Origin of the sequence: Brevibacillus sp. TJ4 (assembly GCF_044627595.2) — a bacterium.
Taxonomy (GTDB): domain Bacteria; phylum Bacillota; class Bacilli; order Brevibacillales; family Brevibacillaceae; genus Brevibacillus.
On sequence record NZ_CP185865.1, the window covers coordinates 1 to 57,671 of the forward strand.

At 52.5% G+C, this 57,671-nt stretch carries 50 protein-coding genes, 3 pseudogenes and 1 riboswitch (1 of these 54 running past the window's edge); of the genes and pseudogenes, 39 read left to right on the top strand and 14 right to left on the bottom strand.

Translation table 11 applies throughout. The annotated features are described in order from the left end of the window. Positions 1-482: 482 nt before the first annotated feature. Positions 483-1,391: pseudogene (locus tag ACAF76_RS00005) on the top strand (helix-turn-helix transcriptional regulator); the annotation flags it as partial. 538 nt (positions 1,392-1,929) lie between these two features. Further along, the gene (locus ACAF76_RS00010; RefSeq protein ID WP_400164503.1) at positions 1,930-3,120 is read left to right on the top strand and encodes a macrolide family glycosyltransferase; all 1,191 of its coding nucleotides are present in this window, start codon (positions 1,930-1,932) and stop codon (positions 3,118-3,120) included. 255 nt (positions 3,121-3,375) lie between these two features. Here the strand turns inward: ACAF76_RS00010 and ACAF76_RS00015 are convergent, their stop codons facing one another. Beyond that, positions 3,376-4,560, bottom strand: coding sequence for a DUF4272 domain-containing protein (locus ACAF76_RS00015; protein ID WP_400164502.1), 1,185 nt, complete (start codon positions 4,558-4,560; stop codon positions 3,376-3,378). Positions 4,561-4,597: 37 nt separating this feature from the next. After that, positions 4,598-5,206: a class I SAM-dependent methyltransferase gene (locus tag ACAF76_RS00020; RefSeq protein ID WP_421617356.1), complete on the bottom strand. Its 609-nt coding sequence runs from the start codon at positions 5,204-5,206 to the stop codon at positions 4,598-4,600. 456 nt (positions 5,207-5,662) lie between these two features. Here ACAF76_RS00020 and ACAF76_RS00025 point away from each other — a divergent pair. The 5 genes and pseudogenes from ACAF76_RS00025 to ACAF76_RS00045 form a co-directional block, all read left to right on the top strand. Further along, positions 5,663-5,825: pseudogene (locus tag ACAF76_RS00025) on the top strand (MerR family transcriptional regulator); the annotation flags it as partial. Between the two features lie 7 nt (positions 5,826-5,832). After that, a pseudogene (locus tag ACAF76_RS00030) lies at positions 5,833-6,090 on the top strand (zinc-binding dehydrogenase); the annotation flags it as partial. Between the two features lie 150 nt (positions 6,091-6,240). Further along, the gene (locus tag ACAF76_RS00035) at positions 6,241-6,621 is read left to right on the top strand and encodes a winged helix-turn-helix transcriptional regulator (RefSeq protein WP_400164500.1); all 381 of its coding nucleotides are present in this window, start codon (positions 6,241-6,243) and stop codon (positions 6,619-6,621) included. Between the two features lie 48 nt (positions 6,622-6,669). After that, a complete protein-coding gene (locus ACAF76_RS00040) occupies positions 6,670-7,617 on the top strand; it encodes a helix-turn-helix transcriptional regulator (protein ID WP_400164499.1) in 948 nt (315 codons plus the stop codon). Between the two features lie 63 nt (positions 7,618-7,680). Next, positions 7,681-8,229 (top strand): DinB family protein, encoded by a 549-nt coding sequence (locus tag ACAF76_RS00045; RefSeq protein WP_400164498.1) that lies wholly within the window; start codon positions 7,681-7,683, stop codon positions 8,227-8,229. An 80-nt stretch (positions 8,230-8,309) separates the two neighbouring features. Here the strand turns inward: ACAF76_RS00045 and phnE (ACAF76_RS00050) are convergent, their stop codons facing one another. The 4 genes from phnE (ACAF76_RS00050) to ACAF76_RS00065 all read right to left on the bottom strand — a co-directional run bounded on the left by phnE (ACAF76_RS00050) (position 8,310) and on the right by ACAF76_RS00065 (position 11,922). Further along, positions 8,310-9,116 (bottom strand): phosphonate ABC transporter, permease protein PhnE, encoded by an 807-nt coding sequence (phnE, locus tag ACAF76_RS00050; RefSeq protein ID WP_400164497.1) that lies wholly within the window; start codon positions 9,114-9,116, stop codon positions 8,310-8,312. Positions 9,117-9,132: 16 nt separating this feature from the next. Then, on the bottom strand, positions 9,133-9,948 hold the full coding sequence (phnE, locus tag ACAF76_RS00055; protein WP_400164496.1) for a phosphonate ABC transporter, permease protein PhnE: 816 nt from the start codon (positions 9,946-9,948) through the stop codon (positions 9,133-9,135). Then, positions 9,941-10,723, bottom strand: coding sequence for a phosphonate ABC transporter ATP-binding protein (gene phnC / locus ACAF76_RS00060; RefSeq protein ID WP_400164495.1), 783 nt, complete (start codon positions 10,721-10,723; stop codon positions 9,941-9,943). Before phnC ends, phnE (ACAF76_RS00055) begins: the two co-directional genes overlap by 8 nt. 110 nt (positions 10,724-10,833) lie before the next feature. Continuing rightward, positions 10,834-11,922, bottom strand: a complete 1,089-nt coding sequence (locus ACAF76_RS00065) for a phosphate/phosphite/phosphonate ABC transporter substrate-binding protein (protein ID WP_400164494.1) — start codon at positions 11,920-11,922, stop codon at positions 10,834-10,836. A gap of 190 nt (positions 11,923-12,112) precedes the next feature. On the opposite strand from ACAF76_RS00065, the gene ACAF76_RS00070 reads away from it, so the two are divergent. Then, complete coding sequence (locus ACAF76_RS00070; protein ID WP_400164493.1) at positions 12,113-13,699, top strand: bifunctional metallophosphatase/5'-nucleotidase; 1,587 nt, start codon at positions 12,113-12,115, stop codon at positions 13,697-13,699. Between the two features lie 182 nt (positions 13,700-13,881). Continuing rightward, positions 13,882-15,264, top strand: a complete 1,383-nt coding sequence (locus ACAF76_RS00075; RefSeq protein WP_400164492.1) for a cell division protein ZapB — start codon at positions 13,882-13,884, stop codon at positions 15,262-15,264. 109 nt (positions 15,265-15,373) lie between these two features. Here ACAF76_RS00075 and ACAF76_RS00080 read toward each other — a convergent pair whose 3' ends face one another. Both ACAF76_RS00080 and ACAF76_RS00085 read right to left on the bottom strand, forming a co-directional pair. Continuing rightward, complete coding sequence (locus tag ACAF76_RS00080) at positions 15,374-16,087, bottom strand: DUF421 domain-containing protein (protein WP_400164508.1); 714 nt, start codon at positions 16,085-16,087, stop codon at positions 15,374-15,376. A 218-nt stretch (positions 16,088-16,305) separates the two neighbouring features. Beyond that, a complete protein-coding gene (locus ACAF76_RS00085; RefSeq protein ID WP_400164491.1) occupies positions 16,306-17,187 on the bottom strand; it encodes a LysR substrate-binding domain-containing protein in 882 nt (293 codons plus the stop codon). 186 nt (positions 17,188-17,373) lie between these two features. On the opposite strand from ACAF76_RS00085, the gene ACAF76_RS00090 reads away from it, so the two are divergent. Genes ACAF76_RS00090 through ACAF76_RS00105 form a run of 4 tightly spaced genes read left to right on the top strand, consistent with a single transcriptional unit; the run spans position 17,374 to position 22,447 of the window. Next, a complete protein-coding gene (locus ACAF76_RS00090; protein WP_400164490.1) occupies positions 17,374-18,339 on the top strand; it encodes an ABC transporter ATP-binding protein in 966 nt (321 codons plus the stop codon). A gap of 31 nt (positions 18,340-18,370) precedes the next feature. Continuing rightward, a complete protein-coding gene (locus ACAF76_RS00095; RefSeq protein ID WP_400164507.1) occupies positions 18,371-19,453 on the top strand; it encodes an ABC transporter substrate-binding protein in 1,083 nt (360 codons plus the stop codon). A 14-nt stretch (positions 19,454-19,467) separates the two neighbouring features. After that, positions 19,468-21,129 (top strand): ABC transporter permease, encoded by a 1,662-nt coding sequence (locus tag ACAF76_RS00100; protein WP_400164489.1) that lies wholly within the window; start codon positions 19,468-19,470, stop codon positions 21,127-21,129. A gap of 4 nt (positions 21,130-21,133) precedes the next feature. Continuing rightward, complete coding sequence (locus ACAF76_RS00105; protein WP_400164488.1) at positions 21,134-22,447, top strand: MBL fold metallo-hydrolase; 1,314 nt, start codon at positions 21,134-21,136, stop codon at positions 22,445-22,447. Positions 22,448-22,528: 81 nt separating this feature from the next. Here ACAF76_RS00105 and ACAF76_RS00110 read toward each other — a convergent pair whose 3' ends face one another. From ACAF76_RS00110 to ACAF76_RS00125, 4 genes are read right to left on the bottom strand one after another with little or no spacing between them, the layout of a single operon-like run. Continuing rightward, a complete protein-coding gene (locus ACAF76_RS00110; RefSeq protein WP_400164487.1) occupies positions 22,529-23,344 on the bottom strand; it encodes an ABC transporter ATP-binding protein in 816 nt (271 codons plus the stop codon). Then, complete coding sequence (locus ACAF76_RS00115; protein ID WP_400164486.1) at positions 23,344-24,381, bottom strand: FecCD family ABC transporter permease; 1,038 nt, start codon at positions 24,379-24,381, stop codon at positions 23,344-23,346. Before ACAF76_RS00115 ends, ACAF76_RS00110 begins: the two co-directional genes overlap by 1 nt. Beyond that, positions 24,378-25,421: a FecCD family ABC transporter permease gene (locus ACAF76_RS00120; protein ID WP_400164485.1), complete on the bottom strand. Its 1,044-nt coding sequence runs from the start codon at positions 25,419-25,421 to the stop codon at positions 24,378-24,380. Before ACAF76_RS00120 ends, ACAF76_RS00115 begins: the two co-directional genes overlap by 4 nt. Next, complete coding sequence (locus ACAF76_RS00125) at positions 25,414-26,487, bottom strand: iron-siderophore ABC transporter substrate-binding protein (RefSeq protein ID WP_400164484.1); 1,074 nt, start codon at positions 26,485-26,487, stop codon at positions 25,414-25,416. Before ACAF76_RS00125 ends, ACAF76_RS00120 begins: the two co-directional genes overlap by 8 nt. Positions 26,488-26,726: 239 nt before the next feature. Between ACAF76_RS00125 and ACAF76_RS00130 the strand changes: the two genes are divergently transcribed. From ACAF76_RS00130 to ACAF76_RS00140, 3 genes are all read left to right on the top strand, one after another. Beyond that, complete coding sequence (locus ACAF76_RS00130) at positions 26,727-27,083, top strand: PadR family transcriptional regulator (RefSeq protein ID WP_400164483.1); 357 nt, start codon at positions 26,727-26,729, stop codon at positions 27,081-27,083. Then, positions 27,067-27,741, top strand: a complete 675-nt coding sequence (locus ACAF76_RS00135; protein WP_400164482.1) for a permease prefix domain 1-containing protein — start codon at positions 27,067-27,069, stop codon at positions 27,739-27,741. The genes ACAF76_RS00130 and ACAF76_RS00135 overlap by 17 nt, the downstream gene beginning before the upstream one ends. A gap of 280 nt (positions 27,742-28,021) precedes the next feature. Further along, positions 28,022-29,524 carry a malate:quinone oxidoreductase gene (locus ACAF76_RS00140; protein WP_400164481.1) on the top strand — a complete coding sequence of 501 codons (1,503 nt, stop codon included), beginning with the start codon at positions 28,022-28,024 and terminating at the stop codon, positions 29,522-29,524. A 112-nt stretch (positions 29,525-29,636) separates the two neighbouring features. On the opposite strand, the gene ACAF76_RS00145 is transcribed toward ACAF76_RS00140, so the two are convergent. Both ACAF76_RS00145 and ACAF76_RS00150 read right to left on the bottom strand, forming a co-directional pair. Continuing rightward, on the bottom strand, positions 29,637-30,206 hold the full coding sequence (locus tag ACAF76_RS00145; RefSeq protein ID WP_400164480.1) for an MEDS domain-containing protein: 570 nt from the start codon (positions 30,204-30,206) through the stop codon (positions 29,637-29,639). Between the two features lie 61 nt (positions 30,207-30,267). Further along, positions 30,268-31,056, bottom strand: a complete 789-nt coding sequence (locus ACAF76_RS00150; RefSeq protein ID WP_400164479.1) for a helix-turn-helix domain-containing protein — start codon at positions 31,054-31,056, stop codon at positions 30,268-30,270. A gap of 272 nt (positions 31,057-31,328) precedes the next feature. Here ACAF76_RS00150 and ACAF76_RS00155 point away from each other — a divergent pair, with 272 nt between their 5' ends. From ACAF76_RS00155 to ACAF76_RS00265, 23 genes are all read left to right on the top strand, one after another. Next, on the top strand, positions 31,329-31,511 hold the full coding sequence (locus tag ACAF76_RS00155) for a hypothetical protein (RefSeq protein ID WP_400164478.1): 183 nt from the start codon (positions 31,329-31,331) through the stop codon (positions 31,509-31,511). Positions 31,512-31,693: 182 nt separating this feature from the next. Continuing rightward, a complete protein-coding gene (locus tag ACAF76_RS00160) occupies positions 31,694-32,308 on the top strand; it encodes a glycerol-3-phosphate responsive antiterminator (RefSeq protein WP_400164477.1) in 615 nt (204 codons plus the stop codon). Between the two features lie 243 nt (positions 32,309-32,551). After that, positions 32,552-33,850, top strand: coding sequence for an ABC transporter substrate-binding protein (locus ACAF76_RS00165; protein WP_400164476.1), 1,299 nt, complete (start codon positions 32,552-32,554; stop codon positions 33,848-33,850). Between the two features lie 77 nt (positions 33,851-33,927). Then, on the top strand, positions 33,928-34,836 hold the full coding sequence (locus ACAF76_RS00170; RefSeq protein WP_400164475.1) for a carbohydrate ABC transporter permease: 909 nt from the start codon (positions 33,928-33,930) through the stop codon (positions 34,834-34,836). Further along, on the top strand, positions 34,826-35,650 hold the full coding sequence (locus tag ACAF76_RS00175) for a carbohydrate ABC transporter permease (protein WP_400164474.1): 825 nt from the start codon (positions 34,826-34,828) through the stop codon (positions 35,648-35,650). The genes ACAF76_RS00170 and ACAF76_RS00175 overlap by 11 nt, the downstream gene beginning before the upstream one ends. A 12-nt stretch (positions 35,651-35,662) precedes the next feature. Beyond that, the gene (locus tag ACAF76_RS00180) at positions 35,663-36,805 is read left to right on the top strand and encodes an ABC transporter ATP-binding protein (protein WP_400164473.1); all 1,143 of its coding nucleotides are present in this window, start codon (positions 35,663-35,665) and stop codon (positions 36,803-36,805) included. Next, positions 36,780-37,580 carry a sugar phosphate isomerase/epimerase family protein gene (locus tag ACAF76_RS00185; RefSeq protein WP_400164472.1) on the top strand — a complete coding sequence of 267 codons (801 nt, stop codon included), beginning with the start codon at positions 36,780-36,782 and terminating at the stop codon, positions 37,578-37,580. Before ACAF76_RS00180 ends, ACAF76_RS00185 begins: the two co-directional genes overlap by 26 nt. 210 nt (positions 37,581-37,790) lie before the next feature. Then, positions 37,791-39,395, top strand: a complete 1,605-nt coding sequence (locus ACAF76_RS00190; RefSeq protein ID WP_400164471.1) for a methyl-accepting chemotaxis protein — start codon at positions 37,791-37,793, stop codon at positions 39,393-39,395. 231 nt (positions 39,396-39,626) lie between these two features. Then, positions 39,627-40,379 carry a DeoR/GlpR family DNA-binding transcription regulator gene (locus ACAF76_RS00195; RefSeq protein ID WP_400164470.1) on the top strand — a complete coding sequence of 251 codons (753 nt, stop codon included), beginning with the start codon at positions 39,627-39,629 and terminating at the stop codon, positions 40,377-40,379. Beyond that, positions 40,376-41,290 carry a 1-phosphofructokinase gene (gene pfkB / locus ACAF76_RS00200; RefSeq protein WP_400164469.1) on the top strand — a complete coding sequence of 305 codons (915 nt, stop codon included), beginning with the start codon at positions 40,376-40,378 and terminating at the stop codon, positions 41,288-41,290. Before ACAF76_RS00195 ends, pfkB begins: the two co-directional genes overlap by 4 nt. Positions 41,291-41,303: 13 nt before the next feature. Next, positions 41,304-43,220, top strand: coding sequence for a fructose-specific PTS transporter subunit EIIC (locus ACAF76_RS00205; protein WP_400164468.1), 1,917 nt, complete (start codon positions 41,304-41,306; stop codon positions 43,218-43,220). 16 nt (positions 43,221-43,236) lie between these two features. Next, complete coding sequence (locus ACAF76_RS00210) at positions 43,237-43,497, top strand: HPr family phosphocarrier protein (protein WP_400164467.1); 261 nt, start codon at positions 43,237-43,239, stop codon at positions 43,495-43,497. Positions 43,498-43,554: 57 nt separating this feature from the next. Then, positions 43,555-45,282: a phosphoenolpyruvate--protein phosphotransferase gene (ptsP, locus tag ACAF76_RS00215; protein ID WP_400164466.1), complete on the top strand. Its 1,728-nt coding sequence runs from the start codon at positions 43,555-43,557 to the stop codon at positions 45,280-45,282. A 126-nt stretch (positions 45,283-45,408) separates the two neighbouring features. Next, the gene (locus tag ACAF76_RS00220) at positions 45,409-47,469 is read left to right on the top strand and encodes a sigma 54-interacting transcriptional regulator (protein ID WP_400164465.1); all 2,061 of its coding nucleotides are present in this window, start codon (positions 45,409-45,411) and stop codon (positions 47,467-47,469) included. A gap of 149 nt (positions 47,470-47,618) precedes the next feature. After that, positions 47,619-48,617 carry a dihydroxyacetone kinase subunit DhaK gene (gene dhaK / locus ACAF76_RS00225; protein WP_400164464.1) on the top strand — a complete coding sequence of 333 codons (999 nt, stop codon included), beginning with the start codon at positions 47,619-47,621 and terminating at the stop codon, positions 48,615-48,617. 42 nt (positions 48,618-48,659) lie between these two features. Next, positions 48,660-49,055, top strand: a complete 396-nt coding sequence (dhaM, locus tag ACAF76_RS00230; protein ID WP_400164463.1) for a dihydroxyacetone kinase phosphoryl donor subunit DhaM — start codon at positions 48,660-48,662, stop codon at positions 49,053-49,055. Positions 49,056-49,075: 20 nt separating this feature from the next. After that, positions 49,076-49,708, top strand: a complete 633-nt coding sequence (gene dhaL / locus ACAF76_RS00235) for a dihydroxyacetone kinase subunit DhaL (RefSeq protein WP_400164506.1) — start codon at positions 49,076-49,078, stop codon at positions 49,706-49,708. After that, positions 49,705-49,974 (top strand): HPr family phosphocarrier protein, encoded by a 270-nt coding sequence (locus ACAF76_RS00240; RefSeq protein WP_400164462.1) that lies wholly within the window; start codon positions 49,705-49,707, stop codon positions 49,972-49,974. Before dhaL ends, ACAF76_RS00240 begins: the two co-directional genes overlap by 4 nt. 147 nt (positions 49,975-50,121) lie before the next feature. Continuing rightward, positions 50,122-50,943, top strand: coding sequence for an MIP/aquaporin family protein (locus tag ACAF76_RS00245; protein WP_400164461.1), 822 nt, complete (start codon positions 50,122-50,124; stop codon positions 50,941-50,943). A 78-nt stretch (positions 50,944-51,021) separates the two neighbouring features. Further along, positions 51,022-52,518, top strand: a complete 1,497-nt coding sequence (gene glpK, locus ACAF76_RS00250) for a glycerol kinase GlpK (protein ID WP_400164460.1) — start codon at positions 51,022-51,024, stop codon at positions 52,516-52,518. Between the two features lie 263 nt (positions 52,519-52,781). Beyond that, positions 52,782-52,880, top strand: a riboswitch (purine riboswitch). 125 nt (positions 52,881-53,005) lie between these two features. Further along, positions 53,006-54,439: an NAD(P)/FAD-dependent oxidoreductase gene (locus tag ACAF76_RS00255; protein ID WP_400164459.1), complete on the top strand. Its 1,434-nt coding sequence runs from the start codon at positions 53,006-53,008 to the stop codon at positions 54,437-54,439. Positions 54,440-54,826: 387 nt separating this feature from the next. Continuing rightward, positions 54,827-56,572 carry a methyl-accepting chemotaxis protein gene (locus ACAF76_RS00260; RefSeq protein WP_400164458.1) on the top strand — a complete coding sequence of 582 codons (1,746 nt, stop codon included), beginning with the start codon at positions 54,827-54,829 and terminating at the stop codon, positions 56,570-56,572. 391 nt (positions 56,573-56,963) lie between these two features. Continuing rightward, on the top strand, positions 56,964-57,671 hold the 5' portion of the coding sequence (locus ACAF76_RS00265) for a M20 family metallopeptidase (protein WP_400164457.1). It continues 516 nt past the right edge of the window; 708 of the gene's 1,224 nt are visible here — the first part of the coding sequence; the start codon lies at positions 56,964-56,966; its stop codon lies beyond the right edge, outside the window.

The window sequence follows — 57,671 nt, forward strand, 5'->3', positions numbered from 1 at the left end:
GGGTGGATTGATTTTTGCCATGGTGGTCAATTTTTTGATGAGCACTGTGGTCAACATTTTGGTTGACATTCACATTGAAGCAGCAACCAAAAAGTAAAAGGAACCTTGTTCCTGATCAAAAAGACTGGACTGACTTACGTACGCAGGTCAGGAACCAGAACACTTATCTATTGAAGCAGCCAGTTGCCGAGAATATATCGGTGACTGGCTGTTTCATTTCGTTTGAATGAGAATCGGGCATGTAAGAGTTACATCAAAGGCTTTACATGGAGGGGGGCATAATAGGCTCGTTAGCCATGCGATTCCATAAATCAATATGTGCGATCAAAGGAATTCGTCATGCGAACACAAAAGGAGAGACTATTACTAACTAACCTGATGTATATTAGTATAAAGACGAATTAATGCGAAAAGTGTAAAGCAAAATGAGTTTATTGTTATTAAACACGTTCGTATAAAACAGAATAATGAGGTAAGTATTAATGTCTAAAATTGATAATATGATGGCGATTCTATGGATGTTGAAATCCGGCAGAAAAATTACCGCAAAACAAATATCTGAAAAGTTAGAAATCAATATTCGGACTGTTTACCGTTATATTGATGCACTTTCGGCCAGTGGTGTACCGATTATATCTGAAACAGGTCATAACGGGGGATATACTCTGGTGAATCATTTTATTGAAACTCCCCTTCTTTTTGAGGTTGATGAGAAAACAGCATTACTTCATGCTGCCTTGTTTGCAAAAGGAGCAGGGTATTTTGGGGGGAAGGCACTAGACAGTGCAACGTCAAAACTGAAAATGTATTCAAATCAAGAGCAGGACAGAATGATTAAGCAACATGTAGAAGGGCTCGAAGTGCTAAACCCAATTGGAAAATCACCTGTGGAGCCAATCTTGAAGGAATTGGAGCAAAGTATAGTAAACGAAGTTTCTGTGGAAATCGATTACCATACAGGCCATGAAGCGCAACTCAAGCGTAGAATGATTGATCCCTATGGCATCATTTATTGGAATCATAACTGGTATGTCATTGCATACTGTCATCTAAGGAATGAAATCCGCAGTTTCAGGGCGGGGAGAATTACCAGTTTGATTCAAACAGAAAATCCCTTCCATCGTCCGAAACATTTTTCGGCAGGAGAATTTTTTATGAAAAGCCTATTTCCGGAAGTAGGTGATCAAAATGGACTTGTCCCTTTAGTCCTTGCGGGCAAGACAAGTGCTTTGGATAACTTATGCCAGCATTGGTTTTTAGCACATCACTTGAAAGAACGGACTTTACAGAATGCAATATTTCTACTGGAAGAAAACTCGATTTATACGTATGTACCGTATTTACTTTTGCCGTATGGTAAATCTATTCAAGTAATGGAACCAAAAGGTTTGACACTTTTCATGTCGCCGTCGTTTTTCCATGATTCGGGCAGTGCGGACATGACGTTTTTCATGTCTTCCAGACTGCGTATCAGCACCTTGATTTGCAATCCGAACGTATCGAGAATCGCTTGCTCGAGAATAGGCGCGATTTCATGTTTGGAGTGGTTGGCAGTTGTAAAAACGATATTGCCCGAGTTGATATACGTGACGACGTTTTCCATACCGACTTGCTCGAAAGATGTTTTAAGCAGTTTCATATCCACTTTGTTGTTTCCGCCGACATTGATTCCACGAAGCAAAGCCGTATATACCATGATTACCTCCAGGATGGATAGAATTGCAGCAGAGAAATTGGTTATCCTTGGATACATAGTACCAGAAACGGACGAAAAAACATCCGGATTCCAAAAGAATGTCGGGAGTCAGCCCTGGTTTGTTGCCCGGAAATTGCCGGGAGAGCCTAACCTCTTATCCAATCTCACTTTGACGGGAGCGGTTTTGCCGTACATAATAACAACAAATTGACAAACCGATAGGAGGTGAAAACATGGCCAGAGTTTTGTTTGTCAACGCCGGCTCCGAAGGACATCTCAATCCCACTCTCGGTGTGGTGCAAGAACTGGTCCGTCGTGGCGAAGAGGTGGTTTATTTTGCGGCGGATCAGTACCGCGAGCGGGTGGAGTCGACGGGTGCCGAGGTGATCACGTTTGATGTCAACAAATTCGTGGAGGCGTTCCTTGCCGGGGGGCGCAGTTTTTGGGGGCGCGCCGGGGGACTGCTGCGAACTGCCGACATCGTCATACCCAGCGTCCTCGAGCAAACGAAGGGAGAGCGCTTTGACTACATGGTACATGACGCGATGTTTGGCTGCGGGCGTTTGCTGGCACAGATGCTCGACCTGCCGGCGATCAACTCGTGGACCAGCTTTGCCATGCACCCAGGCATCTTTGCCAGTATGCGCGAGTCCCTCTCGCGCGGTGTGAGTGCAGACGAGGATGCGCGCGCACGCGAGGAGTTCCAACAGATAGTCGATCACGTACAAGCGACCTATCAAGTGCAGGCAGGCTCTGCCTACGACGTATTTTGCAATCCCGCTCCATTGAGCATCGTCTACACGTCGAGACATTTCCAACCGGACGCAGACAGCTTCGACGATACGTACAAGTTTGTCGGGCCGTCTATCGCGCCACGCTCGCACGAAGCATTTGATTTTTCCAATGTGGACACCGACCAACTGATTTACATCTCGCTCGGCACGGTGTTCAACCAGGCGGCGGACTTTTACAAGCTCTGTATTGCCGCGTTCGCCGACACGACGTATACGGTGATTCTGTCGATCGGGGAACAAACGCAGATCGCGGAGCTGGGCGACATTCCCGCGAATGTCATCGTTCGTCCCTACGTGCCGCAGCTTGAGGTGCTGCAACGCGCCAATTTGTTTATCACGCATGGAGGCATGAACAGCGCCAGCGAAGGTCTATACTATGGCGTGCCGTTGATCGTACTTCCCCTGGGCTCCGACCAACCGATTGTGGCGAGACGTGTAGCTGAGATCGGGGCAGGCGTCCAGCTCAATCGGGAAGGCTTGACCGCCGAAAAACTCAGAGAAGCAGCAGATTATGTGCTGCATGACGCTTCCATGCGCAGGGCATGTCAGGAGGTTGGCGAATCGTTCAGGGAGGCAGGTGGATATCATCGTGCTGTCGAGGAGATTTTCGCGTATAAGCGTCTTCGCTGAGCACCCAACATTACTGCTAGCAGCCCCAGACTCGGTATTGGCGACGTGTGGTCTTCTTAGCAACCCCAGCCGATTTCTAGTTTGAGCCGAAAAAGGTGCAGTATCGGCAACGTGCAGCGCCGTTTTTCATATGGTCCGTTATGAACAAAGACCTGCCTCAAGGGCAGGTCAAGCAAATCCAACTAAGTTAAGTATCTTTTCATCACATAGCCTGTACTTTTTGGAACGCTGCCATCTACCATACATTCAACAGCATCAAGTATCCATGCTAATGTCGTCCCACGCCTCGTCACGGTGGCCGATCATCCAGAACAGGCCTCGGCGGCGCTCCATCACGACGCTTTCGATCAGACCGCCTGCAGGCTCCCTGCCTTGAATCCGGTCGTTGACGCAAGCCCAGTGCAGGCGGTAGATTTTGTCGGCTTCGTCCAAAATGTCTTCCGGTCGGCGCAGCGACGTCCGCTCCAAAAACTCGCCGAAGCTGTCGCAGCTGGAAACTGCCTGAATGGCGAAACCGCAGTAGCATGTATGATCCGGAAAATCGAGCGAATCCACCGTCCCAAGTGCCCAAAGGAGCGCCCAATAGGCCTCGTACTGCCAGGTCAGATTGATGGCTGCCTGACGGGTGGGTTTCGCTTGCTCCAACAAATCCCGCTCATCGTCGGTCAATGCATCGGCCACTCCGAATTTATCCAGCAGCCCGGTCACAAAAGCTTTTGACTCCGCCAAATCCTCCTCCTGGGCGACGTCGCACGCGTATTGGATCACGATCAGCAGGGCGACCGCCCGGCGTGCGATCTCCTCCCGGGACCTGACCTTCAGTTCGCTTAGCGGAGGAAGTTCGGGCAAGTGCTCCAAATACGGGATTTGCTTTTCACTCAAGTAAGCCAGATTTTTTTGTTTTCTTTCCGCCCCTTCTGGAGTTGAGCAGTCTTCGCCCCGGATCTTTCGCGTGCAGGCTCGCGGACTGAAATCCGCGGCATCGGAGCTGCCGTTTGGATACACGATCACCCGTCCGTCCCGGTCCAGCAGCGTGCCGTTGGGCATAAAACCGATGCCGTCCACCTTTCCGGTCAACTTCACGAAATGTTCCAGATACTCTTGGCCGTACTCTTTTTCGGTTTCGATCGCCAGCATCGTATTGATCACGGATATTTGGAGCAGCACGCGGCGTTTCAAATCCTCGTCTTCAAACGGTATGCTGTCGTAAAATCCCATCATTCCCGGAATGTTGTTATCGAAATAATCCGGATTGGTATCCTCGGAGGCCACACGAATCGTGATTGTGTTGGTTTTAAACCAGCCTTTCGGTTGAGCCGAGAACTCTGTTTCGTTTGGACCTCCGCCGCTTACTGTAAAGCCGTCCCCAAAAACCTCGTGAATCAGCCCACCGATATCGCGAATATCGTTTCGGGATGCAAAAATCGTAAAATAAGGCAAAATGCTTCCTCCCCTTGTAAAGCGGCGGTTTCGTTTATCACATAAACGGTTTGCGCGCTAAAATAAAAAAACGATGCTCACGGCTCGCGATGTATCCGTCCCGCGCTGCGGTTTGGTGCAGATCAAGCAGCCGTTCAAAGCAGCGGTCCACGGAAAAACCGGCGAATTCCCATTCGATAATTTTGGCGAAATAGACGAGCGCACCGACATCTGTAAAATGCAGCTCCGGAAAGCATTCCTGCCGCTCCAGCACCTCAAACCCTGCCGCTTCCAGCTCGCCTGTAGCTTGCGCCAAATTGATATCCGCCGGAGTCGTCATCGCTCCCTCGCCCAGCAAAAACCGCGACAGCTCCCGATTGTTCATTCCGCCGACCTGCTGGGTGACGAATACGCCACCCGGCTTGAGGATGCGGCATACCTCGCGGGCGGAAAATGATTCGTGCCGGTTGATTACCAGATCGAAACAGCCGTCTTCAAACGGCAATGCTTCATCGTCCTTTACCAATTTGACTTCGATGCCGTAAGCGGGCAGTTTCGCCCGACACAGTTCGTAGTTGGGCGGGTAGCTTTCCGTCGCGTATGTCTTGCCCGGGGGCGGCGAAAGAGACAGCAGAAACTCGCCGCCTCCCGTGCCCATATCCAGCATGACCGAGTCGCCGCCCATTCGGGACTTTACGCTTGCCTTATAATCCCACGGAAGCTCCTGTTCCTCCATTCGCCCGGCGAGATAGGAGAAATCCCAGCCCAGGAAGCTTTTCGCCTCCTCCGCTTGCCCCTCTCGATTTTGGAACTTTGCAAAATTCGAGCGGTGCAGTTGCCTGATAACCCCGCTACTTTGGCCCGGTGAAGCCGGTTACCAGTTTATGCAACTGCACCGGGCAATTACCGCAGAGCTTACATCTCATCGTTTTATTCACGATTTTATGCGCCTCTCCCTTTTGAATATCGCCGATCCATATAATGGCCTGCATTGGCAACGAATCCCAATTGTGGATCGTTTTAATCATACCATGCGCATAATGGAGCGCAATAGTCTTGACGTACGAGCCGTGGAAGAACAATCGTGCATCGTCAAAACCGAACCAAGGTAACAGGACTCACCATGCGAACCTTGCGATTTTTACGATCAAATCGGCTTGTTCACGTCATCCGGACACACGCAGTCCGGTCACAGGCTGTACGATGAATCCGACCTGTCGCGCTTGCAGCAGATTGTATCGCTCAAGGAAATGGGCTTGTCTCTGGAGGAGGTCAAGTCTGTCCTAAACACTGCTGAACCTGACACTGCTGAAGGACAAAAGTGTTACATTCGTATGGGAGCTGATGTTTACTCGCTCCATGTTCCAAACCCCGGATATGATCGAGCAGCATAAGCTGTTGAATGAAGTATCGCGCCTCGTTGATGAAGGGAAGATTCGGACTACAACGAATGTAGTGCTGTCGCCAATCAATGCTGGAAACGTGCGCAAGGCGCACGCCCTGCTAGAAACTGGCCGGACCGTCGGAAAAGTGGTCGTAGAAGGGTTTTAAAAAGTGTGTAACAGGCCGTTGCATCTGGTCAAAAACAAATTGGATTTTGCAAGGAGACATTCTCTTGAAGAAGGGTCTCCTTTTTGCCATGACAGAGCTGTGAAGTAGTATAGTAGTATTACCTGAATCGGAGGAAGGAGCTGAATGTACATGCGGGACCGAAAAAGCGGGTACGGCTTTTGTCCGAATGACGAAGGCTGTCCAGTGGAATTCACACTGGATGTCATCGGTGGAAAATGGAAAGGTGTGCTGCTCTATCATATAATGGATGGCCCGAAGCGTTTTAACGAGTTTCGCAGAATATGTCCTTCGATTACCCAGCGAATGCTTACATTGCAGCTTAGAGAGTTGGAGGAGGATGGCATCGTCCATCGTGAGGTTTACAAGCAGGTTCCGCCCAAAGTGGAGTATTCACTGACGGAATTTGGGCGAACATTAATCCCGATAATTACGGCGATGAGGGATTGGGGAGAGGCTTACAAGAAGATGGGGGTACCTTCATCCGTTTCAACAGCGGACGAAAAGGACTAGATCGTTCCTTTGGCAGTTGCAATCTGTCCGAGAAGGGGGGCTAGGCACATGAACAAAACGGATCGCTTGCTTGCCATCGTTCTCGAATTGCAGCGGTATAAAGTGGTTCGGGCAGAGGATTTGGCAGCTACTTTTGAAACAAGCGTACGAACCATTTACAGGGATATACAGGCTTTGAGCGAAGCCGGCGTATCCATAATCGGCGCGCCAGGGCAGGGATATTCCTTGATGGAGGGGTATTTCCTGCCGCCAGTCAGTTTCACCGTGGAAGAAGCGGTGACCTTGCTCATCGGGACCGAGTTTGTCGAGCAATGGTTCGATACCCGTTATGGCGGCAAATCTCGGACCTCAAGAGGGAAGATTGAAGCTATCCTGCCGGAAACCGTTCGCAGCGAGGCATCCCGTATTCGCAAAAGCTTTCGTTTCATTGCATCCGCCAAAGATGCAGCGCGAATACAAGAAAGGGCGTACGTAGAGGTGATTCGACGAGCGATACTGGAAGAGAGAAAAATACGATTCCGTTATTCCAAAAGTATCGCCGAAACGAATGGGAACCGTCAAAGCATCCGTACAGTCGCACCTTATGGACTGGTGATCGTTCAAGGTGCATGGGTACTCATCGGATGGTGCGAACTGCGCCAAAGCATCCGTCATTTCCGCTTGTCCCGGATGATGGAGCTAATCGATCTGGAAGACCGATTTGAGAAGCCAAAAACATTCCTTTTAGATGAGTATCAGCCCCCGGATGATCGTAACGTACGTGTAAAGGTCCTGGTTCAGTCTGATATTGCCGATAAGGTAAAAGAGTCCAGCAACTTCTATACCGAAACGATGGAGGAGCATGCGGATGGGTTGCATGTGACCTTCCGCGTTCGCCAGCCTGAAGAATTGCTCCATTGGGTGCTCGGATTGGGCGGGGGAGCAGTCGTGCTGGAACCGGAATCCTTCCGGCATCGGGTCAAAATGGAGTTGGAAAAAATGTTAAAACGCTACTGACATAACGGTGTCAGTAGCGTTTTCGTATACTTGGGGAAAAGATACAGATGGAGCTGATAAACGATGGGTACAACCAAAGAGGCATTGCAACGATTTGAGGAAACGGCAGGCTATTATCTTCGTGAACTGGATCAATTCAGCCTGGAGCAGTTGCAGCAGAAACCAAACGATCAGGATTGGTCCATTGGCCAGATGTTTCAACATCTCATAAACTCGGCGCTCTTTATGCAGATTCGCAATATTGATCAACTTCTGATGCCGCCCCAGGATGGCCCAGGACGCAGGGAGGAAAAAACGGAGATGGGTTCGGCTGTATTTTCCCAAGGGAGTTTTCCGCCCATTCGAATTCAAGTTCCGCCTTCCCCCCACTATACGCCGGAACAACCGGAAAGCAAAGAGCAGCTAATCGATGGCTTGCGTGCGGTGATGCAAAGAATGAAAGAAATTGAACCTGTACTCGGCCAAGCGTCAAAGCATTGTACAGTCAATCATCCAAGTTTCGGAGGACTGTGCGCGGAGGAGTGGTTCTTGCTAGTCGAAATGCATTACCGTCATCATCTGACACAGCTGGACCGTTTGAAACGAGCGCTGAACCAGCACTCTGTGCAATAATTGATCTGCAAAAGGAGCTTGCCGCGGCGGCTCCTTTTTTCGTTCACCGTAGATTGGCAGTACCGTTCCGTGCCTGGGTGCTACTCTCTGACCAGCTTTGCACGCAGCTTGTTGGAGAAAAATTCAATGATGAGAATGAGCACGACCAGCCCGATCAGGATCGATCCTACCTGATCCCATTTGTAGCTTCGCATGGCGAAGATGAGAGGGGCACCGATGCCGCCGGCGCCGACCAGCCCCAGAATCGAAGCCTCGCGCATGTTCATGTCAAAGCGATAAATAATGACGGATAAAAACATGGAGATGAGCTGCGGCACGATCCCGAATCGGATTTTCTCGAAGGTGCTGCAACCGATCGACGTCATCGACTCCAGCACGCCCTTGTCGAGTTCCTCGATGGCGTCCACGTAGAGCTTGGCGAGCATTCCGATTGAGGTCAATCCGACTGTCAGCACACCTGCGAACGCCCCTGGACCGGTTACCCGGATAAACATCAAGCCATATACAAGCGCGGGAATGGTGCGGATGATGATGAGGAGCAGCCGCGTCAGCCATGATACGGGCTTGGATACGATGTTCGATGCTGCCAGAAAAGCGAGCGGCACGGCCAGGACGGCCCCGACCAGCGTCCCCAAAAACGCGATCGCCAACGTCTCAACCAATAAATACAGGACGCTTTGCTTCGATACGCTGAACAGCAGCTCCGTATCCGGATGGGTAAGCCCATACAGAATGTTTTTCGCAATCGCCAGCCCGCTCTCGTTGATATTGTTGAGATTGACCGCCGTCAACGACCACAGGAACAAGACACTGACAATCACTGCGATGGTTGTGAAGTAAAGCTGTCTTCGCGGTGCCGCCATAAGTTGTTTTTCCAAGTGATTCATAAGCGCAACGTCTCCCTTAGATGAGCTTTTTGCGGAAATGTTCGCTGACCCTCTCGATCAAGTAGACAGCCAGGATGAGCACGATAATGATCATGCCGACAGCCGAGTAATCGCGCCAGCCGAGTCCTTCATTGATGAGCAGGCCGATGCCTCCTGCCCCGACGTATCCGAGAATGGCTGCATACCGGACATTTCCTTCAAAACAATAAAGGGACGTGGAGATGTACCCCGGCAGCACCTGCGGAATGATTGCAAAGCGAAATGCTTGAATTCTCGTCATGCCGAGCGATTCCATCGCCTCAAAGGCACCCATATCCACATTTTCGATCTGCTCATACAGCAGCTTGCCTACATAGGAGATCGTAAACAGCATGATCGCCACCGTCCCTGCCATCGGTCCGAGTCCGAAGACAAACGTCGCGATTAACGCGGTGACGAGCGTCGGCAATGTGCGAAGCAGACTAAGCACCGTTTTGCTGACGACCACCAGCAGCTTTGCTTGCAAAATATTGGAGGATGCTGCTACCGCGACTGGCAGCGCAAGCAGCGAACCGAGCAGCGAGCCGAGCAGCGACATCTTGATCGTATCAAGCAATGGCGGCCATATCTCAGGCATACTCGCCCAATCCGGTGGAATCATCGCGCGAATAATCGTAAAAAACTCATGGATTCTGGCAACGAGAAGCGAAAAGTTGAATCCCGTAAATCGTGCGGAAACGACTGTGCAGACCACCAGGAGAAGAACGATGAGCGGCACGCGCGAGCGCTTTTGAAAAACAATCTTCCCATTGGCAAGCGCAATTTTTTTCGGAGGGAACAGCTTGTCATACATAGGCGGCCTGCTCCTCGATTGCTTCTTTTTCCACGTCCCATTTCCCGCCGTAAATGTCTTGCAAAATTTCTTGCGTCACCTTGGAGGTCTCGCCGTCGAATACGACCTCGCCTTTGCGGATGCCGATGATGCGGTCCGCATATTCCAGGGCGATCTCGACGTGGTGAATATTCATAATGACGGAGATGTTCATCTCCTTGTTAATTTTCTTGAAATCGTCCATGACAATCCGCGCGGTGACAGGGTCCAGAGAGGCGATCGGCTCGTCGGCCAGGATGATGTCCGGATTTTGCGCGAGTGTGCGCGCCAACGCGACGCGCTGCTGTTGACCGCCAGACAACTGGTCGACACGAACGAACGCTTTGTCCAGGATGCCTACTTTGTCCAGCGCCTCGAGTGCCTTGATTTTTTGCTCTTTTGTAAAGATGCCGATTATCTTTCGCCACATCGGAAGGTCGGGAACGAAGGAGACCAGCACATTATTGATGACCGTCGTGCGGGTAACCAAATTGAATGATTGGAAAATCATCCCGATTTTGCGGCGGAATTTGCGAATATGCTGCCCCTTGAGTTTGGACACATCCACTCGATCCACGATGATTTTTCCACCCGAAATGTCGTGCATGCGGTTGATGCATCGAATCAGCGTCGATTTGCCAGCTCCCGATAGCCCGATCACGGCGACGAATTCGCCTCGCTCGATACGCAAGTTGATGTTGTTCAGGGCAGTGGTGCCATTCGGGTACTTTTTCACCACATTGATAAACTGGATCATGGGGGTATTCATCCTTTGGTCGTATTTGGGGAGTAGTAAAAAGAGAACACCATGAAATCCATGATGTTCTCACTCCGCTTTCATTTCATGCAAGCACTATTTCACTGTATTTATTTCATGCTGCGGATCAATTCCTGCGCTTGGCGCTCGCCGTCGTAATCGGCTGGCTGGGCGACCTTGTATCCTTCGTGGGAGTAGATCGCGATTACTTCCTTGCCTTCGTCGGTTTCTGCGATCGCGATGAATGCTTCCTGGAGAGCTTTCTTCAGGTCATCCGACATGACCGGCGAGTTTTTGCTTACGCTGACCGTATCGTTGTAGATGGGCTGGGTGACGCCAATTACGTTCGTTTGCTCCCAGATCGAGGCTTTACCGCCGAATTCACTCATCCATTTCTCTTCGTTATCGCGTCGTGCGTCCGCAAAAGCGACGAGGACGTCGACTTGTTCTGCGGCAAGGCGTGCAAACGAACTGCCGTAGGAATCCGATTGCGTGACTTGCGCGAGGTCAGTCAAGCCTTTGCCGTAGTTTTCCCGCAGCCAGAGCGTAGGGTAAATATAGCCGGCGGAGGAGGAAGTAGACATCACAGCCCATCTGGCGCTGTTCAGATCTTCCCATGTCAGTGCTTCGCCGTTGTTTACTTTTGCAGCCAGCTCCTGGCCTTTTTGTGAAGGACCAGCGATGAACAATGAGCGGTAGTAGCTCGCTTGCTCGTTGTCCAATCCGGTGGTCGGCTTGTTGTCATTCCAATCTTTCGGGTTATCCGAATCGTTGGACAGCGCTTTTCGAGTCGAGGTCAGGATGACTTCCGCGCCGTCGTCGTACAGTACATACGTACCGCCCGGGATCAGACCGACGTCAGTCGTGCCTGCGCTGAGCGCTTCGCCGACTGCTTCGTACGTCGTACCGACGTCAATCGTGACGCTGCCTACCGTATAGCCTTGCTTGGCCAGTTGGTTCTTCAGCAATTCCTTCAGAGGTTCCGTGGTCGTAATGATTTGGTCAGGGTCTTTGGAAGGGACGAAGCTGACTTTCAAAACGTCAATTTGTTTGTTCGAATCTGTCGTAGTCGTTTCTGTGGGCGTACCTGTCTGCGCCGGGGGTTGGGTCGTACCCGTGCCAGCATTGTTTGTGCCACAACCTGTGGCCAATCCGATGGAAAGCACCGCTGCCAAAAGCGGCATAAACTTTTTCTTCACAAGAAAACCTCCGTCATCTTTAATGAAATACTTTTTCTCTTTCAATAACCCCATCGTACACAAGACATGTTTAATTTCTCGTCAATAAATGTAAAACGTATGTAAATGATTGCTCGCGATTGTAAATATTTGCATTTTGTGTGATAGAATACTCAATCATTTGTACTCCACGATGAAAGGGTGCGATCGGATGCCAACCAAACAGTGTGAAGTGGTTCTCCTGGAAACGAGCGACCTTCACGGATTTTTACTGCCCCGCAGCTACTCAACCCGGGACGAAGTCGAACACGGACTCGCCCGTATTGCAAGTATCGTAAGAAAGATGCGCAACATTCATTCCCATATTGTGTTGATCGATAACGGCGATTGTTTGCAAGGTACCCCTCTGACGTATTACCATGCCAAGGTGAATCACGAGCCGGCCAATCCGGTTATCGCCTGCTTGAATGAGCTTCGTTACGATGCAGCCGTTCTCGGTAACCACGAATTCAACTACGGTCTTCCGTATTTGCGAAGCGCCATGAAAGAATCCCGTTTTCCCTGGTTGTCGGCAAACACGGTGGATGCTTCTACCGGACAGCCCATGTTCGGAAAACCGTATATCGTCCGGGAGCTGGAAAATGGAGTCCGAATCGGAGTGCTTGGGCTTACGACAGCCTACATCCCCAATTGGGAGCAGCCAGCGCATATCGCGGGAATCCGCTTTGACGATCCGGTGGAGGCGGCGCAAAAATGGGTTCGCATGATGAAGGACGAAGAACGTGTCGATGTTGTCGTCGTTTCCTACCACGGCGGTTTTGAACGCGATCTGGAGACGGGAGTGCCGACGGAGCCGTTGACTGGCGAGAACGTCGGGTATCTGCTCTGCGAACAAGTGGACGGAATCGACGTGCTGCTGACCGGTCATCAGCATCGTGCCATCGCCAGTAACGTAAACGGCGTCTGCGTGGTTCAGCCTGCAAATGAAGGAAGATTCTTGGGCAAAGTCACGCTGCAGCTCGAAAGTGGCGCGAATGGCTGGACGGTAGCGAATAGTCAAGCGGAGTTGATTGCTGCGGCTGACTACAAGGCAGATGAAGAGATAGTGCGGATCGTCCGCGATGTGGAGGAGCTGACACAAGCGTGGCTCGACCAGCCGATCGGCTTCGTGGAGGGAGACATGCTGATTTCCTCGCATGCGGACGTCCGGCTCCGTGAGCATCCGCTGATCGAGTTTATCAATCGCGTGCAAATGGACGAATCCGGGGCACACATCTCCAATACTGCTCTGTTCGACAATGCAGCACCCGGCTTTGGCAGGCAGATTACGATGCGTGACATCGTGTCCAATTACGTGTATCCCAATACGCTAAAGGTCATCCGCATCTCGGGCCGGGATATACGCGACGCACTGGAGAAGTCTGCCGAATACTTTGAGCGTGATGAACAGGGCGAGATTGTGGTGAGCGAGGCATACCTTTCGCCAAAGCCGCAGCATTACAACTACGACATGTGGGAAGGGATCGAATACGTGTTGGACATCTCGCAGCCGATCGGACATCGGGTAGTAAAGCTGGAGCGGCAGGGGCAGCCTCTGGTTGAGGATGACATGTTTGACGTGGTGATGAATAACTACCGTGCGGGTGGCGGAGGAAACTATACGATGTTCCAGGGAAAACAGGTCGTAAAGGACATCAATACGGACATGGTAGAGTTGCTGGCCGACTACATCCAGAAGCGAGTACATATTGAAGCGACTGTGAACGGCAATTGGCGGGTAGTGAATGGAAGGAAGTGACTGTCTGTAACTGCAAATCGGCTGTGTGCGGTGGCATAGGGGCATTCCGGGATGGGATGCCCTTGCTTGTGTCTATCCGCACAATAATCAAATAGTGAAAAAAATAATGCAGAGATGAACAGCAAGTGGCTCCATTTACGAAATAGGGCGTGTTATAGTGGAGGAAGTAGGGAGGAGACAACATGATTGGATTCAATACGGTACTTCCACTTCCACAGGACACCTCGGTTGAGCACTTTCTGAATATTTGCCGGATATGGCAGCAACGCAGTCCGCATACTACGTTGGCATTCGATGATCAGCCTATTCAGAACGGGTTGAAGTATGAGAGCGACCAGGAAGTTATGGAATTCGTCCATGTGACGAGAAGTGAGGGCGTATACTGCGGCGTGCGCCATATCCGAAAAGACGATGACGGAGAGTGGCGCACAGATGTCGTCGGACTGAAAACAGCAGATGATTTCAAGGTAGCCATTGTTTCGTCGCGCTCGCATTTCAATATTTCGACGTATTCGCAGATCCCGTTGACCCCGTACATCGTCAATCTGCTCATTCGGGAAACAGGCCCGATGTTTGACGACGGCATTCGCATCGATGCGGAGCCAAAAGAGGTAACGGAAGAAAACGCCGCAGAGCTTGCCGCGCTGATCAACTGCGAGAAGCGGAATTTCATGCCGGTTATTTATGTAAGCAAACCGTTTTTTGGGGGTACATACCTGACGGATCCCAGGAGGCTGGCTCAGAAACTGGCGGGATTGGCGCATGTGTATTTCGAGTTGGATACGAAGGTTTCTCCGATGCTGCGGGAGCTGACGGACGGGAAAAATGCGTACAACGGTTCGATCGGCATCTATTGGCAAAACCACAAGTTCAAAAGGTTTGCCTTGCAAGACACCGATGAAACGATCAGCGTAAAAATCCAAAACTACGTCAAAACGATTTTAAATACTCGGAAAACGCCTGACGAATGCCGCTGGTCTTATGTTCAACACCTGAAATATCAACGGGCGATCGACCAGTATCGCGAAGGCGAAGCCGAAAACACGGAATTGATCGAATACGCAATGCAGGAAAACCAGGCACTGCAGGAACAGGTCAGAAGTCTTGAGGCTGAAAACTATTATTTGCGGGAACGGCAGCAGATGTTGTTTTCGAGCGATTTGGACGAGCAGAAGCCGTTGATCTTCAAAGGTGCAGAAGCAGAGCTTTTCGCCAACGAGCAGGCGGAGCTGATCCTTGAAATCATTGAGGAGAAACTCCGAAGCGGAAGCTGTTCCATACGCATTCGAAATATGCTGGAATCCATTCTCGATGCCAATGAGAGAACCACGAACAAGGAAGCGTTTTTGAGCCAGATGAAAAACGTGCTGACAGAGTCGGGTGGCCTGTCCAGCCAAGGAAAGCGGGAACTCGTCAAGCTCGGCTTCGAACTGAGTGAGGAAGGGAAGCATTACAAGATCAAAATCAAGGGTGACGATCGTTATCCGCATCCCATCTCCAAGACACCGAGCGACGTCCGCTCTGCGGAAAATAACTTCGCCCAGTTCAAAAAGAGATTTTTTTAAAGCGCAGTTTGCAACACTCTGCCTCGGGTTGTGTTTGAACGAAGTCGTCCTCTCTTGTCGAGGACGGCTTTATTATGGATTGGTTGCTATCAGATGCTGTGTGGCGATGCTAATGCCGGATCGGCGGAGGATTTCCGGTCGTTTGCTCGGAAACGTAAATCTCGCCATTGTCATCCACAGTCGCGTAAAAGATGTCTTCTTGCTGAAGCCCTTTCGCTTGAAGCTGCGACTCCAGCCATATTTCATCTTTTTTGATGTAAGCCAGTGTTTTTTTGTAAACGGTCCCTTCTACAATCAACGGATAGGACAGATCGCTGTGCTGCTGGACAAGTCCCAAATCCTCGCGAGTCGGTACCGCTTTCGCTCCTTTTTTATAGACGGTCAGTTTGCCGTTGGCTTCGAGAATGGCGAATTCGACGTCGCTGATATGGAAAATATCCTTTTCGCGCAGCATCTGGGAAATGTTGTCGACGGAGTATCGCAGTTTCTTGAGATTGTTCACCAGCAGACTGCCTTTATACACGACGACCGTTGGTTCAAAGGTAATGAGCTGACCGAATTTCCGGTATTTGATCGTCAATACGGAAACCCCGCGCTGCAACAGGCCGATGAGCACGATCGCCACAGCCGTATGGATATGCTCGATGTTTGGATCGGCGATATCGGCGCCGACGACGGCACCCAGGGCGATAATGATGAGAAAGTCGAACACGGGAAGTTCGCCGATCGACCGCCTGCCCATGAACAGTCCGATTACCAGCATGAGGGGGAAGATGGTCACGATTCTTCCCGCCACCATCAGCGCATCTTTGAGTATGTCCACCATGCCCACCACACCTGCCTGTCTATCGATTCACGCCTGCGTTTACAATATAACCCAATTTCTGCGCGACTACTCAATAACCACCGAAGTTCGCCTGGCTGGGAACGATCCGTTCGATTCGTCGGAATACAGAGAATCCCGAATAGGAAGTACATCATGCAAAAGCGGCGGGCTGAGGGATTGCCGGAACGCTCGTAGATTACGCATCCGATCGCGTATCACATTTCCTCCGCCATCCGCAAAAACTCCTGAAGCCCCTTGGACAGCCACCGTTCCCGGTGATAGCAGGCATACATATAGCGCTCCTGTTCCGGAGGCGGGAGCGGGGCACAGGCGAGTATCCCATTGTTCATTTCTTCCGTCACCGCTTGTCTGGACATGAAGGAGATGCCGTTTCCGATCATCAGCGCCCGCTTGATCGACTCCAGCGAATCCAGCTCCATGCAGTAGTTCAGCTCCATGTTGTGCGCGGCAGCCCACTGTACGGTCATGTCGCTGGTGGTGGATTTCGTGCCGTGGAAAATGAAAGGCTCCTGGGCAATGTCAAAGGCTTCGATGCGGCTCATGGAGGCGAAGCGATGGTTCGCCGAGTAGACGACGACCAGCTCATCTTCACACATTTTGCGGATGTGGAGTTTGGGTTCATCAAACGGCTGGGAGGAGATAAAGCCGAGATCAAGCTGATGCTCCAGCAGCAATTGCCGAATTACAGGAGCGGGCTTGATCATCAGCTTGACCGCCACGCCCGGGTACTCCAGATTGAACTGGCTGATTACCCGAGGCAGCATATAGGTTCCGGGTACATAGCTCGCGCCGATGGAAATCGTTCCTCGCTCCACCTCGCAGTACTCCAACAAGACGCGCTCGGTCTCTTGCGACAAAGCCGTAATTTTCGAGGCGTAATGCAAAAGTGCCTGGCCCGCTTCCGTCAGGATAATCACGCCGCCACGCTGCTCAAACAAGCGTACCCCGTAATGTTCCTCAAGACTTTTCATGTGAAACGTCACCGTAGGTTGTTTGATCCCCATTACTTCCGCAACAGACGATACTTTCTTGTGCTTGGCCAAAAGCATGACAATTTCCAGCTTCGTTATATTCATCTGCTCTCTCCTCCGTAAACGCCTTTTCGTTCCTCACCGGCTCATCCATCCCCGATTATAGAAAAAATCTATAAGAACAAATAGATAGTAATAGAAAATTTAACAGAGTCCAGACGAAAGGTTAACAATCGTAAAAAACTTCTCCCGTACACTGATCGTAGTTCGAAAAACAGGAAGGAAGCGATCATGGATCTCATTGTAAAGCAGGTAACCAAGTCATTTGGAGCAACGCAAGCGCTACAGCCACTTGATCTGCATATTCGATCCGGAGAATTTACGACATTGCTCGGTCCGTCCGGCTGCGGCAAGACCACGCTCCTGCGGATGATTGCCGGCTTGGAGACGCCAGATAGCGGCGAAATTTGGCTCGATGAGGAATGCGTGTTTTCCGCTGAGAAAGGGGTGTTCAAGCCGGTCCACAAACGAATGCTCGGGATGGTCTTCCAGGACTTCGCACTGTGGCCGCATCTGACGGTGTACGAAAATGTCGCCTTTGGCTTAAAGGCGACGAAGCAAACCAACGGGATGAGGGAGCGGGTGATGGATGCGATCGAGGCAGTGCGCCTCCATGGCCTGGAGCAGCGTTACCCCAACCAGCTTTCCGGCGGCCAGCAACAGCGCGTCGCGTTTGCCAGAGCGATTGCGGTGGAGCCGAAGCTGATCTTGTTCGACGAACCGCTGAGCGCACTCGATGCCCTGCTGCGGGAAGAAATGCGCGCAGAGCTGTTGCAGCTTGTGCAGTCGCGCGGATTGACGGCGATCTACGTAACCCACGATCAGTTGGAAGCCATGTCGATGTCCGATCGCATCCTGGTCATGCAAGGCGGCAAAGTCTTGCAGCAGGGGCCGCCGGAGACGATCTACAATCGACCGACAGAGCCGTTCGTGGCGAAGTTCGTCGGGAAGTCCAACTGGCTCAAGCCGGACGAGCTGATGATTCGACCCGAGAAACTTCGCTGGAAAGAGCAGACTGGCGACATGACCTGGCCCGCTGTCGTAGAGCGGGTGAGCTACATGGGCGACCGCTACGAAATTACGCTCAGGCTCGATGACGAAACGATATGGCTGGCGTACCATGATCGACGTTTCCAGGCAGGCGATCATGTGGCGGTATACGCTTCGCCAGATGACATTCATTCTGTACGTCCATAAAAGGAGGAGTAAACATATGAAAGCATTAACGATGGTTGGTTTTGCAAAGAAAGCGGCACTGGTGACAATGACAGTCGGAATGGCGTTCGCAGTAGCAGCTTGCGGCAGCAACAACGCAGCAAGCACTGGCAACACGCAAAACGCTGCGCAACCGGCAAATTCGGCTGCTCCATCGCCTAGTACGGAACCCGCGAAACCAAAGTCGAATACATTGACCGTCTATGCGGCTGGTCCCGAGAAAATGGCTACCAAGATCAAGGAAGGCTTTGAAGCAAAAACAGGCATCAAGGTAGAGCAATTCGATGGAACAACCGGAAAAATTCTCTCCCGTCTGGAAGCAGAAAAAAGCAATCCGGTTGCGGATGTCGTGATCGTGGCGTCCTGGCCGTCTGGTCTTGCCCTGAAAGAACAAGGACTGACGCAAAGCTACGAGGGTGCGCAACATGCAGACAAGCTGTACGATACGTGGATCGATCAGGATAAGCACTTGTTTGGTTACAGCGCTTCTGCTCTTGGCATCACGTACAATACGGATCTGGTCAGCAATCCGCCTGGAGACTGGTCCGATCTGACCAAACCGGAATGGAAGGGCATGGTCAACATTCCGGACCCGTCGCTGTCCGGTTCGGCACTGGATTTCATCTCCGGATACCTGGATGACCAGGGCGAAAATGGCTGGGATCTGTTCAAGGCGCTGAAGGCAAACGATGTGGCAATGGCAGGTGCCAACAAGGAGGCACTGGACCCGGTCATCACCGGTGCGAAGAGCGTCGTGTTGGCGGGTGTGGATTACATGGCCTATGAAGCGATTGCAAAAGGCGAGCATGTCGGCATTACGTACCCGTCGAGCGGTACCGTTACAAACCCGCGTCCGGCGATGATTATGAAAGATGCGAAAAACCTGGAAAACGCCCAGTTGTTCATCGACTACCTGCTTTCCGACGAGGCACAAAAAATCGTCGCGGACAGCTACCTGTTGCCAGGCCGTTCCGATATTCCTGCACATGAAAGCCGCACACAAGTCAGCGACATCAAAGAGCTGAAGTACGACTGGGTATGGATGACGGAAAATGGCCCGGACATTACAACCGAGTTTTTGAAAATTTTTAAATAACCCGTGGAGTTATGATGAAGCCTGTTACAAAAGGAAAGCTGTCTTGGGGCGTGGTACTGGCACTTGTGCTGATGACCTTGCTTGTCGTCACGCCCCTTGTCTTCATTTTGCTGAGGAGCATCACGCCAAACGACCAGTTGGATCTGCTGGCTCCGTTCCAGGTCATCTGGGACGCGGAATTGAATACAGTGCTGACAAACTCGATCATTCTCGGCTTTTGGGTTGTGTTGGGATCGTCGCTTTTGGCGCTGCCGATGGCGTTCTTGACCGCCAAGACGAGCTTGTCCAAGCATAAATGGCTGGACGTCGTATTGATCATTCCGTTTATGACGCCGCCCTACATCGGTTCGATGGGCTGGATGCTGTTTATGCAGCGCCGCGGTTTTTTGGAGCAGATGGTGCCATCCGTCGAGAAGCTGACACCTTATTTCTTCTCTCTGTTTGGCATGGTCACGATTATGAGCCTGCATCTGTTCCCGTTTTTGTACCTGATTTTGCGCAACGCCTGGCGCCGGATCGGAGCCAGCTATGAAGAAGCCGGGGCTGTGTACGGAGGCGGGTTTGTGTACCGTTTCCGCAGAATCATCGTTCCGCTGCTGCTTGGCAGCTATGCGATGGGTGCTTTGCTCGTGTTCGTCAAAACGATTGCGGAGTTCGGAACGCCCGCGACGTTTGGCCGCAAGATCGGGTACCACGTGCTGACGAGCGAGATTCACCGCTTTACCTCCAGTTGGCCAATCGATTTTAGCAAGGCGACTGCGCTCGCTTCCGTCTTGCTGGCGACATGTCTGACGTTCTGGTATATGCAAAACCTCGTCTCGCGCCGTTTTGATTATCAGACTTTGGGCGGCAAAGGAGCGAAACTTGCGCTGATACCGCTGACAGGCTGGCGCCGAATCGCCGCCTGGGGCTATGTTATGTTTTTATTGGGTACATCTATCGGTATTCCGTATTTCTCGATTGTCGTCGCTTCGCTGCAAAAGCTGCGTGGAGATGGCTTGCGCTGGGGGAATTTCACGCTTGACCATTATGCCGCCTTGCTGACGTGGGGCTCACCCGGGATGCAAGCGCTGGTAAACAGTCTGGGTCTGGCTTTGATTACCGCCTCGATCTCGGTCGTCATCGGGACGTTTTTGGCGATGCAGATCAAGCATGCAAACAAACTGTCCGAGTGGGTAACCGACGTATTCAGCCTGTTGCCCAACACAGTACCTGGCATTGTCACGGTCGTCGGGCTGATCCTGCTCTGGAACGCACCGTGGATGCCGATTCCGCTCTACAATACGTACGGGATGGTTGTCCTGACCTACGTAGTGCTTTTCTTGCCGTATACGGTGCAATACGTAAAATCCGGCTTTCAACAAATTGACGCCTCGTTAAGCCATGCGGGACGCCTGTTTGGCGGCACTCCTTGGTATACATTTCGCAGAGTCGTGCTGCCGTTGCTCGTGCCCGGTATGCTGGCAGGCTGGATGATGACCTTTACGATCTCGATTCGTGAACTTGTCGCATCCTTGTTCATTTTGCCGCCTTCGATGAAGGTTTCGGCAACGTACATTTACTCCCAGTTTGAGCAAGGAGAGGTTTCGCTTGGGATGGCAATGGCCGTCATTTCCGTGGGAGTAACGACGGTTGTGCTGACTGTGATGAACGTGCGAGGCGCTGACAGGACGTGATGTGATGTTTCAAGTGGAAGTGTGGGGCGGTGCTGGTGAGCATGGCCGCTCGTGCTACCACGTCCAGTTTGGTCAGCGATCTGTGCTGCTGGATTGTGGTGTAAAAAAGGGACAGAAGAAAGAAGAGACGTATCCGAAGCTGGATGCGGACAAAGTGCGCATGTTGACCACCGTTTTTCTGTCCCATGCGCATGAAGATCATTCCATGGCGATCCCGCTGTTGTACCGTCATGGGTATACAGGGGTAGTGTGGACCACGCGTTCAACGGTTCGTCAGCTTGCCAACTACTACGCCAAATGGCAGCAGTACGTGCAGGACGCGGGGGATGAGCTGCCCTATACATCAGAACACATGGAGCAGGTGCGCTACCGGTTTGTAGAAGACATGGCACCGCCCGGGCAATGGTTTACCGTCGAACCCGGCATGCAAGCGTGCTGGGGACCGAGCGGACATTTGGCTGGCTCGATCTGGCTGCTGCTTTGCGTAGATGGACAGACGCTGTTTTACTCGGGCGACTACTGCCAGGACTCCAGGCTGCTTGCGGCCAATCTGCCCGATCTGCGATATGTGCGCGACCTGCAAGTAGGCATACTTGATGCAGCCTATGCAGATGATGAGGCTACGCAGGAGCAGTTGGTGGATGACCTGGTTTCCGCGTGCAAGCAGGTGCTGGAGCGGGGCGGGCATGTCTGGCTGCCTGTGCCGATCTACGGCAGAGGGCATGAAATCATCGATGTGTTGGCTGAGGCGTTGCCCGGTACAGAGATTGTGTGCGATACGGGACTTGAGGTGAGCTTCCAGGCGATGCTTGAGGAAGAGCAATGGTTCAAAACGGAGGAACTGCACCTGTACAAGCAGCGGTGGAGCAGTCGTGTACAGGTATTGACCCGGGAGCAGTTGCTGCACAAAAGCACGTCATTGAAAAAAGCGATCTTCGTAACGTCCGATCCGATGCTCCAATCGAAAGCGTCGGCGAAGCTGGTGGAAGCATTTGCGACCAGTCCGAACAACGCGCTGATTATGACGGGACATGTCTATCCCGGCACTCTTGCGGCCCGCCTGCTTGCCGCAGAGCAATCGGTCCCTCGCGTGCTGCACTACAGGTACAAGGTCCACCAGGGCCTTCCGGATGTCGCACGGATGCTGGATGGATTGAAGCCGAAGTTTAGCTTGCTCGTGCATGCGCCCAAGGCCAAGACAGACCGGCTGAAAGCGAAACTGACCGCACGGGGCTACGATCACGTATACTCATGCGCGCCGGGCGACCAGCTCGTTTTTTGTGGACGGACATTGGGGACGGCAACTTCAAACGACTAAACGCAAATCCCGAACGATGCTTACGCAAAATCGTTCGGGATTTTTTGTTTTCCGTAAAGGTTTGACGACAGCCAGCGTTTTTCAGGAAGTACGTTCATGTTCCACGTGATACCGTCCGATCGGCACCACAAACGGAGAGCCCGACACAGGGTCTTTGATCACCGTGCAATCAAGCCCGAACACGTCTTTGATCAATCCGCTCGTAATCACTTTCGATGGCTCGCCCTCTGCTACGAGCTGTCCGTTGCGCAGCGCAAACATATAGTCGGCATAACGCGCGGACAGGTTAATGTCATGCAGGACCATGACGATCGTCGTTCCGCGCTTGCGGTTCAGGTCGGTGAGCAGGTCGAGAATTTCCACCTGGTAGGTAATATCCAAAAAGGTGGTCGGTTCGTCGAGAAATAAAATGTCAGTCTGCTGCGCCAGGGCCATAGCGATCCAGACGCGCTGTCGCTGGCCGCCGGAAAGTTCGTCGATATTCCGGTTGGCAAGCTCTGTAATATTCATAATTTCCATAGCTTCGGCCACGGCCTCATAATCCTTTTTTGTCCATCCGCGAAACATCGACTGGTGCGGAAACCTGCCTCGTCCGACCAAATCCGCGACAGAGATTCCCTCTGGAACAATCGGTGACTGCGGCAGCAGACCCAGAACGCGGGCCAGTTGCTTGGGCGGAATTTTGCCAAGGGGCTTCCCGTCGAGGGTGATGGTTCCGGCTGTCGGCTTGATCAGTCTTGCCAGTGTTTTCAGGAGCGTAGACTTCCCACAGGCGTTTGCCCCGATAATCACGCTGATTTGATTGCTCGGGATCGAAAGGCTTACTCCTTGCACCACTGTTTTTTGATCGTAGCCGGCGTAGATTTGTTCCGCTTGAAACATATGTGTTGGTTTCATCATAAACTTCCCTTTCGATTCATTCGGATCAGCAGGTAGATCAGATAGGGCGCTCCGAGAATTCCCGTGATGATGCCCACAGGGTATCTGACCTCAAAGGCAAATTGCCCGATGAGATCGGCTGCCAAAACCAGATTGACACCTACCAGTCCCGCCGGAAGCGCGTTTGAAAACCCTACTCCGACCAGCCTTTTCGCGATCGGTCCGGAAAGGAAAGCGACAAAGGCGATAGGACCTGTGGTTGCGGTAGCCAGTGCAATCATGCAGACAGAACTGAAAATCAGCGCAATTCTCGTCATATCCGCATTGACTCCGAGAGTGGTGGCCGACTGTTCCCCGAGTTCGAGGATGCTCAGATGTTTTCCCAACATGAGTATGACAGGGGCGAAGATCAATACCGTAATCGCAAGATACGGGAGATCGTCCATTTGCGAGCCATTGAGGCTGCCGCTCAGCCATCTGAGCGCTGCGGGAATGTCCTGTTGGTCCCCTACCAGCAAGAGATAGGAAATCACGGCGTTGAGCATGGCCTGAATACCGATGCCGACGAGGATTAACCGCCCGATGGAAAACGACCTTCCCCTGGACAAGACATAAATGAAGAGGACCGTGGCCAGACCTGCAATGACGGATGCAATGGAGACGACTGTATTGCTCGTGTGCAGGATGACGATACAAAAGACAGCCGCCGCGCTCGAACCGGCGGTAATGCCGATCACATTCGGGTTGGCGAGCGGGTTGCGCAGCATCGTCTGAAAGGTGTTGCCCGCGATGCCAAACGCAAATCCGGCAAACAGGCCCGCCAACATTCTCGGCAGGCGTATGGTGTTTACGGCAAACGACACGCCTTTAACCTGCTCCCCCATGAGTGCGCGGATGACCTCCTGGACCGGATAGATGGTGTTCCCCAGTAGTAGCATGGCGCAGCAAAGCATGCAGGCGAGTGCCGCAAGCGAGCCGGTAACGAGTATCCAGCGGCGAAACCGTTGACGCCGCCCCTCCATAATAAACGCAATCGCATTTGCATTCGTTTTCATAATGACCGCACTTTCGCTTTCATCGCTAGAATGATTAGTAACGGAGCCCCGATAAACGCTGTAACAACGCCAACCTCAAGCTCCCCGGGGCTGCCGATGAGCCTGCCGCATACATCAGACACTGTCAAAATGATGGCTCCGGACAGGGCCGATATCGGGATGAGATACCGCTGGTTGGAGCCGAGAAGCAGGCGGATGAGATGGGTCGATAACAGCCCGACAAAACCGATCGGTCCTGCCAGTGCCGTCGTCGCTCCGCACAAGAGGACACCGGCAAAAGCGGCAACCAGCCGCAGGACGCCTGTTCGAACCCCCAGTCCTGTCGCAACCTCGTCTCCTAATGCCAACGCATTGAGTGCCGAGGCGGAGAGGGTCCCGATCACGATTCCGGTGACCAAAAACGGAACGAACGTCGTAATATCGCTCCAGTTGGCCGAGCCGACGCTGCCCACCTGCCAGAATCTGAATTGATCCATGACGTACGATCGCGGAATCATAATCGCAATGACCAGAGAAGAGAGAGCGGCGCTTGTAGCCGCTCCCGCCAGAACGAGCTTGAGCGGCGTAGCACCGCCGCGCCCCATCGAGCCGATCCCGAATACGAAAACAGCGGTAATCATCGCTCCGGCCAACGCAAACCAAATGTATTGATTTGCCGTGCTGATATTCAAAAACGCGATGCCGCACACGACAAACAGGGAAGCGCCAGTATTGACCCCGAGAATGCTCGGGTCTGCAAGCGGGTTGCGCGTAACCGCCTGCATCAGCGCGCCGGAAACGCCCAGCGCCGCTCCGCAAAACAGGCTGAACACCGTGCGGGAGACCCTCTTGCGAACTACGTCGGCTCCGTAGGAATCAGCTTGCGGGTGAAAAAGACCGTCTATCAATTCATGGAAAGGCACCGATCGAGAGCCAAAGACGAGCGACGCTGCCACACATAGGCCGAGCAGGACAAAACAAACAACCAGTACCGCAGGAAAATGATTCGGCGTATGCGAGGGTAACCGGTCGATATTCGAATCAAATGAATGATTATTCATTTATCTTTTTAACAGCTCCCCCGATTAACTCCAGGTACTCATCGATGGTGTACGCGATCGAAAGTGGATTGGGGTTGCCGGATGCTGCCAGCGGCGTGCCGTTTCCGATAAAGACGACCGAACCTCTCTGAATCGCCGGAATTTTGCCATACAGAGGATCGGCTTTCACGGCCTCATACAAGCTCTCGTCACCATACCCGATGAGGATATCGGCATCGTTGAGGACGTCCGCATTTTCAGCGCTGAGTCTCAAGGTGTAGCTCGTGGGGTCGGTAATGACGTTTTTGACGCTGTCCGGGTACTCCATTCCCAGCTCCATCAGAAAAGCGCCGCGAGGGTCTGCTGGTGTATAGACATGGATGCGGGACATGTCATTGGCGGAGAAGTTGGCCCAGATTACCTTCTTCCCCTGGATTTCGGGATATTGGCTTGCTTTTTCCTTGATCAGATTCTCGGTATTCTTGATGAGCTGTTCGCCTTCCGCTTTCATGCCCATCCCGGTTGCATTGAAAATCACTTGCTCACGCCAGGTGGCTACCCAGGGACTGGTTTGGTAGGCGACAACCGGGGCGATCTGGGTCAAAATATCGTAGTCTTCCTGGGTGATACCGGAATACGCGGCCAGAATCACATCCGGGTCTGCGTCGGAAATCGCCTCAAAATCGAGCCCGTCCGTATCCTGGAACACATTGGGGTTGTCTACGCCAAGCTGCTTGAGCTTTTCCGCAGTCCAAGGCAACAGGCCGCTGTCGTCCTGAACGCCGTAATTCGCTGCCGAGAAGCCTACAGGGACGACGCCGAGAGCGAGCGCGACATCGTGGTTCGCCCACTGAATGGTCACGACGCGTTCTGGCTTGCTTTCAATTACTGTTTCGCCGAAAGCATGCTTGATTACGATCGGATACTCAGATGCCGCTTCGGCGGAGTCTGAACTTTCCGACGAGCTTTCGGTCGGAGCAGGAGACTGTGCGGGTTGGGATTGCCCCGCCGAACAGCCGACCAAGAGGGCCATGATAGCAGTCAACATACAGACAGTGTGCAATGAGAGTTTTTGTTTTCGGTTCATGTGCAGACTCATCCTTCTCGTGGTTATAGATTTGGTCAGGGGAGATCGACAACCCCATTTCCTGATAATGATTATCATTGACAATGGTATAGAGCCATTTCCTGGTTGTCAATCAAAAAATGATCGGAGCCTTTTGCGATGTCCAGTCTGATAAAGAATGATGACTGATATATTTCTGCAATATTACTTTGACACACACAGTAATATGTTATATGATGTTTCAGAGGAGATGAGGATATATGAGTGGCAAAATATCGACGGACCTGATCCGCGGGCATACGGAGACAGTTATTTTGAACGTGCTTCGCCAGGGAGATAGCTACGGCTACGAAATTTCCAAAAAGATTATGGCGCTAAGCGAGAATCAGTATGAGCTAAAAGAGGCTACCCTGTACACGGCTTTTCGCCGGTTAGAGAAAGACGGCTACATCCTCTCGTATTGGGGAGATGAGACACAAGGCGGCAGACGGAAATATTACCGGATTACGGAGTCCGGCCTAGATGTTTATGAGCAGAGCAAGCATGAGTGGAATGTGGCAAAGGAAATTCTCAATCAATTAATCGAAGGGGTGATTGATGATGCTGACGAGCAATAAGCAACTGGATCAAAAAATTCAGGAGTACCTCGATCATCAATTTGCAGGTGTAAAGGAAACGCAGCAGCTTTTCCAACTAAAAGAGGAGCTGTATGCGAATCTCAAGGAACGCGTTTCCGATTTGATGAAAAGAGGTTCGTCCGAAGAGGATGCATTCAAAGAGGCGGTGATTAGCATGGGAGATTTGAGTGGTTTGGTCGAGGATATGCGCGTGTACGGCCAGGACACGGCGAGACAGTCTGTCGATTCCAAGGCAGCGAATCGTCTTTCCACGGCAGGAATTATTGCCGGAGCGCTGATCCTTCTGACTGGTGGATTTCTGTCTGCCATCGTGTACTTTGTGACCGGATTTCAAATCCTTGGATCGTTGTCCATTGCCTGGATATGCACTGCGATCGGCGTCGTGCTCCTGGCGTACAGCTTGCTGACAAGAGAGACTGCCCAACGCTACGCGATGGCGAAGGTTCGTGCCCTGTTATACGCCCTCGGATATGGATCAATCGTGAGCGCGCTGTTTTTGTCCGCGATCACCTATTCTGCTACAGGAGAAATGTTTGTCGGCATCGCTACCATGATGCTTTGGTTTGTGATCGGCTTCGGACTGGTGTTATCCCTCGCTCTTACGGGAAAAAGCCGTCTGAAAAAGCGGTATGAGTAATCGGTTGACCAAGACTTTGCCCGGCTATTTGCGGCAGGTCTTGGTTTTTTTGCTTTTCAGGGGCGCTGCGACGGATTCTCTCAAATTTTTACCTTCTTTCCATCGATTATAATGATCAGATTGGAATAGATATGATAATCTATAAATAATGTAACTAGACTATGATATAGTTATAATTGAGATAGAAATGGTGTTTTCCCAGGTGGCGCCTTGCTTTGGTAACACTTTAGCAGGTAGCGCCTACTCTTTTTGCAAATATAAGGGGATAAGGAAGGTTGTCATGAGCAGCATACAGAAAAAAACAGACGTGATTTTAATTGGTGCGGGAGTCATGAGCGCGACTTTGGGATCCTTACTGAAAGAGTTAGCACCGGAATGGGAAATAAAAGTATTTGAAAAGCTGGACAGCGCGGGAGAGGAAAGCTCTAACGAATGGAACAATGCGGGCACAGGCCATGCTGCATTGTGCGAGCTGAACTATACATCCGAGAAGCCGGACGGGTCCATCGACATCAGCAAAGCGGTCAAAATCAACGAACAGTTCCAGATTTCCCGACAGTTTTGGTCTTATTTGGTCAACAGAAACCTGATCCGCAATCCGCAGGACTTTATCATGCCGATCCCGCATATGAGCTTTGTGCAGGGAGAGAGAAATGTATCGTTTTTGAGGAAGCGTTTTGAAGCGCTGTCAAAAAATCCCCTGTTTCACGGGATGGAATTCTCCGATGACCCGGCCAAACTGAAGGAATGGATTCCGCTGATTATGGAAGGCCGCACCTCGAATGAACCGATTGCGGCGACGAAGATCGACTCGGGTACGGACGTCAATTTCGGGGCATTGACGCGTATGTTGTTCGAACACCTGCAAAACCACAACGTCGAGGTCAACTACAGACATAGCGTCGAGGACATCAAACGCACCAGCGATGGCTTGTGGAAAGTCAAAGTCTACAATATCAACAACGGCAACATCGAATACCACACCGCAAAATTCGTCTTTATCGGTGGTGGGGGCGGAAGTCTGCCTCTGCTGCAAAAGACCGGTATTCCCGAGTCCAAGCGAATCGGCGGTTTCCCGGTAAGCGGTCTGTTTATGGTATGCAAAAACCAGGACGTGATCGAGCAGCATCACGCCAAAGTGTACGGAAAGGCCAAGGTCGGCGCACCTCCGATGTCTGTACCGCATCTGGACACGCGGTATATCGACAACAAGAAATCGCTGCTGTTTGGACCGTTTGCAGGCTTCTCGCCGAAGTTCCTCAAGACGGGTTCGAACTTCGACCTGATCGGCTCCGTGAAACCGAACAACGTCCTTACGATGCTGGCGGCAGGCGTAAAAGAGATGGCATTGACCAAATACCTGGTTCAGCAAGTATTGCTGTCGAACGAAAAGCGCATGGAAGAACTGCGCGAGTTTATCCCGAACGCAAAAAGCGAGGATTGGGATATCGTCGTCGCGGGCCAACGTGTGCAAGTAATCAAGGATACGGAGACAGGCGGCAGAGGGACCCTGCAATTTGGTACCGAAGTCGTAAGTGCTTCTGATGGCTCGATCGCAGCATTGCTCGGTGCTTCTCCGGGTGCTTCCACGGCGGTTCACGTGATGCTTGAAGTATTGCAAAAATGCTTCCCGCAACATATGCAAAAATGGGAACCGAAAATCAAGGAAATGATCCCGTCTTACGGCGTGTCGCTGCTGGAAAACACGAGATTGCTCGAAGAAGTTCATACGTCGACAGCGCAGACGCTCGGCTTGAGCGAAAAAGAACCGGTTTTGCGCTGATTCTTTGAAATACAGGAGCTGTGCCATGCAGCCCTTCGCTTCAATGAGTAAAAAAGAACCTTTAATCCAGCGTTGGATTGAAGGTTCTTTTTTGTGTGTCCGTATCGCACAGCTAGGACTCTCTTCTGTACAGGGAGGAGCGGACAAATTCGTGGTCGGTCATCAAGTACTCGTGGCTGCGCATCATCTTGGTGAGCAGCGATGCGGAAATATCGGATGCGGCATACGCACATACCGCCATAATGCCCATGTCATGTACTTTGCAATCTGACTGCCTTTCGTATTCCTCCAGCGTCTCCACAATATCGTCCAACCTTCTCCACTCCACATGTGCCCACGAACGAATCGTGATGTCCGCTTTCATAACCGAGGCGACCTGTTCATCGAAGTGTTTGAGAATCGTGTCGATGTGGAAATCTCCGTAACAGCGGTAAAAGTGGGAGCTGTCAACATAGTGAATACACTGCTGCTGCTCTGGCGAAAACAATGTGCGGATTTTTTGTTCAGCCATTGCGTAGATGTGATCGTTTTCGATTACAAACAGGTGATGGCCGCGTTCAATCCCGGCTTTGATATAAGCCATCATGTTATTTACATAACTGTCTGTATGTTCAAAAAAGTATAGTATGTGTGCGGTATCGTGCACATGCAAATAATCCGTTAACGGAATCAGCTTTTTCATGTAATCACCACTTCGAAGAAATCGATAGGCTCCTCTGGAATAGAAGTAAACATAGTTTCAATTACAATTTTTCCTGCTGAGAGAGTGAAGGGAAAATGATTGAGTTATCAGTCGAATGATACAACGGTGAGTAGACGATTTCAAGATCGGTCATCAGATAGGGGTATTTTCTCATCAACTCAATATGAAATGCTGCTGACACGGTGGAAGCATTGAGTACGGTTACGCTGAACATCTTCTGGCTGTATGCCTGGTCGAATTCCAGCGTGTTCTGTAGGTGTTGTACGAGGTCGTGCTCGTCTTCTTGTTCTTCATGCAGCCATACGCGAAGAGGCTTGTCCGGATCAAGACGGGCGCGCAGTTCATCGAGCTGGCGGCCCCACTCCTGGAGAGTGGTTTTTTCATTATGCAGATAGACAATTGTATGATCCTCTCCATGAATGATGGCGTCCAATTTTTGTTTCAGCCGGCTCAGGTTTTCGTGGTTATCGATCAAAACCGTATGACTGCCTTTGGCCATCCCCGTGATGAGAAACGTGACAGCATGGTGCAGGTAACGATCGAGGTCATGGTACAAGTACAGAATGTTCCCGCTCTCGGTCATGGAAAAATGCCTCGCTATTTCCTGTGCCGGGGGATGAGGCATCCGGTGATGGAGTATATCCTGAAAAAAGAAGACGGGATCGAATTCCAGGACCTTGGCGATGTTGATAGCAACGCTAAAGCTCGGATTTCGCACTCCTGTTTCGATTTGGGCATAGTAGGCTCTGTCAATAATAGCGCGGTCCGCTACCTTTTTTTGTGTCAGTTGTTTCGATTTGCGCAGTTGAATCAACCAATCTCTTTTCATACTTTCCCAAAATTCCTTTCAAAAACAGTCAACACCGCGATTTTTATACGAAATCGCCATAGAACGATTACACCATATTTGGCGAAGTCATTACCACGGTATAAATGACGAATTTCCTGCTGTTTTCCAATGCCAGGTGCCTCTGAGGTCCTATTCGAAAGTCAAGAGGGAGGGTACGGGTAACGTGCAAATGCGGTTGTGGCTATCTGCCACACCCGATATAGAACATTTCCTCGTACAATAAGCCTATGCAGAAAATAGGTGATAGCAAAATGGCGTATGTAGACACGGTAGAATATGTGGTCCATCTCATGCTGCGTGCCGGCGTGAGTCCAGCAAAAATCGTATCTGTTTCGCGCGATCTGAGCACCTTGTTTGGTGTATCCTCCGCTGAGGAAGCGGAATTGCTGGTCAGGGATTGTCTGTATCAGTATGAGAAGAAGTCACAGGCATAGCGCATTTCCATAGCGATGAGAGTCCACTCGTATAATCGGGTGTTTTTTTTATTGCGCTTTTTAGTTTACCAAATGTCTTCGCCTGTCGTTCATCAAAACTTATCACAGTATTAACCAAGCCCGTCTTCTCTGTGTTTATACTGAAAGCAGGATATACCTTTTGCAAAGAAAGGGATCATGCCATGAAGCAAAAAGACGAGTGGAAGATGCTAAGAGACAGGCTGGAGACGTATAAAATGGTCGCTGCAATCAAAGACCCCAAATACATCGAGCGCGCTGTTCAACAAAAGGACAACCTGAGTGCGGTCCTGCTGATGACAGGCACGATTTTGACGGTCAACCGCTTTGTGGATTTCATCCAGTCCCAAGGCTTGCCGGTCATTCTCCATGTCGAAAAAATCGGCGGATTGCAAATGGATAACGATGGCATCGAGTTTATTAAAAAGAGCATCAAGCCCGCGGCGATCGTGACTACGAAAACGAGCGTGATCAAAAAGGCAAAAGCGAGCGGACTGCACGTCATTCAGCGCGTCTTTTTGATCGATACCGACGTGTATACGCATTTGGAACAGGAGGCTGGAAAAGGCCAAATCCTCGCCGACATGATCGAGCTGATGCCGTGCCGGGCCCCTGACTTGGTAGCCAGACTGGCAGACGTGTCACCCGTACCTGTGCTTACAGGAGGACTGCTGCGTTTGCCCGCGCATGCCAAGGAAGCGCTCGAACACGGGGCGATCGCCGTCACGACCTCCAATGTAGACATGTGGAAGGTAGATGTGAAAAATCTGGCGACGTGAAATTTGCATGAATCCCAACAATCTTTTACCTGGACTCAATATTGTGTTAATACTTTCTGCTTATGATGAGACTAGCAAGTGAATAGATTTCCGGTGCAAGCAGAGAGACCTCCGATCAAATGTATGTAATGGATACATTTTCGTTGAGGTCTCTTTTTTCTATCTATGATGAGCTTGGCTCCACGATCATCAGGCACTGTGAGGAAGACAAATTTGAACGGACAGAGGAGAGGAAGAGGGGACATGAAAAAATTGTTGCAAGTATTTGGCGTATGCACAGCCTTGCTGGTAGCGGCCGGATGTGGCAGCAACCAGGCGGCGAACAACGCTGGCGGCACGCAGAGCGCAAAGACCGTGATCGAGTACTGGCACGTCAATGCCGAGACACAAGGCGGAAAAACAGTAGAAGAGTTGGTCAAAGCCTTTAACGAACAAAGCGAGACGACACAGGTTGTCGCGAAATTCAATCCGGATATGTACAAAGGCCTGATGCAAAACCTGCAGGCGGAAGCCGCTGCCGGGAAGGCGCCTGCTGTCGTACAGGTCGGCTGGTCGTTTTTGGATTACTTCTCCAACAACTTTGCGTACACACCGCCACAAGAAATCATCGACCAATTCTACCCGGAAGACAAGACGTTTTTGAACGACTACTTTTTGCCGAATGTCATGGCGTTGGCGCAAAATGCAAGCGGCGAGCAGGTAGGGATTCCGTACTCGTTGAGCTCGCCGGTCCTCTATATCAACCGGGACTTGCTGCGCGAAGCGGGATTGGATGAAAACGGACCGAAAACATGGGAAGAAGTGAAGGAATTCTCCAAGGCGATCAAGGACAAAACCGGTAAGTTCGGCTTGTACATCCAGGAGCCGGCCGATAACTGGGCTACCCAGGCATTGCTGGAGAGCAACGGCGCCCGCATGATCACAGACGGCAAAGCGACGTTCGCCTCACCGGAAGGCATCAAAGCGTACCAACTGTATGCGGACATGGTTGTGACGGAGAAAACAGCGGCTCATCTGTCCTGGGATCAAGGCGTTCAGAGCTTCATCGACGGCAATATCGCAATGGTCTATACGACGATTGCCCAGCGCTCCAACATCCAAAACAACGCCAAATTCGACGTAGCGGCGATTAAATCTCCGGCGTGGGAAGGCAAGACTCCGCGGCTTCCGGCAGGTGGCGCGATGCTGGCGATTACGGCGCGTGACGATGAGCAGAAAAAAGCGGCGTGGGAGTTTATGAAATTCCTGTACAGCGTCGAATCGGTGGCGAAGTGGACGGAAGGAACCGGTTATGTACCTCCACGCAAAGATGTGGCGGAAGCAGAAAATGGCTTGAAGGCGTTCCTGGAACAAAACGAAATGATGAACGCAGCGATTGAGCAAATGGATGGCGTTGTTCCGTGGACATCATTCCCGGGCGATGCGGGCTTGCAGGCAGAGCAGCTCCTGCTGGATGTTCGCGATCAGATTCTCGGCGGCAGCATCTCCGTGGAAGAAGGATTGACGTCGACACAGACCAAGATCAATGAACTGTTGAAGTAACGAATCCATGTGTTGGGGGAAGGTGGCTTTGGTTTGGCAAAGTCACCTTCCTGATTACGGGTTGGAGGATCAAAACCATGAGTGTGATCACAGCAGGGATCAGACGGCGCAGCAGGGAGAACTGGAAGGCATACTGTTTGTTGTTTCCCTCCATCGTGATTTTTGCCATTTTTATGTTTTGGCCGTTTCTCTATACGATTTACCTGAGCTTTTTTGACTGGAATATGATCAGTCCGACCAAGGAGTTCGTCGGACTGAAAAACTATATGGATTTGTTGTCTGATCCGAAGACGTACAAGATTTTGGGCAATACCTTTTTGTACATTGTCATTTTGCTCATTCTCAACTGTCTGGTGCCGTATGTGTTTGCCTTCGTGATCGATATCGTGCTGAAAAAGTGGAACGGCTTTTACAAAGGCGCGCTGTTTTTGCCCGCGTTCATTTCGCTGGTGGTAGGCTCGATTTTGTTTACGTGGATTTTAAACCCGATCTCCGGACCGGTCGCGATCGTGTTCGGCTGGCTTGGGCTTGAGATGCCGAACTGGAGCAAGCTGGACGGGTGGGTCATCTTCGTACTCAGCCTGATTACGTCCTGGAAAGTATTCGGGTACAACTTCATTGTGCTGTTTGCCTCGATCAGCGGCATTTCCCGTGAACTGATCGAAGCCGCTCGCCTCGACAATATCCCGTTGTGGAGAATCTTTTTTCAGATCGTGTTGCCGATGAGCAGTGCCACCGGCATTTACGTGTTTATTATCACGATCGTCCAAGGTCTGCAGTACGTCTTTACACCGATCAAGGTAATCACCCAGGGCGGGCCCAACTACGCCAGCTCCAACGCCATTTACCATGCGTATCACGAAGCGTTTGTGCTGTACCGGACCGGACATTCGGCAGCCTTGTCGATTTTGACGATGCTCATTTTCCTCATCTTGCTGCTGATCGAATTCAGGTTTGTTGAAAGAGGTATCTACTATGAAAATTAGCCGGTCGATTACGATACCTTGGCATGTCGTTTTGCTGATCACGGTTTGCCTGCTGCTGTTCCCGATCCTGTTTGCGCTCGGATCGTCGTTCAAATCGCTGCAAGAGGCGTATCACAATGTCCTCAACATCATTCCGATCCAGCCGACGCTGGAAAACTATCAGACCTTTTTCACCAGCTTGCCCGCTTTGAAAATTGCCGCCAATACGTTTATCATCGCGTCCGTTGTGACTCTGTTTAAGGTTGTGACTTCCTTTCTCGCCGCGTACGCCTTCGTCTATTTTCAGTTTCGGGCGAAAAATCTCGTCTACTTTCTCTTGATCAGCACCATCTTTATTCCCTTTACTGTCACGATGATTCCCAACTACCTGGCGATTTCCAAAATCGGGCTGACGGACAGCATTTGGGGCGTGATTTTGCCCCAGCTTGCCGATGCGATCGGGATTTTCCTGATGCGGCAATCGATGAAGACTATTCCCGTGTCGCTCATCGAAGTGGCGCGGCTCGATAACCTGGGGCATGCCCGAATTATGAAGGATATTGTTCTCCCGCTTGTCAGACCGGCTGTGACCTCGACGGGGATCTGGTTTTTTATCAGCTCGTGGAACGAGTACGTCTGGCCTGTCCTGATTCTCAAAACGACGGAAAACTACACGCTGCCACTGGCTTTGCAAATGTATATCAGTGCAGAAGGCGGAACCAACTTTACTGTCGCGATGGCAGTCTCCGTTATGACCATGATCATTCCGTTAACCCTGTATCTGCTGTTTCAAAAGTACATTATCGGAACATTCGCTTCATCAGGAATCAAGTAACGGAGGTTTACCATGAAAGAAATTCGCTTTGAAAACGTCTGGAAGTCATACGGAAAAACAGAGGTTGTAAAAGGGCTGAATCTGACCATCGAGGCCGGAGAGCGACTGATTCTCTTGGGTCCTTCCGGCTGCGGCAAATCGACGACGCTGCGGATGATTGCCGGGCTGGAGGAGATTACGTCGGGAGATCTGTACATGAACGGCCAACGCGTCAATGACGTGCCCAGCGGCAAGCGGGACGTGGCGATGGTCTTTCAAAACTACGCGCTGTATCCGCATATGAACGTCGTGGACAACATCACGTATGGCCTGCGCGTGCAAAAGGTTCCGAAAGAAGAAATCAACGCCCGCCTCGATGCGGCGCTGCAGATGCTGAAGCTGAAAGGCTACGAAGACCGGCTGCCAAAGGACTTGTCAGGCGGTCAAAGGCAACGTGTGGCTCTCGCCAGGGCAGTCGTCAAGAAATCCGACTACTTTTTGCTCGATGAGCCGCTGTCCAACCTGGATGCGCAGCTTCGCGTCTCGGCACGAAAAGAACTGGTAAAAATCCATGAATTGTACAAACAGACAATCGTCTACGTGACCCATGACCAGATCGAGGCGATGACCGTCGGCGACCGGATCGCCCTGATGCACGAAGGGAAAGTGCAGATGCTCGACACGCCGGAGAATGTCTACCATCGTCCGGCGAACATCTTCACCGCCCGCTTCATCGGTTCGCCTCCGACCAATGTGATCGACGTCGAGTACCAAAACGGCGCCCTGAAGATTGGAACACAGACGCTTTCCCTTCCTGCCATGTGGGCAAAGCAGATCGAACAAAGCAGGGCAAGCCGCTTTGCGTTCGGCATTCGTCCCGAGCATCTGGAGATGTTTCACACGCCGAAGGAGAACGCGCTGCAAGGCACGGTCAAATACGTGGAAAACCTGGGCAGCAGTTACGGAGTCTACATCGACCTGCAAGGACACGAAATCATTGCTGTCAGCGAGGATAAACAGTGGGCGGAAGGCGAGGCGGTGTATATCCGGCCCATCCTCGATCATATTCATCTGTTTGACCGCGACACGACTGACAGTATCGGCTATCCAAGCGAGCTGTCCTCAAACCATGTGGAAAGGGTGATTGTCCATGAACCAGAACATTTGCTACTCTGATTTGCCGCTGATCACGAAGGATATTGTCACGAACGTGGAAGAGCTGATCGCACACGGTGCCGAGAAGGTTGAATTGCTGATGGACGGCGACAAGTGGGATGACATGGAGCTGTTGTTTGAAGGGGTCGCATCGCGATTGAAAGCATTGCCGATCGGCTATACCGTTCACCCGCCGGCGTGGGACACGAATCTGACGAGTGAGAACAAAGCGATTCGCGAGGCATCTTTTGCCGAATACAAAAAGGCGATCCAGTTTGCGGCGATGATCGGTGCCGACCACGTCGTCATCCACCCCGGATTCTGCTTTTCGCCCGTCTTTGACAAAAAGCTGGCGCAGGAGCGCGCAAGGTACTACGTGAATCAACTGTGCGAAGTCGCCCGGCCGCTGAATGTGAAGCTCGTCGTCGAAAATGTCGGGTACAACGGAAGCTCCTTGTTTACACAGGACGAGTTTATCCGCTTCCTCGATTCGATCGATGAGACTGCCGGCTACCTGATCGACATCGGGCACGCGCATTTGAACCAGTGGGACATTCCCCGCCTGATTCGTGACACCAAAGACCGTCTGTACGCGATTCATATTCACGACAATAGCGGGGCGGGAGACGAGCATTTGGCGATCGGGGAAGGAACGATTCAATGGGAGGACATCTTCGAAGCGATGCGCGAAATTCGCAACGATTGCCAGTTGATCCTGGAGTATGCGCCCAATACGCCGCTGGAAAAACTGCGCGTAGGAAAAGAACGTCTTGCCAGAGAGCTGTTTGCGAAGTAATCGGTAGTTTTCAGGACCCCCTGTTTGCCTGTAGTCCGCCTATGCGGGACAGACGCTGCCCGCGTCCCGCCTAGGCGGATGTTTGTTTGGGCACCGCTTAGACCGACGCGGCATTTTTTGTGGGCAAATGCAAAGCGGAAGACAGGAGATTGATCGTACTTGGATAAATATAACAGTACGTACTATTCTGCTTAACGGGGTGGGGGTCCTATGAAAGCGAGTCAAACGCTGAAGCAAAGATCGTTGCGTAAAGTGCAGCAAGCCGCAAAAGAAATCGAAACGCTCTTGCAAGAAGGGACGGTCCAGGCCAACAGCGCGAAAATCAGACAAAGGCTGGACGACCTGCTGGAAGGAGACGAATATTTTGTGCTCGTCACGCGGGAGGGTCTCGGGATCATTCACACCAACCGGTTGCGGGAAGGCACGCTGTTCAACGATGAAGTCGGCTTACGCGCCGCACGAACCAATGAACCGTTGGCACAAATGTATCCGCGCAACACCGGTGAGCTTTTGCTGGACACATCAGTACCCATCCAGGTAAAAGGAGAAAGCGCTTACAGTTTGCGCCTGGGCGTGATTGTACCCGCTCTGTCCTACGGTTGGAGGCTGGTGGCGGCCTTCGTCATGCCCGTTTGTTTTGCAACAGTCGGTCTGTGGCTGGCGCAGTCGCCCTGGACAAAAGGAGCAGTGGCAGCGATAGCTCTCGTGCTCGCCGTTTGCATCGGGCTGTTGACCCATCACAATTTCCGCCACAACTGGCGTGATTGGATGAGGGTCACAAAAGCTATTTCATCCGGCAAGCTGAAAGCGAGGGTGCAGACCAAACGGCGCGATGAATGGGGGCAAATGTCGTTTGAAATCAACAAAATGATTATCGGGATTCACGGCATATTGGCGGAGCTGCGGCAGACGTCGCATGCGACCAGAGAGATCAGTACGAAGCAGGACGCGATGGTTCAGGAGCTTTTAAGCGCTTCCGAGCAGCTATCTGCCGGTCTGCAGCAGGTGCACGGCGGAGCGGTAGAGCAGGCGAGCCTGGTTGAAGATACAGAGGCGGTTTTAAAAAAAATTACGGCATTGATTCGCAAAGCCGGGATCGAGTTGAAAGAGACCAGTACGCTGACCCAGGAAGCCGAACGGGCTGCCCAGGAGGGAATCGCAAAAACGGCTCATTTGCACATGCAAATGCAGCGTATCGAGCAGGCGAGCCATACGACAGAAACGTCTATGCATGAGCTGGAACGCCAGGCATCCGGGATTGAGCAAATGATTCGCGACATCCGGGAAATCGCCGAGCAAACAAACCTGCTGGCGCTGAATGCAGCGATCGAAGCCGCGCGAGCCGGTGCGGAAGGACGGGGATTTGCCGTCGTCGCCGATGAGGTGCGCAAGCTGGCAAACCGGGCAGACGAAGCCGCTTCCCACATCATGGACGTCGCCGATGCGATTATCAAGAAGTCTCATCAGACCGTACAAGTCGTTCAGGAGGAGAGACAGGAGGTGCAAAGCGGGCTTGCGCTCGTGCAGGAGCTGCAAACCATCGTGCATGTGCTGTCGGAAAAATCAGCCCTCTGTGCGACGCATACGACGCGCAATGCGGAAGTCATGGGCGAAGTGCTGCGCGATGTCGATGAGGCCGAACATAATATCGAGAAGGTCATGCACATCTCGCAAAGTTTTTCTGTATCCGCGAAAGAAGCGGCAGCGGCCGGCGAGGTCCAGCTAAACGCAACCGAGCAGGTCGCCGATCAGGCCAGACGCCTCCACGAGACATCGGTGAAGATTCACCAGATTGCCGAGCGGTTTGATCTGTAAGCGCGTAAGTACAACACAATAGCTTGCGGGTTTCCAAAGGAAGCCACGATCAACCAGGGTAGAGCATGGTGGTCGTGGTTTTTTTGCTGGTCGGGTAATTTGATCCGTTCGGCGAGCGTGACACTTTCCGTCAGCAGCACTGACTGTTTATGACCATTTGTGATTGTTTTTGACTGAATTTGCGTGTATAATCAAAGTCAATCCGATGGCACTGCCAGAAGGGAGGGTACGATGCTAACTCCGGAACGTCATCAGTTGATTATCACGCTCGTAAAAGAAAAAGATTTCGTGCGCATCCATGAACTTGTCGAGGCGACAGGAGCGTCCGAGTCGACGATCCGGCGGGATTTGAGCGAATTGGAAGAACAGCGCCTGCTCAAGCGCGTCCACGGCGGAGCATCTGTGCTGCAAAGCAAAATCGAGGAGCCGACGATTCTGGAAAAGTCGGTCAAACGCGAGCGGGAAAAAACGGCGATCGCCAAATACGCGGCCAGCCTGGTAAACGATCGCGACTCGATTTTCATCGATGCGGGCACCACGACCTATCAAATGCTGCCGTACTTGCCCGAGAACATCATGGTCGTGACGAATGGGGTGGATATAGCCCTCCAACTGATCAAGCGCAACATCCGCACGATTCTTCTCGGAGGCGAATTGAAAGCGGCTACATTGTCGCTCGTCGGGCGAGACGCGATCAAGTCGCTCAGCCAATACCGCTTTGACAAATGCTTTCTGGGCATGAACGGGATCGATCAAAGCCACGGTCTGACGACACCCGATCCCGATGAGGCGTACGTCAAGCAGTTGGCGCTGCAGTTTTCGGATGAACGCTTTGTCTTGTGCGACTCAGACAAATTTTCGCGCGTCACGTTTGCCAAAGTGGGCGACCTGCACGGAATCACGCTCATCACGGATAGTGGTATCAGCCAAGAGGAACAACAAGTATACAGCAGATTAACAACTCTCAAAGTGGTGAAAGCATGATTTATACAGTAACCCTGAATCCATCGATCGACTACCATATCTGGCTGTCTGTCCTGTCGCAAGGAACGATTCACGAGGCGAAAAAAGAGTGGAAGGTCGCAGGCGGAAAAGGAATCAATGTCTCCAAGGTTCTCCGCACCCTCGGCGAAGACAGCACGGCGCTGGGGTTTGTCGGAGGATTTACGGGAGCGTTTATACAGCAGCAGATCGAGCAAGCCGGCATTTCCCATCAGTTTATTCAGATTGATCACGATTCACGGATCAACGTAAAAATCAAGGCCGAGAGCGAGACGGATATTAGCGGGGTCTCCCCCCCGATTCCCGAAGAAGCGCTTGAGCGCCTGCTTGCGCAGATTGATCGTTTGCAAAGCGGCGATTACCTCGTCCTCGCCGGAAGCGTCCCCAAGAGCTTGCCCGCCGACATGTACCAGATGATCATGCAGCGGCTGCGCGGCAAGGGAGTGCGCATTTTCCTCGACGCCAAAGGACAGGCCCTGAAAAACGGTTTGTCGGAAGAGCCGTTCCTGATCAAACCGAATCACCATGAACTGGGCGAATTGTACGGCGTGACGATTGCCACTCCTGCTGAAGCGATCGAATGGGGGCGAAAAGCGCTTCAAATGGGCGCACAAAACGTCATCGTCTCGATGGCTGGACAAGGAGCGGTCTTTGTCAACCGGGAAGGGGCTTATCTCGCTTCGATTCCGCAGCGCAAACCGGTCAATTCGATCGGTGCGGGAGACTCGATGGTCGCTGGATTTCTCTACGGGCTGACACGCGGGATGAATACCGAAGCGGCGTTTCGGTTTGCCGTGGCTGCCGGGAGTGCGACCGCCCTGTCGGAAGGCTTTTGCACGCATGAAAAGATAGAAGCATTTATTCAGGACGTTACGATTACCGCCATTTCGTGAAGGGGGGTTACCCATGAACAATGAAATTCGCATTGCTGATTTGCTGAAACCGGAGACGATCGTCCTTTCTTTGTCGGCAACTGCCAAAGAAGCCGTGCTGGATGAGCTGATCGAGCAACTGGACAAAGCAGGTCGGCTGAACGACAAGGATGGCATGAAGCAGGCCATTCTCGCCCGCGAGGCTCAAGGCTCTACGGGAATTGGCGAGGGAATTGCCATCCCGCATGCCAAGACAGCCGCGGTCAAGACGCCTGCCATCGCCTACGGTTTTTCCAAAGAGGGCGTGGATTTCGATTCTCTGGACCAGCAAAAGGCGCATCTGTTCTTTATGATCGCCGCGACCGAAGACGCCAACCAGGCTCATCTGGCGACACTGGCAAAGCTCGCCCAGATGCTCATGGACGAGTCGTTTCGCCAGGAGCTGATGAAAGCAGAGACGAAAGAACAGGTACTTGCGATTATTACGCGCAAGGAAAAGGAACTCCAGGGCGAAAATGAAAGCGTTGCAGAAGACGAGCCGGCCAACCAGCAGCACAGGTCTGCCAAAGTGGTCGCGGTAACGGCTTGCCCGACCGGCATCGCTCACACCTACATGGCTGCCGATGCGCTGAAGAAAAAGGCGGCGGAGTTGGGAATTTCGCTCAAGGTGGAGACGAACGGTTCCGGAGGAGTGAAAAACAGGCTGACGTCGCAGGATATTGAAGAAGCGACTGCTGTCATCGTAGCTGCCGACAAGCAGGTGGAGATGGAGCGTTTCGCCGGAAAAATTCTCATCGAAGTGCCGGTAGCCGAAGGAATCCGCAATGCCGAAGACCTGCTGCAGCGTGCAGTCAATCAGCAGGGCAGCGTCTATCAGGGGGGCGCGACCAGTTATCAGCAAAAGATTCAGGACGGCAAAGATGAGAAAAAGTCCAAGCAGCCGGCCTTTTACCGCCATTTGATGAATGGCGTGTCCAATATGCTTCCGTTTGTCGTAGGCGGCGGGATCATCATTGCGATCAGCTTCTTGTTCGGGATCAATGCCTCTGATCCGAACGATCCGTCCTTCCATCCGCTGGCGAAAGTGTTGATGGACATCGGTGGAGGAACGGCATTTCAACTGATGATTCCGGTGCTGGCAGGATTTATCGCTTCCAGTATCGCCGATCGGCCCGGCTTTGCTCCCGGCATGGTGGGAGGATTATTGGCGACTGTATCCGAGTCTGGCTTCCTCGGAGGAATCATCGCCGGCTTTTTGGCCGGATACATCGTGCTCGGGCTGAAAAGACTGTTTGCCGGACTGCCGCAATCGCTCGAAGGGATCAAGCCGATGCTGCTGTACCCGCTGCTGGGTATTTTGATCACCGGCTTTGTCATGGTCTACATCGTCTCCGATCCCGTGGCGGCAGCCAACACGGCGCTTGGCAACTGGCTGAAAAACATGGGTACGGGAAATGCTATTATTCTCGGTGTCATTTTGGGCGCGATGATGTCCTTTGACATGGGGGGACCTGTGAACAAGGCTGCTTTTACGTTTGGGATCGCGATGATTGCCGAGGGCAACTACGCCCCGCACGCCGCCATTATGGCAGCCGGCATGACTCCACCGCTGGGCATTGCCTTGGCGACTACCCTGTTCAAAAAGAAATTTACTGCCGAAGAGCGGCAAGCGGGCAAAACCGCTTACGTCCTGGGCGCTTCCTTCATCACCGAAGGGGCGATCCCGTTTGCGGCGGCTGACCCTACCCGCATCATTCCTTCCGTCACGGCCGGTTCTGCCGTTGCGGGCGGATTGTCGATGCTGTTCGGGTGCACATTGCCAGCTCCGCATGGCGGTTTGTTCGTACTGCCTGTTGTCGGCAACTGGCCGCTGTACCTCGTTTCAATTGTTGCGGGCGTCATTGTTACGACCCTGATGATAAAAGTACTGAAAAAAGACATTGCAGAATAAAAAGGAGTTGGACATCATGTTGACCAAAACATTCACCATTCAAAATCCGAGCGGCATCCACGCCCGTCCGGCCACGCTGTTTGTACAAAAAGCGACCTCCTTTCCGTGCGAAGTGAACGTCATCAAAGGCAGCAAGAAAATCAACGGCAAGAGCATCATGGGCTTGATGACGCTGGGAGCGGCCAAGGGAGATCAGATTACGCTGGAAATCTCCGGAGAACAGGCAGAGGAAGCGATGGAGGAGCTCGGCAAGCTGCTCGAGTCGGTTCACGAGTAACAGACAGAAAGCCGCCTTCGGGGAACGAGGGTGTGGCTTTGACAAGGAGTGATCGTGATGTTGCGAAAAGGGATTGCTGCAGCTCCCGGGATCGTCATCGGCCGCGCTGTAGTAAAAGCAGAAGAGACGCTTCACTATGATCGGCATACGCTGGATCCGGACCAGGTAGGGGCAGAGCTCGACCGCTTTCGCGCGAGTGTGAAGGCGGCCGACCATGACCTGGAGCAGATCAAGGAAAAGACCCGCCGCGAGATCGGAGAAGGGGAAGCGCGTATATTCGAAGCGCACCAACTGTTTTTGCAGGACCCGGAGTTTGTAGGTTCAATTGAGGCGAAGATCGAGAGTGAAAGAGTGAATGCCGAGGCTGCCGTACAAGAGGTGCGGGACAGCTTTGTGGCGATCTTTGAAAGCATGGACGACGAGTACATGCGCGAGCGGGCGGCCGATTTGCGAGACGTCAGCCAGCGATTGCTGAAAAAGCTGCTCGGCGTCCACGATGAGCTGCAAGCCGATTTCGCCGAGCCGGTGGTGCTTGTCGTGCACGACCTGACGCCATCCGATACGGCGCAGCTTGACCGCGACAAGGTAAAAGGATTTATCACCAATATCGGCGGGCGTACGTCCCACTCCGCGATCATGGCGCGCACCATGGAAATCCCGGCGGTGGTCGGCATGTCCGACATCACAGAGCGCCTGCAAACCGGCGACCTCGTCATCGTCGACGGGCTCCAAGGCGAAGTCCACATCCGCCCGGACCAGGCTCTCGTCGAGACGTATGAAGAAAAGCGCCTCGCCTACGAGAAGCAAAAGGCGGACTGGGCTCGCCTCGTCCATGAGGAAAGTGTAACGGCAGACGGGCATCGCGTGGAGTTGGCCGCCAACATCGGAAACCCGCAAGACGCCGTTCAGGCGCTGGAGAATGGAGCGGAGGGCATCGGGCTGTTTCGTACCGAGTTCCTCTACATGGGCAGAGACTCGTTTCCCTCGGAAGAAGAGCAGTTCGCCGCGTACAAGGCGGTAGCCGAGACGATGGGCCAGGATCGCCCGGTCGTCATCCGCACGCTCGATATTGGCGGGGACAAAGAACTGCCCTACCTCGATCTGCCCAAGGAGTTGAATCCGTTTCTCGGCTACCGGGCGATTCGCCTGTGCCTGGACCGCGTGGATTTGTTCAAGACGCAGCTTCGCGCTTTGCTGCGGGCAAGCGCGTACGGAAACGTGAAAATCATGTACCCGATGATTGCGACACTGGCGGAGCTGCGCCGGGCCAACCAGATTTTGAACGAAGTGAAGGCCGAGCTGCGCAGCCAGAACATTGCATTCAACGAAGAGCTGGAAGTAGGGATTATGATCGAAATTCCGGCTGCCGCCCTGGTCGCCGACCAACTGGCGAAGGAAGCCGATTTCTTCAGTATCGGGACCAACGACTTGATTCAGTACGTGATGGCAGCGGACAGAATGAACGAGCAAGTCTCCTACCTGTACGATCCGTACAATCCGGCGATTTTGCGACTGATCCACCAGGTCATCAAGGCCGCCCACCAGGAAGGAAAATGGGTCGGCATGTGCGGAGAAATGGCCGGGGAGGAGCTGGCAATTCCGATATTGCTCGGATTCGGGCTCGATGAGTTCAGCATGAGCGCCACTTCCATCCTGCGCGCACGCCATCTGCTCAAAAAGCTGGATTACCAGTCGCTGCAGCAAATCTCGCAGCACGTCCTCTCGCTGGAGAGCGGCGAGGAGATCAAAGCGTATATTCAGGAGTCGGTTCTAAACAAGTTGTGATGATAGATTGCAGGTTTGCCTCATACAAATAAGGAGAGAGCCCCGTGTGCGTCAGGCATAAAGGACGAGGGGGTTCCTCCTGTTTTTTTATGTCCGGGAAACAGTCTTGTTGAAATGAGGGAAACCATGCAGGAAATCCAACTTACCGTCAATAAAACAAACGGCCTTCATTTGCGGATGGTCGCTGCCCTGATCGCCAAATTGCAGTCCCTTTTGCAAAATACAGACGTGCTGCGCAACATTTACGTACTGCACAATGGGCGCAAGGTAGCCATTACGAGCCTCCTCTCCCTTGTTTCGCTGAAGATTCAGAAGGGCGGGCAGGTCACGTTCCGGTTTGAGGAGGAAGTTCAGCCAGAGGTGCTGGATGAGCTGCGGAACTTCATGGAGAGCAGCGACGCCCAGGAAGCGCCTGATATGAGGCAGACCGACCAATTGCTGATCGAGAATTCGACCGCGATCGATGTCGTGCTCTCCAGCCTTCCCTACGGAATCGTCATCGTCAACCAGGAAAACGTCATCACCTACGTCAATGCAGAAGCCACCAAGCTGTTGGGTCATAGCGACCACGAACTCCTCAATCAGTCTGCAGAAGCAGTCATTCCCCACTCCCGCCTCCAACAAGTCCTCAAGACGGGCAAAGCGGAAATCGGCAAACGGCAAAAGCTGGGCAACCGGATCATCATCACCAACCGCTCCCCGATCATGTATGAAAACCAGTTGATTGGCGCAGTCGCGCTCTTTCAGGACATCTCCACCGTAGTCGAGCTGAGCAAGGAATTGAAGGAAGTAAAGGCGCTAAAGGAGCAGCTCGATCTCGTGCTTAGATCCGTCGAGGAGCTGATCGGATTTTTCGACCAGAAGGGCCGGCTTTTGTACGCCAATGCCCAACTGGAACAGCTTATGAAGCAGCTGCGCAAACACGACAAAAACTTCATCACCTCGCTGATGGAGACAGCCGGGTGGAAACAGCAAATTCGCACGGGCAAATGTGTCACCGATGCGATCGAGCTCGATCCCCACTCCCGGTTTATCGTGAAGCTGCATCCGGTGATCGTGGACGGTGAATACTGTGGAAGCGTGCTGACGATGAATCATTTTAATGAGGTGAAGGCGCTGATGGAGCAACTGAACATCGCGCGGGAGCACACCCGTTACCTGGAGACGGAGCTATCCAAGCACCAGCCGCTGGACGAAGGCTTCTCCCCGATCGTCGGGTACAGCGGAGCGCTGATGGAAAGCCTGTCAATCGCAAACAAGGCGGCAAAGACAGACTCCACCGTGCTCATCACAGGAGAGAGTGGCACGGGAAAGGAGCTGGTTGCCCGCGCCATCCACGAATCGAGCATCCGAAAAAACAAGCCGTTTATCCGCGTCAACTGCGGTGCGATCCCCCACAATCTGGTGGAGAGCGAGCTGTTCGGTCACGAACGGGGCGCGTTCACCGGCGCGGTGTCCGAACGCCGCGGCAAGTTCGAGCTGGCTGACAAGGGGACGATCTTCCTCGATGAAATCGGCGACCTGAACATCGACCTGCAGGCAAAGCTGCTGCGAGTGATTCAGGAGCGAGAGTTTGAGCGGGTAGGCGGACAGGAAACGATCAAGATCGACGTCCGGCTGGTGGCGGCGACGCACCGCGACCTGCAAAAAATGGTGCAGGCAGGCGAATTCCGCGAAGATTTGTACTATCGATTGCACGTCATCCCTGTCCATTTGCCGCCGTTGCGCAAACGCAAGGAAGACATCCCCCTTCTGGCCAGTCATTTCCGCGAAAAACTCAATGTGCGCCTGGGAAAAAATATCAAGGCTTATGAGAGCGGTTTCATGCAAGCGCTGATGGCCTACGAGTGGCCGGGGAACATCCGCGAGATGCAAAACGTCATGGAGCGAGCCATCAATTTGTGCGAGGGTGACACGTTGACGATCAAGGATTTGCCGGATTACATCGTCCAAACGCCTGTACACGAGGCGGAAAGCTGCCGCCCTGCCGAGTCGCCCTATTTGCGGGAGGGCAAGATTCGCCGCATGGAAGAGTACGAAAAGGAAATTCTGGAGGTCGCGATGCAGCACTATACGAGCTTTAATCAGGCAGCCAAAGCGCTCGGCTGGACGCATAAGACAGTCGCGAGCAAAGTGCGAAAGTACGGGCTGGAAGCCTCCCTTGGGAAAAAGGATCAAGGCCGTTGAGCGATTTTCCCAGCAAAAGGCCTCCATAATGCAGACTCGGCATCGCCCAAACAGGGCGAATCCAGCAAAATTGGCTCTCACAGGAATTGGCACGAGAGTTGCTCATAGACAGAAGCAACAAATCCAAGGAAGCGCTAGGAGGGACAAATATGAAAAAGCTCATCAATCATCCGGAACAGGTCGTTCGAGACATGATCGACGGAATGGTGCTGGCCCATCCGCAAAAGATTCGAAATATCCCGGACACGACGGTGCTTGTTCGGGCAGATGCGCCCGTGGCGGGCAAGGTTGCCGTAGTAAGCGGCGGGGGCAGCGGACATGAGCCTGCCCATGCCGGGTTTGTCGGTGCGGGCATGCTGGATGGAGCAGTCGCCGGGGAAGTGTTCACCTCGCCTACGCCAGACCAGGTGCTGGCAGCGATCAAGGCGGTAGACAGCGGCGCAGGAGTGTTGCTGGTCATCAAAAACTACTCCGGCGACCTGATGAATTTCGAGATCGCTGGCGAATTGGCGGAAGCGGAAGGCATTTCCGTGGCAAAAGTCGTGGTCAACGATGATGTGGCGGTGGAAAACAGCACTTATACAACAGGGCGCAGAGGGATTGCCGGAACCGTATTTGTGCACAAGATCGCGGGTGCCTTGGCTGAACGAGGAGCCTCTTTGGCCGAAGTCGAGCAGGTTGCCCGCAAGGTAGTCGACAATGTAGGCAGCATGGGCATGGCATTGAGTCCGTGCACGGTGCCTGCGGCGGGCAAGCCCGGTTTTACGCTGGGCGAAGACGAGATGGAGATCGGCATGGGGATACACGGAGAGCCAGGCACGCATCGCGCAGCAATCGCGACCGCAGATGAGGTGGCAGCCGCATTGACCGGAAAAATTCTCGACGATCTCGTGCTTGAGGCAGGTGACAAAGTAGCCGTGATGATTAACGGTCTCGGCTCTACCCCGGTCATGGAACTGTATATCGTGTACAAGAAAGTGGCGGACATTCTCCAGCAGCAAGGAATCGGGATCTATGACACCTATGTCGGCGAGTACATGACTTCGCTGGAAATGGCAGGCTGCTCGGTTACGTTGCTGAAGCTGGATGACCAGTTGACCGAATTGCTGGATGCCCCGGCAGATACGATCGCCTGGAAAAAAGGATAAAGCGAAATGTAAGCGCTACGGTCAGCAGAAAGAGAGGTTCAGATGAGCAGAGTCGGAATAGTTCTGGTCTCGCACAGCAGCAGTCTGGTCGCTGGTCTGCACGAGCTGCTGGCGCAACTGCCGCACGATGTTCCGGTGGCGACAGCAGGGGGTACGGATGATGGGGAGATCGGCACGAGCGCGACGAAAATCCAATTGGCGATTGAGCAGGTCTACTCGGAGCGAGGGGTCATCGTGCTGTTCGATCTCGGCAGCGCCTATATCAACGCCGAGCTGGCTATCGAGTGGCTCGACGAGGGGCGACGGGCTAATGTCGTGATCGCCGATGCCCCATTGGTGGAAGGGGCGTATGCGGCTGTGGTGCTGTCGGGCTGCGGCGGGTCGCTGCAGGAAGTGCTGAATGCCGCACAAGAGGCCAAACAGTTGGAAAAATTATGAATGTATCAGAGGTGACACCGTTGATCATTTCCGTTGAGCAAATCGTCGGTTGGCTGATGAAGACCAATGAACGCATTCAGGCGAATAAAGACTACTTGACCGAACTGGACCAGCTTGTAGGAGACGGGGACCATGGCATTAACATGGCGCGCGGGTTTCGCGAGGTAGCGTCAGGTCTTGCCAGCGGGAGCCATGCAGATATAGGCACCGTGCTGCACCAGGCAGGCATCGTGCTGATTTCCAAAGTAGGGGGCGCCTCCGGACCGCTGTACGGGACGGCGCTGATGAAGATGGGCTCGGCGCTGAAAGGAAAGCAGCAGATCGGTCTGCCTGAACTCGCCTTGGCGCTGCAAGAAGCCATCGCCGGTATCAAAATGCGGGGAAAGGCACAGGCAGGAGATAAAACCATGCTGGATTTGTGGGAGCCTTTCGCCGCGTTCGTGCAGCAGTCGGAGAGTGGCTTGTCGTACGAGCGTTTTCGCGCGCTGTGTGAGGAGCAATTGGAGCAGATCAAGCAATGGGAGGCGAAGCGGGGGAGAGCGTCCTTCCTCGGCAGCAGGTCGATTGGCCATCCCGATCCGGGAGCCGTATCGTCGTTTTATCTGTTTGATTCCCTCTGCCTGACCATCACGGAAAGCGGGGCAACAGCATGAACGTAATCGAGAAAGAGATCGAGGTCGGCCGTCCTGACGGCATCCACGCCCGGCCAGCCGGCGAATTGATGAAACGAATGAGGCAGTTTGAGAGTACAGTGGAGCTGCAATTCGGAGACAAGAAGGTAGACGCCAAAAGCATCATTCAGCTCATGTCGCTCGCGATCAAACAAGGAAACGTCGTAGCCGTACGGATCAGCGGAGAGGATGCTGCAGAAGCGCTGAACGAGCTGGAGCTGTTTTTGCGCGGAGACAACGGATTGTAAATGAGATACGAACGCTGGGCACAGGAAACCAGCAGCCAGTATCTCGTATCGTACGGAGGTATCGGCTGCTTTTGCTTCCGGAAAGGGGGTGGGACATTTTGTAAGCGTTTTTATTATTTTATTTCTTAGATGAAAGGAGTAGGTAGGATGTCACCGTTTATTGGAGAACTGATAGGGACGATGATTTTGATTATTTTGGGTGCTGGAGTGTGTGCAGGCGTCAACCTCAAAAAATCGTATGCGCAAAACGGCGGATGGATCGTCATCACGCTCGGCTGGGGGATGGCAGTCGCGATGGGCGTATACGCTGTCGGCCAGATCAGCGGGGCACATCTCAACCCGGCCGTCACACTGGGGTTGGCGAGTATCGGTGAATTTCCGTGGGCACAGGTTCCGGGATACATGCTCGCCCAGGTGGCAGGAGCCTTTTTGGGCGCGACCTTTGTCTGGCTCTTTTACTATCCGCATTGGCAGGCGACAGAGGACCCGGGCACAAAGCTCGGCGTATTCTCGACCGGTCCGGCGATCAAGCATACGCCAGCCAATCTCATCAGCGAAATTTTGGGTACATTCTTCCTGCTGCTCGGCCTTTTGTTTATCGGAGCGAATTCGTTTTCAGAGGGGCTAAATCCGTTTGTCATCGGCTTCTTGATTGTCGCCATCGGTCTTTCCTTGGGCGGAACCACGGGCTACGCGATCAATCCAGCCCGTGACCTGGGCCCGCGCATTGCGCACGCCTTGCTGCCCATTCACGGAAAAGGCGACTCCAACTGGGGCTACGCGTGGATTCCGGTAGTCGGCCCGCTGCTCGGCGGTGTTCTCGGTGCCCTCTTCTATAAAGCAGCGTTTGTCAATCAATCGGTCACGGCAGTCGTCATCTTTGTCGTCGTGCTCCTCGTGGCAATCTTCATAGCCAGGGCAAGCGACAAAAAGGACGATGTTGACCCACAAAGAAAAATAGCAGGGTAAGGACAAAGCCAACCCATGCTATCAAAAGCAAACATTCAATTCCCACTATTATAATCATTCTAAGGAGGGATCACAAGGATGGAGAAAACGTATATGCTGTCGCTCGATCAGGGAACGACCAGTTCGCGAGCCATCCTGTTCGACCGCTCAGGAGCGATCATCGGAGTGGCGCAGAAGGAATTTACGCAAATCTACCCGAAACCAGGCTGGGTTGAACATAATGCAGAAGAAATCTGGGAGTCGCAGTTGGAAGTGTTGAAGGCGGTTTTGCTGGAAAATCACGTGAAGCCGGAGCAAATCGTCGGCATCGGCATCACCAACCAGCGGGAAACAGCGGTCGTATGGGATAAGCGCACTGGCAAGCCCGTTTATCATGCGATTGTCTGGCAGAGCAGGCAAACGGCGGATATTTGCAATCAGCTCAAGGAACAAGGGTACGAGGCGACCATTCGGGAAAAGACCGGCTTGCTCATCGATGCCTACTTCTCCGGGACAAAAGTAAAATGGATTCTCGACAATGTCGAGGGAGCCAGGGAAGACGCGGAGAACGGCCACCTGCTGTTCGGAACGATCGACACGTGGCTGTTGTGGAAGCTGACCGACGGAGCCGTTCATGTTACCGACTACTCCAATGCTTCCCGGACGCTGATGTTCAACATTCACACCCTGGAGTGGGACCCGGAGCTGTTGGACATTTTGACTGTGCCTGCCAGCATGCTCCCGGAAGTGAGGCCCTCCAGCGAGGTGTACGGACACACCAGCGGACTGTTTGAGACGGCGATCCCGATCGCCGGTATTGCGGGCGACCAGCAGGCGGCGTTGTTCGGGCAGGCTTGCTTCGAGGAAGGAGCAGCCAAAAATACGTACGGAACAGGCTGCTTCATGCTGATGAACACCGGGGAAAAGGCCGTCAGCTCGCAAAACGGGCTGTTGACGACCATTGCCTGGGGCGTTGACGGAAAAGTGGAGTACGCCCTGGAAGGAAGCATTTTTGTCGCAGGCGCGACGGTGCAGTGGCTCCGCGACGGGCTCAAACTGATTGCCAATGCTTCGGATTCGGAAAAACACGCATCGGCTGTCGACAGTACGGATGGGGTCTATCTCGTTCCGGCTTTTGTCGGACTTGGTGCGCCCTATTGGGATATGGAAGCGAGAGGCGCGATCCTCGGGCTGACCAGGGGGACTACCCAGGATCACCTGATTCGCGCGGCTCTGGAATCGCTGGCCTATCAAACACGCGATGTGCTCGAGGCGATGGAGGCCGATTCCGGCATTACCCTGCAAAAGCTGGCGGTTGATGGCGGAGCGGTCGCCAACAACTTCCTGATGCAGTTCCAGGCGGACATCCTGGGAACGGAGGTCGAGCGTCCGCGCGTCAATGAAACGACCGCGCTGGGTGCGGCATATCTCGCCGGTCTTGCCGTAGGGTACTGGAACAGCAAGGAAGACATTGTCGCCAACAAAGTAGTCGAGCGCACGTTTACGCCTGAAATGGCCGAGGAACAGCGCGCCGGACTGTACAACGGGTGGAAGAAAGCAGTAGAAGCCACCATGGGCTACAAGCCGGGTAAATAATGTAGGTATCAGCGAAAGTGTAAAAAGGATATTCAGCCAGCAGCAAACGGAAGCGGTGTTGCACGCTCCTGCGCTGCTGGCTGTTTTTTGCGTAAATGTGGAAGGCGAACGATCGGTTCATTCGGATTTGCTGAAAATGGGGCTTTCACAGACAGGTTTTTTGCATAAATTCTTGTCCAAAAGACGAATATAAGGGGGGAATATCCTATTGACAGAATATAAGCCATGCGTTACGATGCTAGTGTAAAAAGCGAACAAAACTCATATCATACACGATTATCATTCGTATAACCTCAAAATATGGTTTGAGGGTCTCTACAAGGAACCGTAAATTCCTGGCTACGAATGGGTATACGCATACCCGTTTGACGCTAGGATTTTTTACTGTCCTGATCCAGCAGAAAAACCTACCGGAAAAACGCGGTTGCGCATCTTGTGGGAAGCCTCGATAGAGGTATTCTTATTGGAGAAATGGGAGGTAGATCGAATGAGCAAGTACGATGTGATTGTGGTAGGTGCCGGTCCAGCCGGGATTTTTGCCTGTTATGAGTTGACCTTGAAATTTCCTCATGCCAAAGTGCTGTTAATCGATAAAGGACATGATATATATTCCAGACGGTGCCCGATTCTGGAGGAAAAGATCAAGCTTTGCCCGCCACCGGCCGGGAAGAAGGAGTACGCCGGATGCTTGCCAGCCTGTTCTATCACCAGCGGATTCGGCGGTGCCGGAGCGTACAGTGACGGGAAGTTCAACATCACGACGGAGTTCGGCGGATGGATGACCGATTACCTCAGCCCGTCGCAAGTATTGGAACTGATTACGTACGTCGACCAGATCAACTTGCAGCATGGTGCGACGGAATCGATCACCGACCCTACGACAGATACGATCCGAAAGATCGAGCAGCGCGGGTACGCAGCAGGATTGAAATTGCTGCGGGCACAGGTGCGACACCTCGGTACCGAGCAAAACCTGCAAATCTTGCAATCTATCTTCGAATATTTGAAAGAGCGCATCGAAATGATGTTCAAGACAGAGGTCGAGGATATCCTCACCGTAAAAGAAGGGGACGCTCACCGGGTCACAGGCGTCGTCCTGAAGAACGGCAAGGAGTTGTCCAGCGATGCCGTCATCATCGGGCCGGGTCGTGATGGCTCCGCATGGCTGACCGATATTTTGAAAAAGCGCAAGCTGAAAATGTACAACAACCAGGTCGACGTCGGTGTGCGGGTAGAGACGTCAGACGTGGTCATGCAGGAGATCAATGAGCATCTGTACGAAGGGAAGTTTATCTTCAACACGTCCGTCGGTACTCGTGTCCGCACGTTTTGCAGCAACCCGTCCGGCCATGTCGTGGTCGAAAACCACAGCGGGGTGATGGCGGCAAACGGCCACTCCTACAAGGACCCGGCACTCGGTTCGAACAATACCAACTTTGCGCTGCTGGTCTCCCACAAATTCACCGAGCCGTTCGACAAGCCGAATGAGTACGCGCGGGAAATTTGCAAGCGGGCGAACGACCTGTCCAACGGCGGCGTGATCGTCCAGAAGTACGGCGACATTCTGCGGGGCAGACGCTCCACGGAGAGCCGGATCAAAGAGGGCTTCCTCGAACCGACGCTGAAAGAAGCGGTGCCGGGCGACCTCGGGCTGGTGCTTCCGTACAATACGATGAAAAGCCTGATCGAAATGGTCGAGGCGCTGGATAAGGTGACGCCGGGAATCGCCTCTGAGCACACCTTGTTCTACGGCGTGGAAGCGAAGTTCTACTCCGCCCGTCCGAAGCTGACAGAGCAATTTGAGACCGAGATCAAGGGATTGTTCTGCGGCGGAGATGGTGCCGGGATCACGCGCGGTCTGGCACAGGCAGGTGCGGCCGGTGTATGGATGGCGCGCGGCGTGATAGAAAAACTGGGATAAGTGACCCTGACTCGCAAAGAGCGGAGCGGGTGATGAAGGGTCGGTTGACAGAGATTCATCGCCGCGGTTGCTTGCCGCTGGTGAGGCATGCTTTTACAAAAGGTGAACGACAAGCGGGGCAAGAGGAGCATCTGCCGTACGCTTTCGTTTGCCTTTTTTGTTGTGATTATTATTTGTATTACAAATATAGCACCAAAAACATCATCGACTTACATAATGCTTAATTTTATCCCTGAAAATTTTCCTAAAATTTAATTTTTATGACACATTTACATTGATTTGTATTACATTAGTATTAAAATGGGAGTGGATTTGCACCCTATTCTTTCTGTCTGGGACAGCTGGCACGAAAAAGACTTACACACGCAAAAAAAGGAGTGGCTAACGATGAATTTGCTGCGCATGAATTCTTTACGCCCGAAGTTTCTGCTCATCTGTTTTTTGTTATTGGTTATTCCCTCCTTGGTAATTGGAGTCGTAGCCTACCAAATTGCCAAGTCGCAGTTGGACGAATCAGGCCAGGAACAGCTTAGGACACACGTCAAACTGGGGATCAGCATGATCAAGCTGCTGGACGAGCAAGTACAAGCGGGAAATCTGACGTTGGAAGAAGCGCAAGAAAGGTTTCGTCAGGAGATTTTCGGACCCAAGGATGCCGACAACGCACGTCCCGTCAATCAAGAATTAGTGGTTGGCCAAACGGGTTACCTCTACGCAGTTGATAAAAACGGTGTATCGGTGATGAACCCCAGAAATGAGGGTACTGATTTGTATGGCGTGGTTACGCCAGACGGAATCGAGATGGGCAAAACCATTGTCGAACTGGGAACAAGCGGCGGCGGATTTTATTCATACATATGGAACAATCCTCTTACTGGCAATGACGAAACAAAGATTTCCTATGTAGAATTAGACCAGAACTGGGGTTGGATTATCGGGTCCGGGGCCTATCTGAGCGAGTTTAACGCAGGATCGAGCGAAGTGCTTCGCTTCCTTACCATCACGCTTATTGTGGCTATTATCGTCGGTGCCATTATTGTTTGGCTGTTTATCAATTCCATCGTCAAACCAATCGGCGTCGTAGCCCAACAGGTGGAGAAGGTATCCAATGGCGATTTGACGATAGAAGCCTTGTCGTATAAACATAACGATGAAATCGGTCAATTGACACGCGACTTCAACACGATGACAGGCAATTTGCGGGAATTGATCGGCCATGTGTCCGTCAGTTCCGAACACGTCGCTTCTTTGTCCGAGGAATTGACGGCGAGCGCCCAGGAAACTTCCAAATCCGTCGAACAAATCGCCCTGTCTTCGCAGGAAGTGGCTACGGGAGCAGAAAACCAGGCTAAAACAGCAAACAAAACGAATGAAGTGGTCGGCGAAATTTCCAAAGGAATGGAGCATGTGGCAGATTCGATCCAGGCTGTCACCGACGCTGCCTACAATGCCAATCAGGTAGCAGCGAAAGGAAGAGAAGTCGTCATCCAGACCGTGGAACAGATGAATGTCGTACAAGATCGCGTCGGAGCGACAGCGCAGGTCATTCATTCGCTGGGTGATAAATCGAAAGAAATCGATCAGGTTGTTTCCCTGATTACGGAGATTGCCAACCAAACCAATCTGCTTGCCCTGAACGCGGCGATCGAGGCGGCCAGAGCAGGAGAGCACGGCAGAGGGTTTGCCGTGGTCGCGGATGAAGTACGGAAACTGGCAGCGCAGTCGGGCGAGGCAACGGAAAAAATCCGCAGCATTATTTTGGACATTCAGCAAGATACGCAAAATGCGGTCATTGCTATACAAGAAGGAACAAGCGCTGTGGATCTCGGAATGAAACAGGTGCAAGAAACCGGAGATAGCTTCCGCTCCATTGCGAAAATGATTGAGGATGTTTCCGCGCAGTCCCAGGAAGTGTCTGCCATTGTCCAGCAGGTTAGCTCCGGCTCGCAAAATATGGTAGCCATGATCGAATCCATTGCCGCTATTTCCGAGCAATCAGCTGCAAGTTCGCAAAATATGGCTGCCGCTTCGGAAGAACAGCTGGCATCGATGGAGGAGATCACTTCGTCGGCTGCGACGCTGGCAAATATGGCAGAAGAATTGCAGAGCCTGATCGGAAAATTCAAGGTTTAGCTTCTAAAGAAAGGAACAACATTTGCGCCATTTTGTATGAAGTGCACCCCTTAAAGTAGACATTGGAACCCCCTGGGGAAATCCGGTGTGTCTTCTCTAGGGGTGCATTTTTCGTATCATGCCGAGAAAACGGCTGGCCGTGTTTCCAATTTTGTCCACAATTACGGATCCTAGAGATACGAACGGGGGCTGTTTTTTTGTTTGCAGCTTGCAGTCGAGCCTCACGTTTTTTACGTCTAACATTAAAGTTTTTTTGCGTCACATAAAAATTTATGTATTTGATTAATCACCAGAAAAAGAGTTTAATCAAATACAAACAAATAGTAACAATAGTCAAAACATTTATAAAATAGTTGACAAGTAAACAAATTTTTACAAAAGGTGGTCCATATTGAACATTCACATGCACAATCAAAAGCAATCAGAAACCAAACTGGCGATTCAGCAGGCGGTAGACGTCCGTGACGCGCAATTGCGGGAAATTGCCCTGCACATTCACGCCAATCCGGAACTGGGGTTTACGGAACATAAGGCGGTGCAGTGGCTCACAGCACCACTGAAGGAAGCGGGATTCGACGTAGAAGTCGGAATCGCCGGTCTGGATACGGCGTTTCGCGCTACATGGGTCGGCAAGGAAGACGGTCCGACGATCGCCCTGATCGGCGAGTACGACGCCTTGCCCGAACTCGGTCATGCCTGCGGCCACAACCTGATCGGTACCGCGGCGGTAGGAGCCGCGCTGGCGTTGAAGGAGGCATGCCCCGATCTTCCCGGCAAGCTGCTGGTGCTTGGCACCCCGGCGGAGGAAGGCGGAGGCGGCAAAATCTATATGTGTGAGGCGGGTGTGTTTGACGGGGTCGACGCTGCGATGATGTGCCACCCGCGTTCGAAAAATATGGTGCTCCGAGGCGGTTTGGCACGCGTATTGGTGACGTTCAGGTTTCATGGAAAGCAGGCACATGCCTCGGCCAATCCTGAGCAAGGGGTAAGCGCGCTGGACGCGATGATCAACTCCTTTGTGGCGATCAATTCGCTGCGCCAGTTTGTCAAACAGGACGTGAGAATCCACGGGATCATCACCAAAGGCGGAGAAGCGCCG

Bases quoted from the DNA above. Each gene is read 5' to 3' on its own strand.
- ACAF76_RS00010 (WP_400164503.1), top strand. From the start codon at position 1,930: ATGGCCAGAGTTTTGTTTGTCAACGCCGGCTCCGAAGGACATCTCAAT.
- ACAF76_RS00020 (WP_421617356.1), bottom strand. From the start codon at position 5,206: ATGCTGGATATGGGCACGGGAGGCGGCGAGTTTCTGCTGTCTCTTTCG.
- ACAF76_RS00035 (WP_400164500.1), top strand. From the start codon at position 6,241: ATGCGGGACCGAAAAAGCGGGTACGGCTTTTGTCCGAATGACGAAGGC.
- ACAF76_RS00040 (WP_400164499.1), top strand. From the start codon at position 6,670: ATGAACAAAACGGATCGCTTGCTTGCCATCGTTCTCGAATTGCAGCGG.
- ACAF76_RS00045 (WP_400164498.1), top strand. From the start codon at position 7,681: ATGGGTACAACCAAAGAGGCATTGCAACGATTTGAGGAAACGGCAGGC.
- phnE (WP_400164497.1), bottom strand. From the start codon at position 9,116: ATGAATCACTTGGAAAAACAACTTATGGCGGCACCGCGAAGACAGCTT.
- phnE (WP_400164496.1), bottom strand. From the start codon at position 9,948: ATGTATGACAAGCTGTTCCCTCCGAAAAAAATTGCGCTTGCCAATGGG.
- phnC (WP_400164495.1), bottom strand. From the start codon at position 10,723: ATGATCCAGTTTATCAATGTGGTGAAAAAGTACCCGAATGGCACCACT.
- ACAF76_RS00070 (WP_400164493.1), top strand. From the start codon at position 12,113: ATGCCAACCAAACAGTGTGAAGTGGTTCTCCTGGAAACGAGCGACCTT.
- ACAF76_RS00075 (WP_400164492.1), top strand. From the start codon at position 13,882: ATGATTGGATTCAATACGGTACTTCCACTTCCACAGGACACCTCGGTT.
- ACAF76_RS00085 (WP_400164491.1), bottom strand. From the start codon at position 17,187: ATGAATATAACGAAGCTGGAAATTGTCATGCTTTTGGCCAAGCACAAG.
- ACAF76_RS00090 (WP_400164490.1), top strand. From the start codon at position 17,374: ATGGATCTCATTGTAAAGCAGGTAACCAAGTCATTTGGAGCAACGCAA.
- ACAF76_RS00095 (WP_400164507.1), top strand. From the start codon at position 18,371: ATGGTTGGTTTTGCAAAGAAAGCGGCACTGGTGACAATGACAGTCGGA.
- ACAF76_RS00100 (WP_400164489.1), top strand. From the start codon at position 19,468: ATGAAGCCTGTTACAAAAGGAAAGCTGTCTTGGGGCGTGGTACTGGCA.
- ACAF76_RS00105 (WP_400164488.1), top strand. From the start codon at position 21,134: ATGTTTCAAGTGGAAGTGTGGGGCGGTGCTGGTGAGCATGGCCGCTCG.
- ACAF76_RS00110 (WP_400164487.1), bottom strand. From the start codon at position 23,344: ATGAAACCAACACATATGTTTCAAGCGGAACAAATCTACGCCGGCTAC.
- ACAF76_RS00115 (WP_400164486.1), bottom strand. From the start codon at position 24,381: ATGAAAACGAATGCAAATGCGATTGCGTTTATTATGGAGGGGCGGCGT.
- ACAF76_RS00120 (WP_400164485.1), bottom strand. From the start codon at position 25,421: ATGAATAATCATTCATTTGATTCGAATATCGACCGGTTACCCTCGCAT.
- ACAF76_RS00125 (WP_400164484.1), bottom strand. From the start codon at position 26,487: ATGAACCGAAAACAAAAACTCTCATTGCACACTGTCTGTATGTTGACT.
- ACAF76_RS00130 (WP_400164483.1), top strand. From the start codon at position 26,727: ATGAGTGGCAAAATATCGACGGACCTGATCCGCGGGCATACGGAGACA.
- ACAF76_RS00135 (WP_400164482.1), top strand. From the start codon at position 27,067: ATGCTGACGAGCAATAAGCAACTGGATCAAAAAATTCAGGAGTACCTC.
- ACAF76_RS00140 (WP_400164481.1), top strand. From the start codon at position 28,022: ATGAGCAGCATACAGAAAAAAACAGACGTGATTTTAATTGGTGCGGGA.
- ACAF76_RS00145 (WP_400164480.1), bottom strand. From the start codon at position 30,206: ATGAAAAAGCTGATTCCGTTAACGGATTATTTGCATGTGCACGATACC.
- ACAF76_RS00150 (WP_400164479.1), bottom strand. From the start codon at position 31,056: ATGAAAAGAGATTGGTTGATTCAACTGCGCAAATCGAAACAACTGACA.
- ACAF76_RS00155 (WP_400164478.1), top strand. From the start codon at position 31,329: ATGGCGTATGTAGACACGGTAGAATATGTGGTCCATCTCATGCTGCGT.
- ACAF76_RS00160 (WP_400164477.1), top strand. From the start codon at position 31,694: ATGAAGCAAAAAGACGAGTGGAAGATGCTAAGAGACAGGCTGGAGACG.
- ACAF76_RS00165 (WP_400164476.1), top strand. From the start codon at position 32,552: ATGAAAAAATTGTTGCAAGTATTTGGCGTATGCACAGCCTTGCTGGTA.
- ACAF76_RS00170 (WP_400164475.1), top strand. From the start codon at position 33,928: ATGAGTGTGATCACAGCAGGGATCAGACGGCGCAGCAGGGAGAACTGG.
- ACAF76_RS00175 (WP_400164474.1), top strand. From the start codon at position 34,826: ATGAAAATTAGCCGGTCGATTACGATACCTTGGCATGTCGTTTTGCTG.
- ACAF76_RS00180 (WP_400164473.1), top strand. From the start codon at position 35,663: ATGAAAGAAATTCGCTTTGAAAACGTCTGGAAGTCATACGGAAAAACA.
- ACAF76_RS00185 (WP_400164472.1), top strand. From the start codon at position 36,780: ATGAACCAGAACATTTGCTACTCTGATTTGCCGCTGATCACGAAGGAT.
- ACAF76_RS00190 (WP_400164471.1), top strand. From the start codon at position 37,791: ATGAAAGCGAGTCAAACGCTGAAGCAAAGATCGTTGCGTAAAGTGCAG.
- ACAF76_RS00195 (WP_400164470.1), top strand. From the start codon at position 39,627: ATGCTAACTCCGGAACGTCATCAGTTGATTATCACGCTCGTAAAAGAA.
- pfkB (WP_400164469.1), top strand. From the start codon at position 40,376: ATGATTTATACAGTAACCCTGAATCCATCGATCGACTACCATATCTGG.
- ACAF76_RS00205 (WP_400164468.1), top strand. From the start codon at position 41,304: ATGAACAATGAAATTCGCATTGCTGATTTGCTGAAACCGGAGACGATC.
- ACAF76_RS00210 (WP_400164467.1), top strand. From the start codon at position 43,237: ATGTTGACCAAAACATTCACCATTCAAAATCCGAGCGGCATCCACGCC.
- ptsP (WP_400164466.1), top strand. From the start codon at position 43,555: ATGTTGCGAAAAGGGATTGCTGCAGCTCCCGGGATCGTCATCGGCCGC.
- ACAF76_RS00220 (WP_400164465.1), top strand. From the start codon at position 45,409: ATGCAGGAAATCCAACTTACCGTCAATAAAACAAACGGCCTTCATTTG.
- dhaK (WP_400164464.1), top strand. From the start codon at position 47,619: ATGAAAAAGCTCATCAATCATCCGGAACAGGTCGTTCGAGACATGATC.
- dhaM (WP_400164463.1), top strand. From the start codon at position 48,660: ATGAGCAGAGTCGGAATAGTTCTGGTCTCGCACAGCAGCAGTCTGGTC.
- ACAF76_RS00240 (WP_400164462.1), top strand. From the start codon at position 49,705: ATGAACGTAATCGAGAAAGAGATCGAGGTCGGCCGTCCTGACGGCATC.
- ACAF76_RS00245 (WP_400164461.1), top strand. From the start codon at position 50,122: ATGTCACCGTTTATTGGAGAACTGATAGGGACGATGATTTTGATTATT.
- glpK (WP_400164460.1), top strand. From the start codon at position 51,022: ATGGAGAAAACGTATATGCTGTCGCTCGATCAGGGAACGACCAGTTCG.
- ACAF76_RS00255 (WP_400164459.1), top strand. From the start codon at position 53,006: ATGAGCAAGTACGATGTGATTGTGGTAGGTGCCGGTCCAGCCGGGATT.
- ACAF76_RS00260 (WP_400164458.1), top strand. From the start codon at position 54,827: ATGAATTTGCTGCGCATGAATTCTTTACGCCCGAAGTTTCTGCTCATC.